This window comes from Novosphingobium sp. PhB57 (assembly GCF_004342985.1).
Classification (GTDB): domain Bacteria; phylum Pseudomonadota; class Alphaproteobacteria; order Sphingomonadales; family Sphingomonadaceae; genus Novosphingobium.
This window is the reverse complement of record NZ_SMBO01000016.1, coordinates 1-52353: the sequence shown is the minus strand read 5'-3', so window position 1 is coordinate 52353 and position 52353 is coordinate 1. Positions and strand designations below refer to the sequence as shown.

The 52353-nt window shown below is 59.3% G+C and carries 43 protein-coding genes; 26 read left to right on the top strand and 17 right to left on the bottom strand.

The annotated features are described in order from the left end of the window. Window positions 1-245: 245 nt before the first annotated feature. Window positions 246-620 (bottom strand): helix-turn-helix domain-containing protein, encoded by a 375-nt coding sequence (locus tag EDF58_RS26565; protein ID WP_243654480.1) that lies wholly within the window; start codon window positions 618-620, stop codon window positions 246-248. A gap of 597 nt (window positions 621-1217) precedes the next feature. Next, window positions 1218-1484, bottom strand: a complete 267-nt coding sequence (locus EDF58_RS24095) for a GlsB/YeaQ/YmgE family stress response membrane protein (RefSeq protein ID WP_132270146.1) — start codon at window positions 1482-1484, stop codon at window positions 1218-1220. A gap of 418 nt (window positions 1485-1902) precedes the next feature. Here EDF58_RS24095 and EDF58_RS24090 point away from each other — a divergent pair, with 418 nt between their 5' ends. Next, window positions 1903-2823, top strand: a complete 921-nt coding sequence (locus tag EDF58_RS24090; protein WP_132270144.1) for an NAD(P)/FAD-dependent oxidoreductase — start codon at window positions 1903-1905, stop codon at window positions 2821-2823. Between the two features lie 2012 nt (window positions 2824-4835). Here the strand turns inward: EDF58_RS24090 and EDF58_RS24085 are convergent. Continuing rightward, complete coding sequence (locus tag EDF58_RS24085; RefSeq protein ID WP_132270157.1) at window positions 4836-5408, bottom strand: opacity protein; 573 nt, start codon at window positions 5406-5408, stop codon at window positions 4836-4838. 784 nt (window positions 5409-6192) lie between these two features. On the opposite strand from EDF58_RS24085, the gene EDF58_RS24080 reads away from it, so the two are divergent. After that, on the top strand, window positions 6193-7272 hold the full coding sequence (locus EDF58_RS24080) for an IS630 family transposase (protein ID WP_132270142.1): 1080 nt from the start codon (window positions 6193-6195) through the stop codon (window positions 7270-7272). A gap of 47 nt (window positions 7273-7319) precedes the next feature. On the opposite strand, the gene EDF58_RS24075 is transcribed toward EDF58_RS24080, so the two are convergent. Then, on the bottom strand, window positions 7320-7508 hold the full coding sequence (locus tag EDF58_RS24075) for a hypothetical protein (protein WP_132270140.1): 189 nt from the start codon (window positions 7506-7508) through the stop codon (window positions 7320-7322). 433 nt (window positions 7509-7941) lie between these two features. On the opposite strand from EDF58_RS24075, the gene EDF58_RS24070 reads away from it, so the two are divergent. After that, entirely contained in the window at window positions 7942-8250 is a 309-nt protein-coding gene (locus EDF58_RS24070; protein WP_132270138.1) for a DUF1153 domain-containing protein, read from the top strand. Between the two features lie 433 nt (window positions 8251-8683). Here the strand turns inward: EDF58_RS24070 and EDF58_RS24065 are convergent, their stop codons facing one another. The 5 genes from EDF58_RS24065 to EDF58_RS24045 form a co-directional block, all read right to left on the bottom strand. Then, window positions 8684-9310 (bottom strand): UPF0149 family protein, encoded by a 627-nt coding sequence (locus EDF58_RS24065; protein WP_243654479.1) that lies wholly within the window; start codon window positions 9308-9310, stop codon window positions 8684-8686. Then, window positions 9262-10626, bottom strand: coding sequence for a transposase (locus EDF58_RS24060; RefSeq protein WP_132270136.1), 1365 nt, complete (start codon window positions 10624-10626; stop codon window positions 9262-9264). The genes EDF58_RS24065 and EDF58_RS24060 overlap by 49 nt, the downstream gene beginning before the upstream one ends. Window positions 10627-10675: 49 nt before the next feature. Continuing rightward, window positions 10676-11029, bottom strand: coding sequence for an IS66 family insertion sequence element accessory protein TnpB (gene tnpB / locus EDF58_RS24055; protein ID WP_132270134.1), 354 nt, complete (start codon window positions 11027-11029; stop codon window positions 10676-10678). Next, window positions 11026-11430 (bottom strand): transposase, encoded by a 405-nt coding sequence (locus EDF58_RS24050; protein ID WP_132270132.1) that lies wholly within the window; start codon window positions 11428-11430, stop codon window positions 11026-11028. The genes tnpB and EDF58_RS24050 overlap by 4 nt, the downstream gene beginning before the upstream one ends. A 152-nt stretch (window positions 11431-11582) precedes the next feature. Continuing rightward, window positions 11583-11891 (bottom strand): hypothetical protein, encoded by a 309-nt coding sequence (locus EDF58_RS24045; RefSeq protein ID WP_132270130.1) that lies wholly within the window; start codon window positions 11889-11891, stop codon window positions 11583-11585. A 1307-nt stretch (window positions 11892-13198) separates the two neighbouring features. On the opposite strand from EDF58_RS24045, the gene EDF58_RS24040 reads away from it, so the two are divergent. Further along, the gene (locus EDF58_RS24040; protein ID WP_132270128.1) at window positions 13199-13567 is read left to right on the top strand and encodes a hypothetical protein; all 369 of its coding nucleotides are present in this window, start codon (window positions 13199-13201) and stop codon (window positions 13565-13567) included. Between the two features lie 288 nt (window positions 13568-13855). Beyond that, window positions 13856-14029 (top strand): hypothetical protein, encoded by a 174-nt coding sequence (locus EDF58_RS26205; RefSeq protein ID WP_207913146.1) that lies wholly within the window; start codon window positions 13856-13858, stop codon window positions 14027-14029. 1235 nt (window positions 14030-15264) lie between these two features. Here EDF58_RS26205 and EDF58_RS24030 read toward each other — a convergent pair. After that, entirely contained in the window at window positions 15265-15450 is a 186-nt protein-coding gene (locus EDF58_RS24030; RefSeq protein ID WP_132270126.1) for a DUF6771 family protein, read from the bottom strand. A gap of 519 nt (window positions 15451-15969) precedes the next feature. Between EDF58_RS24030 and EDF58_RS24025 the strand changes: the two genes are divergently transcribed. After that, a complete protein-coding gene (locus EDF58_RS24025; protein WP_132270153.1) occupies window positions 15970-16548 on the top strand; it encodes a PAS domain-containing protein in 579 nt (192 codons plus the stop codon). 101 nt (window positions 16549-16649) lie between these two features. On the opposite strand, the gene ispH is transcribed toward EDF58_RS24025, so the two are convergent. Beyond that, a complete protein-coding gene (gene ispH, locus EDF58_RS26200) occupies window positions 16650-18521 on the bottom strand; it encodes a 4-hydroxy-3-methylbut-2-enyl diphosphate reductase (RefSeq protein ID WP_132270124.1) in 1872 nt (623 codons plus the stop codon). 132 nt (window positions 18522-18653) lie between these two features. On the opposite strand from ispH, the gene EDF58_RS24015 reads away from it, so the two are divergent. Further along, window positions 18654-20126, top strand: a complete 1473-nt coding sequence (locus tag EDF58_RS24015; RefSeq protein WP_132270122.1) for a phytoene desaturase — start codon at window positions 18654-18656, stop codon at window positions 20124-20126. Window positions 20127-20408: 282 nt separating this feature from the next. Next, window positions 20409-20807 carry a hydroxyisourate hydrolase gene (gene uraH / locus EDF58_RS24010; protein WP_132270120.1) on the top strand — a complete coding sequence of 133 codons (399 nt, stop codon included), beginning with the start codon at window positions 20409-20411 and terminating at the stop codon, window positions 20805-20807. A 371-nt stretch (window positions 20808-21178) separates the two neighbouring features. Here uraH (EDF58_RS24010) and EDF58_RS26015 read toward each other — a convergent pair whose 3' ends face one another. Together EDF58_RS26015 and EDF58_RS24005 are read right to left on the bottom strand one after the other, a co-directional pair. Continuing rightward, window positions 21179-21355, bottom strand: coding sequence for a hypothetical protein (locus EDF58_RS26015; RefSeq protein WP_165921562.1), 177 nt, complete (start codon window positions 21353-21355; stop codon window positions 21179-21181). 703 nt (window positions 21356-22058) lie between these two features. Then, window positions 22059-22781 carry a DUF1508 domain-containing protein gene (locus EDF58_RS24005; protein WP_132270118.1) on the bottom strand — a complete coding sequence of 241 codons (723 nt, stop codon included), beginning with the start codon at window positions 22779-22781 and terminating at the stop codon, window positions 22059-22061. 1421 nt (window positions 22782-24202) lie between these two features. Between EDF58_RS24005 and EDF58_RS24000 the strand changes: the two genes are divergently transcribed. Continuing rightward, window positions 24203-24559 carry a hypothetical protein gene (locus EDF58_RS24000; protein WP_132270117.1) on the top strand — a complete coding sequence of 119 codons (357 nt, stop codon included), beginning with the start codon at window positions 24203-24205 and terminating at the stop codon, window positions 24557-24559. An 816-nt stretch (window positions 24560-25375) separates the two neighbouring features. On the opposite strand, the gene EDF58_RS23995 is transcribed toward EDF58_RS24000, so the two are convergent. Continuing rightward, entirely contained in the window at window positions 25376-26905 is a 1530-nt protein-coding gene (locus EDF58_RS23995) for a glycosyltransferase family 39 protein (protein ID WP_165921561.1), read from the bottom strand. Window positions 26906-27377: 472 nt separating this feature from the next. Between EDF58_RS23995 and EDF58_RS23990 the strand changes: the two genes are divergently transcribed. Next, window positions 27378-29234 carry an AsmA family protein gene (locus tag EDF58_RS23990; protein ID WP_132270113.1) on the top strand — a complete coding sequence of 619 codons (1857 nt, stop codon included), beginning with the start codon at window positions 27378-27380 and terminating at the stop codon, window positions 29232-29234. 35 nt (window positions 29235-29269) lie between these two features. Here EDF58_RS23990 and EDF58_RS23985 read toward each other — a convergent pair whose 3' ends face one another. Next, window positions 29270-30487: a DUF2252 family protein gene (locus EDF58_RS23985; protein ID WP_347812911.1), complete on the bottom strand. Its 1218-nt coding sequence runs from the start codon at window positions 30485-30487 to the stop codon at window positions 29270-29272. 220 nt (window positions 30488-30707) lie between these two features. On the opposite strand from EDF58_RS23985, the gene htpG reads away from it, so the two are divergent. The 3 genes from htpG to EDF58_RS23965 all read left to right on the top strand — a co-directional run bounded on the left by htpG (window position 30708) and on the right by EDF58_RS23965 (window position 36193). Beyond that, window positions 30708-32594, top strand: a complete 1887-nt coding sequence (gene htpG / locus EDF58_RS23980) for a molecular chaperone HtpG (protein WP_132270110.1) — start codon at window positions 30708-30710, stop codon at window positions 32592-32594. Between the two features lie 635 nt (window positions 32595-33229). Further along, on the top strand, window positions 33230-34453 hold the full coding sequence (locus tag EDF58_RS23975) for a hybrid sensor histidine kinase/response regulator (RefSeq protein WP_243654478.1): 1224 nt from the start codon (window positions 33230-33232) through the stop codon (window positions 34451-34453). 423 nt (window positions 34454-34876) lie between these two features. Continuing rightward, complete coding sequence (locus EDF58_RS23965; RefSeq protein ID WP_132270106.1) at window positions 34877-36193, top strand: NAD(P)/FAD-dependent oxidoreductase; 1317 nt, start codon at window positions 34877-34879, stop codon at window positions 36191-36193. Between the two features lie 50 nt (window positions 36194-36243). On the opposite strand, the gene EDF58_RS26010 is transcribed toward EDF58_RS23965, so the two are convergent. Beyond that, a complete protein-coding gene (locus EDF58_RS26010; protein ID WP_165921560.1) occupies window positions 36244-36408 on the bottom strand; it encodes a hypothetical protein in 165 nt (54 codons plus the stop codon). Between the two features lie 708 nt (window positions 36409-37116). On the opposite strand from EDF58_RS26010, the gene EDF58_RS23960 reads away from it, so the two are divergent. The 12 genes from EDF58_RS23960 to xdhC are packed head-to-tail and all read left to right on the top strand — an operon-like array spanning window position 37117 to window position 50716. Beyond that, window positions 37117-38481, top strand: coding sequence for an AtzE family amidohydrolase (locus tag EDF58_RS23960; RefSeq protein ID WP_132270104.1), 1365 nt, complete (start codon window positions 37117-37119; stop codon window positions 38479-38481). Between the two features lie 8 nt (window positions 38482-38489). After that, complete coding sequence (locus tag EDF58_RS23955; RefSeq protein ID WP_132270102.1) at window positions 38490-40070, top strand: gamma-glutamyltransferase family protein; 1581 nt, start codon at window positions 38490-38492, stop codon at window positions 40068-40070. Next, window positions 40064-41368 carry an allantoate amidohydrolase gene (locus EDF58_RS23950; protein ID WP_132270100.1) on the top strand — a complete coding sequence of 435 codons (1305 nt, stop codon included), beginning with the start codon at window positions 40064-40066 and terminating at the stop codon, window positions 41366-41368. Before EDF58_RS23955 ends, EDF58_RS23950 begins: the two co-directional genes overlap by 7 nt. 4 nt (window positions 41369-41372) lie before the next feature. After that, window positions 41373-42596: an alanine--glyoxylate aminotransferase family protein gene (locus tag EDF58_RS23945; protein WP_132270150.1), complete on the top strand. Its 1224-nt coding sequence runs from the start codon at window positions 41373-41375 to the stop codon at window positions 42594-42596. After that, window positions 42593-43492: an allantoinase PuuE gene (gene puuE / locus EDF58_RS23940; protein ID WP_132270098.1), complete on the top strand. Its 900-nt coding sequence runs from the start codon at window positions 42593-42595 to the stop codon at window positions 43490-43492. Before EDF58_RS23945 ends, puuE begins: the two co-directional genes overlap by 4 nt. Continuing rightward, a complete protein-coding gene (locus EDF58_RS23935) occupies window positions 43489-43869 on the top strand; it encodes an AtzH-like domain-containing protein (RefSeq protein ID WP_132270096.1) in 381 nt (126 codons plus the stop codon). The genes puuE and EDF58_RS23935 overlap by 4 nt, the downstream gene beginning before the upstream one ends. Next, the gene (gene uraD / locus EDF58_RS23930) at window positions 43866-44306 is read left to right on the top strand and encodes a 2-oxo-4-hydroxy-4-carboxy-5-ureidoimidazoline decarboxylase (protein ID WP_132270094.1); all 441 of its coding nucleotides are present in this window, start codon (window positions 43866-43868) and stop codon (window positions 44304-44306) included. The genes EDF58_RS23935 and uraD overlap by 4 nt, the downstream gene beginning before the upstream one ends. Beyond that, window positions 44303-45745, top strand: a complete 1443-nt coding sequence (locus tag EDF58_RS23925) for an NAD(P)/FAD-dependent oxidoreductase (RefSeq protein ID WP_132270092.1) — start codon at window positions 44303-44305, stop codon at window positions 45743-45745. The genes uraD and EDF58_RS23925 overlap by 4 nt, the downstream gene beginning before the upstream one ends. Next, a complete protein-coding gene (gene uraH / locus EDF58_RS23920) occupies window positions 45742-46071 on the top strand; it encodes a hydroxyisourate hydrolase (RefSeq protein ID WP_132270090.1) in 330 nt (109 codons plus the stop codon). Before EDF58_RS23925 ends, uraH (EDF58_RS23920) begins: the two co-directional genes overlap by 4 nt. A 7-nt stretch (window positions 46072-46078) precedes the next feature. Next, window positions 46079-47503, top strand: coding sequence for a xanthine dehydrogenase small subunit (gene xdhA, locus EDF58_RS23915; RefSeq protein WP_132270088.1), 1425 nt, complete (start codon window positions 46079-46081; stop codon window positions 47501-47503). Then, window positions 47496-49805 carry a xanthine dehydrogenase molybdopterin binding subunit gene (gene xdhB, locus EDF58_RS23910; protein ID WP_132270087.1) on the top strand — a complete coding sequence of 770 codons (2310 nt, stop codon included), beginning with the start codon at window positions 47496-47498 and terminating at the stop codon, window positions 49803-49805. Before xdhA ends, xdhB begins: the two co-directional genes overlap by 8 nt. Then, window positions 49802-50716 carry a xanthine dehydrogenase accessory protein XdhC gene (gene xdhC / locus EDF58_RS23905; protein WP_132270085.1) on the top strand — a complete coding sequence of 305 codons (915 nt, stop codon included), beginning with the start codon at window positions 49802-49804 and terminating at the stop codon, window positions 50714-50716. The genes xdhB and xdhC overlap by 4 nt, the downstream gene beginning before the upstream one ends. Window positions 50717-51140: 424 nt before the next feature. On the opposite strand, the gene EDF58_RS23900 is transcribed toward xdhC, so the two are convergent. Then, window positions 51141-51341, bottom strand: coding sequence for a hypothetical protein (locus tag EDF58_RS23900; RefSeq protein ID WP_132270083.1), 201 nt, complete (start codon window positions 51339-51341; stop codon window positions 51141-51143). 533 nt (window positions 51342-51874) lie between these two features. Between EDF58_RS23900 and EDF58_RS23890 the strand changes: the two genes are divergently transcribed. Beyond that, on the top strand, window positions 51875-52353 hold a 479-nt coding region (locus EDF58_RS23890; RefSeq protein WP_243654477.1), incomplete at its 3' end, for a transposase.

Genomic DNA, 52353 nt, shown 5'->3' with positions numbered 1-52353 from the left:
TCCATCCTCCGGCTGCTGCGCCGATAAGATGGACCCAACGATCGGGCTTCTCACTCCCTCCCAGGTGGCCGGGAATTGCTCGGAATGGTGGCCGGGATGACCCCGGAATCCGCAAGCATCTTTTCGAATCCAGCCACGCATAGCACGCGGGCAGAGTAACATCGCGGCTTTGGGCAGGGAATAAAAGCGGTGGCTTTAGTCGGTCCGGCTCTGACGTCGCTGAACGGTGGCTACTCGATGAGCCGCTACCGGCTCATGAGAAGATAGCTGTCGTCGAAATTCGCGTAAGACGCCATTACATTCCAGTCCCTGACCATGACACGCCCCTTTTCGATGGAAAGGCCGCAGGCTGCTCGAAGCACTGCCATCGTCCGATTGACATGCACAGTGGTCAAACCGACGGCATCGGCGATCTGCGCCTGGGTGAATGCGAGGGGGAAATCGTCTTTGGCGGCCATCCCTTGAAAAGCCATGCGAACGCCCAGTTCGCAAAAAAGGTGCGCTATGCGCGTCGTCGCATCAGCTCGTCCAATGTAAGCTGTCCACTTCGCGAGTATGGAGGCGTCGACCACGGTGTCGCGCCAGAAGGCGATGGCAACGTCCGGATGTGAGTCAAGCACGCGGCGCAATCGCTCGTGAGGAATCTGGAGAGTTGTAGACGGTACAAGTGATTGGATACCCCATGACGGGGTTGGTATGGGCAGCGAATGAAGATCAGCCATGTCGCCGGGAATGTGAAGGGCGGTTATCTGACGTTTGCCGTCCAGCATCTGATCGAAGCGACCCAGAACGCCGCGAACTACTAGAGTTGAATATGAGACTGGGTGCCCGGGTAGAATTAGGTCCTCGCCTCGCTGGACAGGCACCAAGCGGCCGTCGAGGTCCAGAAGAGCGGAGATGGAGGGCCTCTCCAATTTCGACCGTGAGGTAAGGCGCCGAACGAACAATTCAACGGCTGAAAGGTATTCCATTGTAATGCCTTAACCGGAATGGCTTAGGTAAATATAAGTCGGCCTCGGATATCTCACTAATTGCAAGGCTAGGAGTATTTTCTGCCTAACCTGGTTGTGTTTATGTTTGCGGTCACAAGCAACGAGCGCTGTTCGGGGCGCCCATATTGCGTAGCACATTGCCAGCCAGATTGCGAATGCGTTACTGACGGCGGCCGGAGCACTTCGGCGAGGATACCCTGCCGAAGTGCGCTCACTGGCTGCTGGTTAACGCAGGCGACTACGCTGAAAGAAATTGACGATCGCCAGCAGTACGACAGCACCGACAAAAGCAATGATCAGGCCAGTGACGGAAAATTCCTGAACGCTGCCACGGATACCAAATAAGGGTCCGGAAAGGGCATTGCCGATAACGGAACCGATGCAGCCGACTACGATGTTGAGGAAAATGCCCATAGATGCATCTCGGTTCATCACCAAACTGGCCAACCAGCCAGCGATGCCGCCGACGATAAGCGCGACGATCCAACCCATATTCTGTCTCCGTGTAATTTAAGGGGGCGTGTTCACGCGTTACAATTCATCAATCGGTCAAAAGATCCTCTTGTTGAAATTGACGGGCCAGCGATGAAGAACGGTGGCAGGATACCCCTGAGATGGCTACCAGATCGTGTGCTTGAGCAAAGGCTTTATATAGTGCCAAAAGCGCGAAGGTCCGGGCGCATGACCAGGACTGGTTGTGAGACCAGACCGGCCGACGGGGGCATATGTCTCCCGATCTGATCTCATAACCCCTTTCACGATATCAGGGTTATGACGCAAAGGCTCTTTGGGGCATTGCGGATACGTTCGAGATAATCAACTCGGGAAAGACGGACATGTTAGCGTCCACTCGAGACCTTCTCTCCGTCGCAAATTGGAACCGGATGGTACCGATCGTCTTGTGCTTAACATGACAGCACCTCTTGATTGCCTCGTGATTGGAGCGGGCCCTGCGGGACTTACCGCGGCTATCTATCTTGCCCGGTTTCACCTCACGGTTGAAGTTGTCCACGGCAATGACAGCCGTGCTGCACTGATCCCGCGCACACGAAATCATGCAGGCTTTCCTGGTGGGATCGCCGGCTCAGATTTGCTTGAACGAATGCAGGCGCAGGCGAGTGAATTCGGGACTCACTTCGTCAAAGGCATTGTCGAGGATTTGCGCCGAGAGAAGGATCTCTTTGTCGCACGGAGCAGCGATAACCGTTGGAGCGCACGATCTGTTCTCTTGGCAACAGGCGTGGTAAATAACTGCCCCAATATGCCCAAGAAGCTTCACGACGAGGCTCTGGCTCTAGGACTGCTTCGTTATTGTCCCATATGCGATGGTTATGAAGTTACAGACCGGAGAATAGCCGTGATCGGTACGGGGGAACGCGGCGTGAAGGAAGCAGTTTTCCTCCGGATGTACTCTAGCGATGTCAGCCTGATCTCCTTAGAGGGCGCGCATGATCTGACCGCAGAGCAGCGTAAAACGCTGGAGAATGCCAATATCGCTCTTCATGAAGGGCCGTGCTTGGCATTCGGCATAAGAAATCAGCAGCTTGCCGTTTCTATACCCGAAGGTCATTTCGCTTTTGATGCTGTCTACCCGGCGCTTGGCTCCGTCATCAGATCCGAGCTCGCTGTTCTTCTGGGCGCGAAAACGAGTCCGGAAGGTTGCATCATCGTGGATCCTCATCAGCGAACGACTATACCTGGTCTTTATGCTGCTGGAGATGTTGCAAAGGGGCTGGATCAAATCAGTCATGCGATGGGGGAGGCCGGCGTCGCGGCGACGGCCATGCGCAACGATCTGGCATGCACCCGCCCTTTGCTTCGGCCTTCATAGCCATTGCGACCTAAGCGCCCCAGCAAGCCACTCATCCACAAGCCGGTAAATGGTATCATCTGATACATGACCCTGAGAGAGACACAGCATCCCAGCACCTGGTAATCCTTCTTTCTCAAGTCACCTTGCATTTCCGAGCCGCGGTGCATTCACCGCGCCAAATCGAACGCCTTGACGCGCATAGGGTAAAATGATGGCAAGCGAGAGTGCTTATCATAAAAGACTGTCTTTTCGGAGGCAAACGCGTCGATCGCGGACGGGTGGTAAGCGCGAACTTTAACATCGCCCAGTGGCCAGAACCTTCGACTGAAGGGCTGGACCGGTCCAAATCCCTGCCTTCGGCTTTTTCTGCGAAACTTGCGACCCCGTCATGCGTATTCCCACGGTCTGCGGCAGTTTCCGCGGGACCTCATCCTCATGCCATATGGACACCAAGCACCGATGAAAGCACCGATATTCGATCTATCCTGGGGCCTGGCGCAAATTCAAATGGTAATGCCGCATAGGGAACCTGCATTCACCTACCGCGTTATAGACGGGCCTGGGGCCGGAACAAATCTCGAAGCGCTTCCTGGTCTGCCGGTTTCCATGACCATGGAGCAGGTCCGGCCATGTGATGGATCGGTGGTAACCTGACCCCGTTTAACCGGGTCGAGAACTTACACCCGTGGGGCCCGCGTGAGATCGCATTGCGAGACAAAGCCCGAGAGGGAGTTACAGATCCGGGCGTCTCGCTTCGGACAATGATCTGTGGGGTGCGCCGCTTGTTACCCGGATTTGTCAGTTCCCTTACGGCAGACAAATGTGGCGGATCAGGCCTATCGCTTTGCTTCCGCTGGTCTATGGCCGATCATTAGCAATCGCGGCGATAGGAACTTGGCAGGCCAGACCGCCGTTCTATAACATAAGTTATTGCTGGGCCCGGGTATTCTTGCAGTTTCTGCGTAATGGACCCAGCAACGTCTCAGCCGCTTGTCACCCTGCTTATAAGCGGCTTTTTGCTGGTCATCGCCAGCATATTATCGGACGGTTTTTTCTATAGATGGATCCGAATTATCGGCGGACTTGTGGGTTTCGCGATTATCGGAGCGGGCCTCCTTTTCTTTTAGAGCACGCGCTGTCGCTTGATCCATGCCGCTGACTGCCATTATGCCGCGGGATCCGGGAACTCAGGTGATCCTGCTTACCTGCGGATGCCGTGTAGTGATCGGAAGCTGCCCCCGCGACCCTCCAGGAGAGTGGACACAATCGAGCCCTTGTGAATGCGAGATGGGTCGCCTCATGTCGAAAATCGACTATGTACGTCGGGACCGCGCTTGCAATCGGCTGTTCTGTCCCCAGCCTCTAAAAAAATGAACGGGCTCCAATTGTAGAGCCTGAGACCTGGCAAGCTGACGGGGGAGTACCGGGCGGTGTCTTACATCTATAACTGAACTATAGAGTTAGGGGCATGTGCGACTATTGCACCATGGCGCCGTTCTCTCAGGTATCAGCTAACCAAAAAACAGAGGAGCAGGCATCCTATCGAAGGGGTCACCTTGTATCTGAGGCCAGGGGAGATCCAACTGACGAAAACGATAATCAGGATCATGATCCCGAGCGGGCAGGGGTAGACGAACGTTCCCGTTGCGGAGCAGGGTCTCCACTGCGGTGCGGCACAAGTCCAAGATACGAAGGAGGCAAACCTACCCCAAAGATCGCCGGATTTTCGCGGATGCCGTGGAGATAACTGCGCGAGCTGTCTTTCAGGGCCGGACGCTACTATTTGCGATGAGGGCGCATGCATTAATCTTTGCTGCGGAAGCAGCGAAGCCGATGGTGGACTGGAAGAATAAAGGAGCCGCTGACCGCGATAGGGCATTTCAGTCCACACCACATTGTGCGTGGACAGCGATGCTGCGGCCGCAGGTTTAAAATGCCAAGCCCTGCTCCACGCTGAGAAGAGACCTTCTTCGCGGAAACAGGGCGGCATTTCGAAAGACCGAGAAACCCGATCAAACGTTCAATTCAATTTAGAAATGCATGATCACGCCGGCCATAGGGCGAATGCTGTCGAAGTCGTAGGTGTCTACCTCAAGGCGAAGGCGCACACCGCTGTTTCCAGTGACGCCGCCCAAGCCGATGTCCTTGGGGCCAACTTCCACACCTACGCCGTAAATCCAGTCGCTGTGATCTGCATAGGCCCTGCGGCCATTGACCCATTCGTATCCGGCCGACGCGTAGACCATGCCGCTGTCGCCCGCACGGGCGCCGAGGCGGCCCTTCACGCCGTACTCCCAGTCAATGTCGTTGAAGCCCTTCGCAACGTTACCTTCAGCGCCCACGAAGACGGGACCCAAGGGCACGTTGATACCTGCAACACCCTGAACCAGTCCGCCGTTCATTTTGCCCCCACGCGGGGAGCCGAATTCGCTTCGGCGATCGTAGCTATCGTAACCGCCCATCACACCGATATACGGTTCAATACCGAAAGCCGGAGTTCCATCTGGGGCAGTCGCGGTTTCAGACGACGTAGTGGTGTCCTGAGCGTGTGCAATCGCCGGCATGCCTGCAACAAGCGCTACAGCAAATATGGCTTTATTAATCATTTGGTTTTGTCCTGTAAAAGAAATGTCTACAAAAAATAATACTACAATGGTATAATCTTCAGCGCCGATATCGCCCGTTTCATCAAGATTTATTTACATATCGAATTTGGGCGCTTGTCTGAAGCTCTGTCCATTTCGCGTTCAAAAGTGATTTGCTGGCCGGAGAGTTCCAGCGTCAAAGCGATCATAAAATCTATGTGGCATTCATGTGACACTTGGGTTCGGGGGGCGAGCGAAATCAAAAGCATCCGTTTGACGCGTTGGGGCAGGATGAATGATGGGCGATTGGGCATCGCGTATTGCGAAATCAGCTTGAGCTTTTGCCGCTACGGCCATCCAAACCATGAACCGCGGGAAGATTGTGTGCAGATGCGTGCAGGGTGCTGTGATTTGCGCGGCAGGTCTTCGCTTTACCAAAAGGATGCCACCGCTTGCTTTGCTGGGGGTGATGCCTTCAGGGTCCTGCGAGAGAATTTGGCAAACTCTGGCGAAGGGCGATATGCGAAAAAGGCAAGATGCCGCCGCCTTAGATCTAGCACACGATTAAGACGTAACGGCTGAGGGAAGTTCATCGTACAAGGAGGATGAACCAAACATCGGCGCGTGTTTTGCGGGCTTGTTCGATGGCAGTCACCACTGCGTATCGTTCAAGGAATTACGCTCGGCCAACGGAGCCGGGCGGCGCGGGTATCGAGAGACAATCCGCCTCCTAGTGGTTGCCGCCTGACACTTGAGTCCGATTAGGGATTCCCATTAGGCTTCGGCCGTGCGAGTCAGGGGGATGCGCAGCGGTATAGTCATCGACCTGGGTTCCGCGGACCGAGAGCGTCTCGAACGGATCTGGAAGGATCGCAACACCCCTCAGAAGCACGCCTGGCGCGCCGAGATCGTGCTTCTGAGCGCCAACGGGCTCGGCACCAGCGAGATTATGCGCCGGACAGGCACGTCGAAGACATGCGTGTGGCGCTGGCAAGAGCGGTTCATGCAGGAAGGGGTGGAAGGCCTGCTGCGCGACAAGACCCGCCCGTCGCGCATCCCTGCTCTGACCCCAGAGGTTGTCGCATGGGTAGTCACCCGCACGCATGAGGAGCCGCCCGGTGAAACGACCCACTGGACGGCCTCACTGATGGCCCGCGAAGCGGGCATCAGCGCCAGTTCGGTTCACCGGATCTGGCGCGGCCATGGCCTCCAACCCCACCGCGTTCGGCAGTTCAAGCTTTCCAATGATCCTGAGTTCATCGACAAGCTCCGCGACGTCGTCGGCCTTTATGTAGCGCCGCCCGCCCACGCGATCGTCTTGTCGTTCGATGAGAAGAGCCAGATCCAGGCCCTCGACAGATCTCAGCCCGGCCTGCCGCTCAAGAAGGGACGAGCCGGCACCATGACCCATGATTACAAACGCAATGGCACCACCACGCTCTTTGCGGCGCTCAATGTGCTCGACGGGACCGTGATCGGTCGCAACATGCAGCGGCATCGCCACCAGGAATTCATCCGCTTTCTCAATCTGATCGAAGCGCGCGTCCCCGCCGGCAAGGCGATCCATGTAATCCTCGACAACTACGCTGCCCATAAGCATCCCAAGGTCCGCGAGTGGCTCGAGCGGCACCCGCGCTTCACCTTTCACTTTACGCCAACGTCGTGCTCCTGGCTCAACGCCGTCGAGGGCTTCTTCGCCAAGCTTACTAATCGCCGGCTCAAACGCTGCGTCTTCCATTCGCTCGTCGACCTTCAGGCCGCCATCAACCGCTTCCTGGCCGAGCACAATGAAAGCCCAAAACCCTTCGTCTGGACCGCCGATCCTGACAAAATCATCGCCGCCGTCAGGCGCGGGCACCAAGCGTTAGATTCCAATCACTAGCCTAGCCTTGGCCTGATAAGGTGACGAAGAGGGTAACTTCAGACGGGTCAGTCTCCAATCAGGCCTTTGCGCTGTTGAGCGCCAGTCTTTTCCTTGTTCATCTCGTCGACATGGGAAATGTTGTACCCCACGAATATAGCCACAATCATCGTTACGACTGCGGCCACCATGACCAATCCGGCTTTGCTCTTCCGCTTGGTGCTTGGCTCATCCGGTCCTGTTTGGCTTTGCGGCATCGTCCTATTCCTTTCCTCTGCCACGGCGCACGAACTGCAGCGTGCTGCGTCTTGTTCAATCGTGAAGGCTGTGATCGGCTGATTGTTCCCTGCGACGAGCGTGCCGCCCTGCGATCCTCAAGCATGGAGGAATGCGAACGGGAGAAGTGGCGGCAGCCGAGCCGCCGTGTGCGTTCGGTCAAAGCGAAACTTGATTGTTTGGCGGCAAGAGATCGCTAGCCCATGCTCATGCGCGCAATCGAATGCATAGCCTGCCGTGCGGATGGTACATCTCGACATGCCCGGCTCTTGAAAACCGTTAGGCGCAGGAGGGAGTGAACAACTGGGAAGTGCGGCAATATGGCCAAGACCATCAAATTCATACAATATCTTAACAATGATCAGCTATTGAGCTCGAAAGCGTTTTGACGACCCCGCCTGCTTAGAGATTGAGATGATAATCACCGAATTGAAAAATGGTCGCCCGGAAAGTGTTATCGGACCGTTAGGTGAACCTCTGACCCTTAATACGCTTCCTCCCAAGAATGCCCGCTGGGTTGTCCGCCGGAAAGCGGAAGTCGTAGCTGCAGTCGACGGAGGATTGCTAACTATGCCCGAGGCATGCGAGCGGTACAGTCTTACGATCGAAGAATTCGTGACGTGGCAGCGCAGCGTTGAGCGATCCGGTCTCAGGGGCTTGCTCGTATCTAGGATACAATTCTACCGAGATAAGTACGGCCAATCTCAGCGGCGCCATGGTTAATGGGTGCGTCGCCTAGCAGTGGCGGTTCAAACCGAGCAGCCTCCGATCGAGAGCTCGGCGCCATTGTCTCAAGCGACATCGGAAAGAGCCCCCTTTGCGCCAACGGAAACTGCCCCAATCGCTCCTAAGTATTTTCCTGTTCCAACGGGGCAGCGGACTTTTACAAAAGTCCGCCGTGCCGTTTCTCGCGTAGTCTGTAGAGCGCAGCCGGCCGTGGGTAGCGCGTTCGCAGCTGCCGGAAGACGCTCGCAAGACTTCGAATTGGTTGCCCGTTTGTGATCCGAGGATGACCCCATACTTGGATTTGTGGTACGGATCCGAATGCTTGGCGTTGCTAGGCCCAAACGTTTGTGGAATTGCCCGGACCAAGAGCAATTCAGCGGAATGTAACCGCTGATCCGACCCCACGCATTTATGGGATCGGTAGGTGTTTTCAGGCCGCTGAGGTCATGCGCGCGAAGGCGCACTGGTCATGGATCAGGGAGATGATTTGCGGGACCATGCGCCAGGTATCGGCAAGTGCCAGATTGGCAAGCGGATCGCCAAGTTGCTCGATCCATGACGGGCCGCCGGTTACGGTGCTGTGTGCCAGCAATGCAGTGAGTGGGTAGCCGAACTCCGGTTCGGCGATGAAGGGCTTCCATGCCTCCATGTCCAGGTGCATGGCCGTGAAGAACCCGTTGGCGAAGTCCTCGAGCAGCACCTCGCCTTCCTCGGTGCGCATGTAGATCGGCGCGTAGGCCTCGGGCTTCTCGGCAAGCTCGATGCAGATGCGGTTGTAACGCTTGAGGATCGTCCGCCGCGCAGGCGCCGAACGCGCGCTTTGAGTGTGCTCGCGCAGGATGCTCTTGATCCAGAGGTCGGGGTCAATGGCGCTGGGGCCTGCGGCGACTGCGGCCAGGAAGCCGTCGATCGATGAGACGCCAGCTACGGGGGGATCAAGCTCGTCGAGCCATATCTCGAGCTGTTCGAGCGAGAGGGTCCGGCCCTGCGATGAGCGACTTTTGAAGTTCATGCCGCCAGAGCCTTTACCGGTTCTGCGGCCGGCCGCCAGTTCCACGGTAGCAAGATGTCCAATTCGTTGATCTTCACAGCGCCCGTGACGATGCGCTCCAGCACGTCATTCAGCCAGGTGTAGGGATCCAGGCCGCCCAGGCGAGCCGTCTGCAGAAGGGATGCCATGACAGCCCATGTCTGGGCTCCTTCCTCGCTACCAGCGAAGAGACTGGACCGGCGGCCTTGGGCCACATTTCTCATTCCGCGCTCGACGGTGTTGGTATCGACCTCGATCCGGCCGTCTTCCAGGAACAGCGTCAGCCCCTTCCAGTGGTTGAGCGTGTAGCGCATGGCCTTGGCCAGATCGGACTTCGGCGACAGGCCTGGAAGCATGGTGTCGATCTGCGTCTTGATCTTCGCCATGACGTCGGCGGTTTCGGTCATGCGAGCCTGGAGGCGCTCTCCGGCGCTGCCTTTGCGCACACGCGCCTCGACCGCGTAGACCTCACCGATCAGGGCGATGATCGCCGCTGCCATCGGCGATGGCGATTTGCGGTACGCATCGACGAACTTGCGCCGGGCATGGGCAAGACAGAAGGCAAGTGTGATCTTGCCCCGGCCCGGACCACTGCGCACGAGGACCGGCATGCGAGTTTCATCGCAGAATATCCGGGATTGGCTGTGGATGTAGGCAAGCAGGCGATCGTAGAGCGCCTTCACCCACCATGCGATCTTTCGCATCCAGCGGCTCGGTAGCGCCCGGTCGAGGATGACGCCCTGACCTGCGAGCATCTGCAGCTGCCGATTGAGCGGGATTGACCAAGCGAAGCGCGCCGTCGCCATCCAGGCTAGCGTCGAGGTAGTGACCATCGAGCCCGGGATCGCCCGGCGTGGTGCTGGCGCCTGAACGACGCCCTCCCGGCATTCCCGGCAGGCATAGCGAGGACGCACCGTACGGATGACGCGGACAATGGCCGGCACCCAGTCGAGTGCTTCGCTGGCATCTTCACCGATCCTGTGGAGCTTGCCGGCGCAGCAGGGGCAATCCAGCGTGTCGGGATCGATCACGCGCTCCACCCGCTCAATATGGGCCGGCAGTGCCATCAGGCCTCGCTTGCGGCGGCGGCGACTGATTGCAGGCTTTTCTTCGGCGTTGCCATCGTCGTTGGCTGCGGCGGCCGGCGTGGCGACCAAGTCGCCGAGATCAAGGATTCCCTGGTCGCCCAGGACGGCGCTGGCGCGTTCTGAACGGCTGCCGAAGGCCTGATGGGTCATGCCTTTGAGCAGCGAGCGCAGCTGGGAGTTTTCTGCCTGGAGTTCACGTACCAGAGCCGCCATTTGCTTCATATCTTCAGGGAGATTGTTGGCTTGGGCGGGCATGGCTGACTATACCACACCGGCTCCTCGCCGCCACAGAAAACCGCAGATATCAGCCAAAAATCAGCGGCCTGCGCGTCTCGGGCGAGGGCAGCTTCTTCCAGTCCAGGCCCGACAGCAATGCTATGCATTGCGGTCCGCTCAGGACCATCGTGCCGCCTTGCACGGCCGGCCAGTAAAACCTTCCTCGGTCGAGCCATTTCGTCGCCAGGACCGCGCCTGACCCGTCATGACGGAGCAACTTCACCTTATCCGCGCCCTTGTTGCGGAACACGAACACATCGCCCGCACAAGCATCATGCCCCAGCACGTGCGTCACCAGTCCCATCAATCGGTTAATCCCGGCTCTGAAGTCGACCGGCTGTGTCGCCACGAAGATCCGTACGCTTCCGTCGATCGGGATCATTCCCGGATCGCCGCCAGTACCGCGCGCAGGTGGTCCATCTCAACCGCCCCCCGGATCCGAACCGTCACATCGCGGACGATCAGTTCCAGCCCGGCGCCTTCGCATCGCTCCTCCTGGGCGACCGTTACCGGCACAAACCGCATTTCCTCAACCGCGCCCGCCGCGCGTGCATGTCGCCGCCAGTAGTGCAGTAGGCCCAGGCCGACGCCGTTCGCGCGCGCAACCTGCGACACCGTCACGTCAGGAGCAAAACTCTCCGCGACAATGCGGTCACGTTCTTCATCAGGCCATCGTTCATAGCGGCGGCGCGCCGGCCTCAAACTCTCGATCAAACGCGACGCCGCACTGTGCGACGCACAAGTCAAACCGCCGTTTGACCCTGCATCAATTTCTACCGACATTGCCCGATCTCCTCATCGTCTCGGGCGAGCCTAATCATCAGCAAGCTTTCCGAATACGTGGGGCGGGTGCAGCGGTTACAGCGGAATCGGGAACGGCCCACGCGTACGACCAATCGGCGGAGGAGGCCGCTGGCAGGCCGAACCACACCGGATCAATCTCGCACTTGAACCGGTTGACTTTCTGAAAGGCATCCACCGGCGAAAAATCGAACAAGCCAAGCAAAGCGAGGCGCATTTCCGCAAACAAGCGGCACGCGTTCAATCTCGAGAGGCGTAGGCGCTGGCGGCGCAATCTGCTTTTTTCGGATCAGTAGTTTGGTTCTTGTCGAGACCATTGTTTTGTCTTGGGTGAAAAACTGCCGCGTTTGAGAAGCGGCTTTTTGCGATTTTGCTGATCTCCAGTGATGCGGCGTGGAGGCGCTTATCAGTGAAATATGACCTATGGCGAACTTATCGAACATGCGCGCTGCTGCACCGGCTGGCAATTTTCCGTGGCGGCACTCCCGCAGACCATGTGCTCGTCCGCGACCCAGTGCCTCAGTTGATCGAGGCTGTGCGCCATCTTTCGGAAGAGGGCACCTGAGATGAAAAGCGAAAAACCGCGCGGTAACCGGCGACACAAAAGCGCCGGGATTCACTGAGAACCGGTGGGTACGAAAGACCGGCGGCAGCAGGCAAGAGCCGAACTGCCGCCGGCCAGCGGAACATCTTTTGCATGCTCAGCTCCACCCCCGTGAAGCCGGCAGTTTATCGAAAATGAAGTGTCGTCACAATAAATAACAATAGGTAGTCCTGTGATCGAGACAACTTCCCAAATAGCTTGGCACGATCCCAAGGTCATCGTTGCTCATCATACAGCCAAACGAACACGAAGTAGGCACTGTCCGGCCAGTCGTCCTCAAGCGGTCATTCACTCGTGGGATTACTCCCGGCTGCGCGGCAGGCCCCCAATTTTGATTCTCGCGTTGTTTTGTTTGCCTTGTACGACCTGCCCAGCCTGGCAAGGCAGGGACAAGCCAGCGTAAAGGCAGGCAATAAACGGCAGAGAGCGCGGGGCGGCGGGCAAAAGGACCGCGTCTTTTCAGCGAATCCTTGTCTTCTGGGTACGTCGCGCCGATGGCTCAATCTTCCATGGGTTTCGTTTTCCAACCATTTTACTTTCAAACCGGTGGTATGATTGATAGGGGGTCTTTGAGTGCGGCGTATCTTTCAACGCTTTTGCGACCGTTTTTTGGAATCGCCGTACTCACTTTTCCGAAACCCACAAAGATAGAGTGCTTGCTTCCGGCAAGGCCAAGGCCTGTGCTTTTAAGCGCTGAGGCGCGGGGTTCTTGTTCCATCCGCTCATTGAGCTCTTCGTGACCGAGCCCTCGTCATTACCTACCGGCTTTAGCTCACGCGAACCGACCCACCTGGTTGGCCGCCATGGCACTGCCATGCTCCATCTTCTGGCTCACCATGTCGTCCTGGAAACGGCGAAGTAGCCTGCCGTTCCAATAGCTCCGCAATCTCGGTAGAACTTGCGGAGATAAGCCGGCCAGACTCGAAGTTGCCAAAAGATTTGCCCGCGCAGCGTGTGGTTGTTCGACGGAAATTTCGGCGAGCCTGGCAGTGGCAGCTGGAAATCTGCGCGATAAGAAATGTATGAAAGTGAGAGGGGACGCCAGGGGGCGGCAAGTGCTCACGTGCCTGATTCCATAAATTACGCCTCAGAGCCTTATTTCGTTCTGTCCAAGGAACGGGCGAGGCCATGAGATGTTCATCATTCATGAAAACGATGTACCTTACGACCGTCCTCGTGGTGGCGCTGGCCTGCGCTGCATGCGATGGTCCGCAAAAAAAGGCCGGGGCTACAAAAGATGAGCAGGCTGCCAAAGCTGCTGGGCAAGTGTACGAGGGGGATGGCCCGGCTGAGCGCGCCGGAGCGGCGGAAGACCGTATAAATCGCGCGGAGAGCAAGGCCAGGAAATCCCAGGCGGATGCTCTTGAAGATCAGGGCCGCGCTCTGCGGGCCAAGGCGGACGCGGATGCCAAAAAACTAGAGCACCAGGCGGATGAACTCCGGGCTGCCGCAAAGACGCAGGCAGATGCTCTAAAACAGCAGGCGGACAAGCTTAAGTCGGGCGCGCGTCAGTAGCTGCAGCTTTGCTTCAGTGTTACGGTCCTGCCACCTTGCTCAAAGCGACGGGCATAGAGGTCACTCAGCTTGCCCGATCAATGGAACAGTCTAGACAGCTTGTCGATCGTTTGCCGGCGATTGAGACACGAAGTCATGGGTGGTCGACGATGAAGACCTTGTGAGGGCAAGCTCGGCCAACATGTTGATCGAGCTTGGGTACCGCGTCGTGGATGCGGGATCGGGCGAAGATGCCGTGCGGATGCTGAACGAAGATCAGAGTATCGACTTGCAGGCACGGATCATCTCATGCCAAGCATTACGGGTACCGATCTTGCCGATAGAATAAGGGACGCGCTGCCCCACATCCGCATTCTCGTTATTTCCGGCTACGCCAATAGCATCGGCCTTCCGCCGGACGTTGCGCGGTTGACCAAACCTTTCAAACAAAGCGACCTGGCCTCGAGCCTCGCCCGGCTTTGAATGATCGTTCTGAAGAGCCGCAGGGCAGCGCAAGGCGACCGGCATCGGTCCATCTGTACTGGATGGATTCAAAATGATTTTCAGGCACAAGAGTGCCAAATTTGCGCAGCATCGAGTTTTCAAGCGCCAAAGTGGCGTCCGCAGGTTTCCCTAATCATTGCTTGAAGAGCCCGCGATCAGGGAACCCGGCCTTGCTACCCGGCTTTACGTTCCTGATCGCACCAGTCAGACAGGACACGATTTTGCCGCCCGCGAAGATCGAAAAGGTTCACGTTTGTCTCTGCATTGGCGGTGCGGCGTGAGCGCAAAAAGAGCCGCCGCCTCGCCGAATGCCGGCAAATACGAGGACGTGCTGGTCTCAAACGCCCGGCCAGACGAACTGAACCCTTGTCTCGCATTCTATTAGCTTGAGCGTTGCAGCGGTAATCGCGGAAAGGACGAAGCTGTGAGAATGTTGTCGTACCTTCTCTTTGCCGCCGCCACCTTCGTGGCAGGCTGCGCAGTCTTGGGTTACGGCTTTCTGACCAGTCTTGCGTGCGGCTACGCGCCGAGCGCCGATAGTTGCCATGGCTACCCCTGGCAGCTTAATAGCGACGATCAGCTATGGCTGGTAAAAATTCCGGCTATTCTTATCATTTGTCTCGTTGCCGGCGGTGTCATTGCTCGGCGCCAAGCTCGGCGCGGCGCCGACAACGACCGATAGGCGCCGGATACCGTGGCAGCCGGCCTGGCGAATTTGAAATTTACTGTTGACCTGCGGCCTGCAGGCGTCGCCGCCGATCTTTGTTAAGCGTGAGGGCATCGCGGCAGCCTCGCTTCGAGCAGGATTTCGCGTGGAGGCTATAGCCGGGCAAATGTCCACTATTGTTCTCTCGAACAAAGCATCGTCGGTTTCATTTTGTGGGTCATGATAATGTCCCAGGGACCAAGGCAATTTCAGCCAGTTTAAAACCTATTGGCTAGCTGGGAGATCGCCGCCGTGGGTTCGGCGCTTAGGTTCATAGCCGCGCTGCCGTTCTGGGCGGTAGCGGTCTTGCTGTCCATCCCGTAATGCGTGTGCATGTACACGACGGCTTTCATTCACAAGGAACAATGATCATGCCTTGGCTTTTTCGCCCAGGGCTTCCTCGGACGAAAGGCCGCCCGCGAGCCGCTTTGTAGGCCGAATTGATAGCTGGCGGTGAACAGGCATGGTAAGCGGACCCGCTGTCGCTCCAGCGAGAAAGCGTATTTGCCTACTCGGCTGCGCGGTTCGCTTCGGCATCCGAAGCACGGTCTTCCAGGGCTCTGGCGATCATCGCGGCAAGCGTTTCTTCAGCGCGAATACGAATTGCAGGGTCTTTCGCCTCGAGATCGTGACGGATCCATTGGGGTGTCCGTTCCAAAACCTGCGAAATGATCAATGTTATATCGTTGTCCATGCCGCGCCTATGGCGAAGTCAGAATCGCATGTCCAGATTTGGTGCTTTTTCGGGCGGGGCCCGGCGGCCAGCCTGGCCCAATAAATCTCGGCTTTTGTTGCCGCAGCTCCCAGCGCCAGGACCGGCAAGTGGAGACGTCTCGCATTTTTTTCAAGGCCTGCAGGGATATCCGCGAGCCAACGGGAGGGCCTCGAAGCAAGACGGTTCGCATCCATGCCCACGATCGCGTCCGCAAGAAGAGGGCCGGCGCGGCGGGCGAATTGGCAAAAGTTAACCTGGATCGAGGTCCGCCAGAAACCGGCTGGCTTGTTCGATGGTGGCGGCTTGGTCTTCAACAGTCTGGCGGTCCCATGTCGCGCAAGGCATTGCGAGGCGATGATTGTTTCGTAGCTTTTCGCGATGGCGTAGGGACAAGGATCTTCCTAGGAAATCCGAGGGAAACTGCAGGTCTTCTTCTAGGTTTCCCTGATGCCCATTGCGATATGGCCTAATGTGAAGCGAAAGATGTTGCCCGAGGCTATGGATCCGAATTTTCTTATATCGAACAGCCGGGTGGCGGCAGTGGTCAGTGATCCCCGCCTGACGGACAATCCGATCGTGGCTTGCAATGCGGCTTTCCTGGATTTGACGGGCTATGGCCGCGAGGAGGTTGTGGGCCGCAACTGCCGCTTTTTGAGGGGCGCTGGCACCGAGGCTGAACAAACCCAGCGCTTGCGTGATGCGATAGCGGCCCACCGCCCGGTAATGGTCGAGCTCACGAACTATCGGAAGGATGGGTCTGCCTTCTGCAATGCGGTCATGGTTGCGCCGCTATTCGATGCATCGGGAAATTTGCAGTACTTCCTGGGCTCTCAGATGGCCATCGACGGTACAAGTGGCAGCCGATTGGAGCGAGCGCGGGACCTGATGGAAAGCTTGTCGCCTCGCCAGCGGCAGATCTTGGAAGCTTTGGCGCGAGGCCAACTCAACAAGCAGATAGCGTTTGATCTGCAATTGACGGAGCGTACAATCAAGATGCACCGCGCCGCCATGTTGCGAGCGCTAGACGTTCGCACTGCCGCCGAAGCTATCCGCATCGCTGTGGAGGCAGGCTGCTAGAGCATCTTCCCGTCCGGTAAAATTACCTGCCGGCTCGAAAAAATTGCGATCAATCGGAACGCTTGAGCAGGGGATCCCCCGCAATCGGATAGTTAAGTGAGCTAGTGATCGCGCCGCGCGGCAAATCGGGCAATTTCAAGAAGCGGCGCTGCCGCGGGGCCAAATGGAGCCAAAGCCTCCGCGCATTGCGTTAGCAACCGTTCGGCTTCGCAGGCGGCCCCCTCCAAACCCATTACCGACATGGCATTTTGCCGTCCCCTTGCCGCATCCTTGCGCAAGGCCTTTCCGGCAACAGCAGGTTCGCCGGTCTCATCGAGAATATCGTCCTGCAACTGGAACAAAACTCCCAGGTTTTGCGCGAATGAGTCGAGGCGTCGACGCTCCTCCTCCCCGCAGCCCGCCAGAGCCGTTCCTGCCTCTACTGCAAACCGAAAGAGGGCGCCGGTCTTGCGGGACTGGCACTCGGTAAGCTGCTTCCGGCTGATCGTCCCGCCAGGATAGAGATCCATCATCTGGCCTCCGGCCAGGCCATCCTGCCCGATGGCCCGGCTGAGTGAGAGGACCAGACCGGCGCGCACGGCGCCATCTTCGTGCGTTCTTGGATCGGCCAATGTCTCGAAGGCAAGCGCAAGCAGGGCATCGCCGGCCAGAACGGCGGTAGCCTCGTCGAAGCGGCGGTGCAGGGTTGGCCGTCCTCTTCGAAAATCGTCGTCGTCCATGCAGGGAAGATCGTCGTGAACCAGTGACTGCGCATGGACGCATTCGATAGCGGCACCGGCGCGCAGTGCCTGCTCGCGCGATCCGCCTAGCATTTGCGTAACCGTCAGAATGAGCATGGCTCGAAAACGCTTGCCGCCTCCCATCGCCGCCAGCCGCATGGCCTCAGCGAGCCTGGGGCTGCGCCCGGGAGTGCGGCCTATCGCATCCTCGAGGACCGCGTCGATTTGCTTTCGCGCCGCGGCGAATGCGCCAGCGAAAGATTTGGTCACGTCCGTCTCCAGCGAAGCCAGCGAGACAGGCTTGAAGCGTATATGCTCCTCAACGCCGGGCGTTTCCACCAGCGAGAAGCCCTTTGCCTCAAGCCAGCGGCAGACCTGCGTGATGGCCTCCTCAGGCGCCGAAGCGGCCGCGCTCAGCCCCACCACAGTAGCAGCATCGATCATCTGACCGGTGAGATCGGCTGCGTCTTCGATTAGATAGGATTGTTTTGCGCCAGCCCCTCTGGCTGTCTCGGTAAGACGCCGGGCATTCGAAGAGGTCCGGTCTCCCACGATGAGCATGATATCGCAGCGCGATGCGATTTGCACGACGGCGGCTTGCCGGTTGGTCGTGGCATAGCAAATGTCGCTCGACCGCGGGCCTTGGCAGTCGGCAAAGCGCAGTTTGATGGCACCGACAATTTCCGCGGCGTCCGAGACCGAGAAGGTAGTCTGGATAGCGTAAGCGATTGCAGTATCCTTCTCCAGCAACAAGGCTTCGACTTCCTGCGGTGTCGCCACGACCGATATCGACCCTGCCGGCACTTGCCCCAAGGTTCCGGTTATTTCAGGATGTCCAAGATGGCCGACGAGAACGATATGGCGTCCCAGGCGGTGCCAGAGCGCTACTTCGGAATGGATTTTGGCGACCAGCGGACAAACAGCATCGACAACGCGCAGCCTGCGCCTTTGCGCTTCATCCTTGACGCCCTGAGCACTGCCGTGCGCGGAAAGGACAGTCACCGCACCTTCCGGGATGGCGCTGATGTCCTGCACGAAGATGGCGCCCCTTCGCTCCAGTCGCTCCACGACCTGCCGGTTGTGAACGATGGCGCGGCGAACGTAAACAGGCGGTCCGTATGTTGCGATTGCATCTTCTACAGCTGCGATCGCTCGCCTAACGCCCGCGCAGAAGCCGCGGGGATTTGCAAGCAGCACGGTACGCGGAGCGCCGGCGAGGCCTTTCGAGATCTCGTCGTGCTGGTCAGCTGGCATTTTTCGATCCTATCACAATTTATGATCCCTGCTTTTTCAAAGTGTTTCCACCCTCCCTTTTGGACAGGTTGCCGAATGCATGCGACTGCGTAGCGCTGCCTGGCAATCGAAAAGAATACGGCGGATTCATTAATGCCTGCTGCGACTTCAGCTATTGTCATAGGATCGGGTTTCGGCGGCTTGGCGCTGGCGATCCGGCTTCAGAGTGCCGGCATCGCAACCACAATCGTGGAAGCGCGGGACCGGCCAGGGGGCAGGGCTTACTGCTGGAAACAGGATGGGTACACCTTCGATGCAGGCCCCACTGTCATAACCGACCCGTCGTGCCTGGCCGAATTATGGGCGTTGTCGGGCCGCTCAATGAGCGATGACGTGGTCCTGCGGCCCGTCGACCCGTTCTACCGGTTGATCTGGAACGATGGGACCTGCTTCGACTATTCCAGCGATCAAGCTGCTCTAGATGCCGAAATAGCCAAGCTGAATCCCAATGACGTTGCAGGATACCAGCACTTTCTTGCCTATTCGCGCGCCGTTTACGACGAAGCTTACGTAAAGCTTGGAACGGTCCCGTTCCTGAGTTTCAAGAGCATGATTGAGGCAGCCCCCGCACTTGCCCGTTATCAGGCGTGGCGTTCGGTATATTCGGCAGTTTCCAGCTTCGTTCATGACGAAAAGCTGCGCCAGGCCCTTTCGTTTCATACCCTTCTCGTCGGCGGCAATCCCATGACGACAAGCAGCGTTTATGCCCTCATCCATCACCTGGAAAAGCTGGGGGGCGTCTGGTGCGCGCAGGGAGGTACCAATGCGCTTATCGACGCGCTCGCAGTGCTCTTTGAAAAGCTAGGGGGGAGGCTGGTGCTGAACGAGAAGGTGGACACCATCACGCATTCGGGCGGCCGCGTCACCGGTGTAGTTACCAAGTCCGGGCGTTGCTTCGAAGCAGACCAGATCGCCAGCAACGGCGATGTGGTGGGCACTTACGCATTGATCGCAGATTCCAGCTACGCCGCTCGCCGGGTGAAATCCCTCAAGCGCAAGCGTTTTTCGCCGAGCCTCTTTGTCGTCCACCTGGGGCTAAAAGGAACGTTTCCCCACATTGCGCACCATTCGATCCTGTTCTCGGATCGCTACGGCCCCTTGCTGAAGGACATTTACTGCCAGGGCAAAGTTCCGCAGGACCCATCGATCTATCTGCACAATCCGGGGGCCAGTGACGAAAGTCTTGCTCCTGCCGGCAAATCCGCGCTGTACGCGCTTGCGCCGGTGCCGCATCTGGGATCCGCGCCAATCGACTGGAGTCTTGAAGGAGACGAGTACCGCCGTATCATCATCGATCGCTTGCGGGCCACTCTCATTCCCGACATCGATCAGCGGATTGAGCTCTGCTTCCATTATACCCCCTGCGACTTCCGCGATGACCTGGGAGCCCATATGGGAAGTGCTTTCAGCTTGGAACCGATCCTGACCCAAAGCGCCTGGTTTCGCGGTCACAACCGGGACGATCACTTTCCCAACCTCTATCTGGTGGGAGCTGGCACCCACCCCGGTGCCGGCATTCCAGGGGTCGTGGGAAGCGCTAAGGCCACGGCCTCCTTGATGGTGTAAGTTTTTGCCACGACATATTTGACACAGGGGCTGCCCTGCAGCCGGCGAACATCGAATAGCTTGAAGCAGTCTGAGTAGCTCCATACTGCAGAAACAATGGGCGAGGATGGGCACGCAGGAAGTTTTGGGACACAGGAACAGCGGATACCGCGCCGCCGATAGGCCAGGATGGGCTTTGTCAGCGCCGCTGGAAGATGACGTGCATGATAGTGACAGCTGTCCGCGAACCGCTTTCGAGCTTGATGCGCCAGCGCCTGCTGAGAACAAAAAGGATCGCGAATAATGAAAGCCCTATTTTCAGTCCTGATCATGGGAGCAGCACTGACACCATTGCCGGGGCTCGCCGCCGAAATTTCGACGCACATTCTGGACTTGACCCGCGGGGCAGGGGGCGCGGATGTACCAGTCGTGCTCTATCGCTCCGATCGGCAGGGGACATGGGTCGAAGCTTGTAAGGCAAAAACGGACAGCGATGGCAGGGTGCGTTCCTTTGGCGACAAAGAGCAGTTCGCACCGGGCGTCTACAAGCTCCAGTTCGATATGCGGGGCTATAGGACCGCAGGCGCAGAGCCGTTCTTTCCGGAAATCGACGTCGTGTTTCGCGTCACGGATGCAGCCGCCCACTATCATGTGCCAGTGGCGGTGAGCCCTTATGGGTATTCGACCTACCGGGGGAACTAACCGTTCCTAGAAGCGGCTCTATCATTAGGGCGCTGTTCCGAGAATAAAGCGCGCCGATGCTGAGCTGCCGCCAGTGCCTACGAAACCGGGCCTGCTGGCTATAGTCAGCGGTGCACGGCGAAGAGCCCGGTTCCATTCCCAGAAACCAGGTTGGGCGAGAGTTCGAGGCCGCAGCGCCCTCTTCCGTCTGCCGCACAGGCAGTGCGTTTGAGCGGCCGCACGATTGTTTGTCGCAGAAGCGGCCTTACCAGACGCCCGTGCGGCCTGATGCCCCCCTATCTGTCGGTGCCGCTAAAAACGGAAAAGGAGCATGCCGCTTGCGGCATGATCCTTTTCTATAAAAGAAACCTCCGCCGAAGCGGAGATTGTCTTTAATTTCCAGTGCCGGGCTGCGAGCCCTTGGGAGCCTTACCGTCTTCGATGCGCCCTTCGTTGCGAAGATCGCGGCCTTCCTGCGCCTTCTTCTGGCTCTCAGGGGACTTGCCATGCTCGTTGAGCTCTTCCTTGACGTAACCGGCGGCCTCTTTTGCCTTGCCTTCGATGCTCATGATCCTCTCCTTTGCTGATTTGATGATACGGTTCTATCCTTGAATATCGCGCCAGCCTCAACAACGGTTCCCGTAAAGCTATGATCCGGGCACCGGAACCGATTTGAAATGCGCAGTTCGAGGCAAGCCTCTGCCCGGAATATTGCGTGGAAGGCCGAACGATCAAGGGGTTAAACGGAGCGCGCAAGTCAATAGACGGCGAGCGCAGGGTAGACCCTTCTGCAGTTCCCTGATGTTTCTATCGGACCCAATACTCCGGCAGATTACATGCAGGAAGTTTTCGAAGAGCCGGCAATTGCATGGCCCTGTGCCTGAACATTTGCTCTACAGCCGTGCCATTCCGCCCCGCTTCCCCGGCCCGTTCGGTTTCTCTGCCAAACAGGCGCAAAATTGCTGATGATCAGCTCATTGACTTCTTCGCCTCGCTCGAGATCGTCCTCGTTGTCTCAATGTCCCTGATCTCGAATGCCGAGAAGATCTCGCACCGCCAACGTATTTGGATCGAGAGAAGGAGGTTGCCGCGCGCGCCGGCCAAGATCGCCGCCAGGCGCTCGAAGTCACCCCTATCGAACGCGCCGGCGCCGTAGCCGGTCCGCCACCCTCAGTGGCCGGATCGAGTTAGAACAGTATGTCCGCCCAGCCAAAGCGTTCGATGAACGCGTCCAAGAGCAGATGCTGCGGACGTTAACTAATATTCGAGAAATCAGTCGATGAAGATATTTGCGCTTTGACTGTTCTCTTTTAGAAATTTCACTGCTGTTAGACACTCTGTTTCAGTCCGAAAGCCAGACCCCTGGGCTATCAATACGCCGTTACTCGCCCGGAGGTTCCATCGCCAATCACCCCCAGCGAGCCGGGTAGAAGTTAGCATGACGCGTTCAGCTCGGAAAATACTGAAACAGGCCTTTCTTGGGGGCGTCAAAGAAAGAGTGAAGGAGCCGCCCTCATTCTCCCACTGCTCCCACTGATTGCCATCCGAAGGTATTTGTAGCGCGCCGTGATTGTCCAAGCGGGCGACGTTATGTGACTTCGAAGCTGAGGCGACGTCAGGTACGTACATAGGTCGCGCCGCATGACGCTGTTCGATACTACGGAGAAAATGTTCGCAGTAGTGGCCTGTTGTTACGTGATCTTGCTCGTAAGTTCCAAGATCATGTCCATTTCCGAAGCGAGCGTTTAATCGCTCGAAGATTGCAGGGTCATCGTCAGCCAAGTCGCAGATAAGCGCTTGTAGGATTCGTTCATGAGCAAGTACGCGACGCTCCAGTGTGGTTTCTTCACTTGGCTGGGCATTAGCGCCGCAAACAGGCGATTTCACTAACTCAGCGTCCTTCTCTCGGGGAGCGCGTACGAATTGCTCAGCCTCATCGCTTGCAGAAAAAAAAGCTGAAAAGGGGCTGCTTTGGTTTCTAGATTTGCTGGTCATTGGAGTCACCGCTTGAGCGGGAGCACTCAACTCTCGGTCGCCTCTTGCTCAAAAAAGGAAATGGCGATGTTTCGGATATGGGGGTTTTGGAACGATTTTCAAGATGAGTCGTAAATACTATGTCGTTAAAAAAAGAATATAAATCATTATCGATTAATTTTATTCATGACAAAATTTCAACATTTTAACATCATACTGTTCGGTGTAAGTTCAAAACGTTGTGCTTTTTGCAAAGGCGGAGGTCTAGCATTACGGCTGCGGCGCGCCATCGCCAACCCCCTGGCTGGTGCTTAGCTTATGCGGCTGGCGACATAAGTCTCCCCAACGGGTAAAGGGTTTATGGACCGCTTTCCATTAGGTCGGATCTGCGTATTCATTTCCAGCGCGGTGCTGCCCACAGGGACATGTGCGTAACATGCTCCCTCGACGGCGGTTTCGACGGCAACGCTCGGTACCGCGACTAGAGAGACCGGGTGCTTCCCCAAACCCCCTTTCCAAGCATCTGCGCGCGAACTTCCGACCGCTCATGACGGCGAGCTTCGCCAGAAGCGCGATGGAGGCGCCGGTGCAACCCCTTTCCCCGGACGCCCGGCACGAAAGGTGCGTTTTTTTTGTTGGCAGGCCTGTGACGAGCTCTCGGCGGGAATTTGAGATTTCTGGTTGAGCTTTAAGGCTGGCGTTGCAACTGCGCCAAAGGAGCTAGTGCGGTACAAAAATACGTTGGATATTCAAAGCGCAAGAGATGCAGAGTTCTCAAATGCCGCGGTGCGCCGGCACCGGCGTTTGGGAGCTTGCGAAGAATATCGGATGCCAGCCTCGCCTCGGGAACTGGAGGTCGGCTCACCGGAGGCGAGTTTTCCACCAGCACGCCTTATTGCCAGATGCCTGAAACAATCTCGCTTTCGAGGTGTTGAAACTTAGACTGTGTGTCCCCACGGTAGCTTGGCAACCGGTGCCCTCCGGTTCTTGAGGCCGCTCCTTCTTGTGGGGGCGGCCTCTTTAGTTTGGCAAAAGCGCAAATTTTCGTTTCCAGCTGGAACTATTCACAAAGGCCTACGATTAGTTCGGCAGGTGTCGGCGCTTTGCGCACTTTCGCGAGGAGTCGATGAAAACCGGTGCCGAGCGCCGGATTCACGAAAGAGACGAGGCCCTGCAGCGATGAAGCTGCAGGGCCTCTTTGCTGGCCGTGACACCGTTCGAAGCAGAAATTATCCGGCCGCTGCGCATAACAATCGGGGGAAGGGTCGCATGACCCTGCAGGGACCTGAAACTATTGCGTCAAGCCATAACAGCCGAGGCTGGGTGAGAACCGTCGCAAGAGTTTCTCGGGAAGGACGGGTTGAATAACCGGCGGGATAAGGCTTTTCAGCTGGCGGAACTTTGGCTTGGCGGGGACCGTTTCCTTTTAAAGGAGACCGAACGTGAAGGTTCAAACACCGAGCGAAGCTTCGCAACCCAAGGCGGCGGCTAGCGAGGACCAACAGGATAAACACGCCGCGAGCGTCCCAGAAGCCCGTGGCGCGGACCAGTCGGACGATGGCGGCCGGCCCGATCGTAGCAGTGGCGAACCGTCGCAGCGCGACGCGGACGCGGATTCCAATCTCCAGGCCAAACCGTCCGTGAAACAACGCGGCAATATCGCCGTGTCATCGCAGCCTGCAGACGATCCCAATCAAAAAGATCCGAATGAGCGAAGTGACATGATCTCCGAGCGCCGAAATCCTGGCCAGCATGGCGGCGGGGGCGACCCCGGCTGGAAACCGAGCGGGCGTCCATAGTTGGCCGCGGCACGCAGGACAGGAATTTGCTAGCCCAAAGCAGGGTTCGAGTACGGAAGCAGCGCCGCCGGCCGTCGCTCCCATGATGCTCCCGAAACCGCTGCCAGCCCAGCGCGCAAGGTAACCCTGTTTTAAGAGGGCGGCGGAGAAGACAATTGGTGAGCTACCCGCCCCGCGCGCGGTAGTGCTGCGTTCGAAGAATGCATATTGTTAGCCGCACTGCCGCCGCAAGACTTTACGCCTCAGCCGCTGCGGGTAGCTGCGCGTCGGTTTTTTCACAATTCAACGCGCGTAGGCGAAAACGAAACGATTGCCGGAGAACCAAATTTGCTTGCCGCATTTTGATGGGCGAATATTGCTCTTGATCCGCTAAGCAATAGGTGCACCTCGATAGCACGGCTGACTGCAAGGCTGAATTCAAGAGTAGCTGGCGCGCTGAAGTAAGCCGGCTGCATCAAGACACCTGAAACGATGCACCTGCTTGATGCAACCTATGAGCCCTGGCGCAACCGATGTGGAAGTCATTAGCCGTTTGCATGCGGTCGATAGGGCCTTGGGTGACCTTGCCTGCGGCAAGATCGCCAAGATGCAAATTGCGGCCCCTATGAATGCCTGTGCTTCGATTTGCACGGCGGCCCACGGTGTCCGTGTCGTTTGCATTCTCGGCTCGCACCTATTCCCCTGAAGGTTCCTGTCGGCGGAGATAAAGGACATAAGGCGGCTTTATCGCGAAAACACCACATTCAGGCATGGCCGGCCCAATTCTCCATTATTCCCTCTAGCGCCGGCGTCTCGTGCTCGTCTATACGGTGATAGCTAGCTGAAGTTCCTCAGCTCCGGCCAGAGCTGTTCGAGCGGAGGCCTCACTCCCTCGCACAGTGCAATAACTTTACCGTTTTCGTAGGCCATCGCATATCGTGACCAGGTCCTGTCAAGCAGCGTTACCTTTTCGCAATACGGTTCCAGTCCCGCCAGATCGTCCTGAACGACTACCAGATGGCGAGGGCGCTGGCCGCGCATTCCCCATAAGAAATATTGATTATGACCGCTGAGAACGGGCGGCAAGTGCCTGCCGTATAGGTCGAGCGCTGCAGCTTCGCCGTAATTGTCGACTTTGATGCCCGTTTGCGCGCGCAGCGGGGCGGGAAGGTGGTGCCACGCTGTCTCGACCTGATCGGTGAAGTCGTGCCAGCCTAACTGGTCCGCGAAAACCTGCGGCAGAACGGTGCCTTTAAAGCTGCGTTCCTGCTGCTGAGGGGCGATGCCGATTCTGCCCATGTAAGCAGCGAGTGCGGCTGGCGAAAGGATTGGGAGCGCCATCGGCGCCAGAGCGGCGGAAATGATGACTGCTGTTAAGATCCCGAGGCCTGCGATGACCTTGCCCGGCCCGCCTTTTGCAAGAGGCGCCAGGCTGACTGCGCCGATAATGAAAAGCGAAGGGTAGAGGGGGGCCAGGTAGTAGTCCTTCCCGTGGCCAAGCCTGACGATGATGAACACGGTGACTGCCGCTATGGTAACGAAACGCAGGTCCCTGACCCGGCCCAGCACGAAGGGTGCGACAAGCCCGGCGGCGCATAAGGGTGCTAGCAGCAGGTTCATCACCAAAACCTGGTTTGCCAGGAACGGAAGAAGGGCCACATCTGCGTTTTTGCCTCTGGCAGCCGCGCCCAGCTCAAGGAAGGGAAAGCCGTGCGCCAGTTGCCAGACGAAGGAGGGTGCTGCGATCGCTGCTGCAAGAGCCAGGCCCTTCCATAACGCCGGGCGCAGCAAAATGCGCCGCTCTGGTGTCAGGAGCACGCCAAGGGTCAATCCTACCAACCAGAACGCCATGGCGTATTTGATCTCGAGCGCCGAACCGGCGACCAGCCCGGCAAGCAAGAGCGCCCGGTCGTCCCCGGATCGAAGCGCTTTCGTGAGCAAGTAGGCGATAGCGGTCCATCCCAAAGGATCGAAAGCCGATGTGTTGAGAGTGGCGGTAAGACCCATCAGCATAGGCGAAAGCGCACAGGCAACCGCCGCAAGCGCCATGGCGAGGGAATTTCCACCCAGGAGCCGAACAAACCGCACGGAAAGCCACACGAGCAGCCCGGCCGCGATCATGGCAGGAAGCCGCACCCCCCAGGCGCCAAGTCCCAATTTGAACAGCCCTGCGGCCATCAGGGGCACCCCCGGTGGCTGGTCGACATAACCCAGGGCTGGGTGCTGACCGCAGACGATGAAGTAAAGTTCGTCACGGAACAGATCGTATCTTGCGCCAAGAGCGGCATGTGCAATGAACACTAGCAGCGCCGGTACGCAGGCCGCCAGATCGACAGGCGCCCGATCAGGTTTAGTCGTTATTGCCATGTCCTCGGGCACTGCCTTTTCCGAAACAACCTATATCCCGGAATTGCATAGAAAAGCAGCTTATCTCAAGAGCCAGGCAAGGAGCACGGCGAACATAGCTTCGGGTAATGCATTGCATCTACGCCAGCTTCCCCTCAGGAGGCCTGCCGATGGTTCGGACGTTAACGCAATTGCGTTGTTCTGCTTGCGAATGCGTCGAAAGGGTGCGGCGGGTTTGGGTGCAACGCGCGCCGCTGCAAAATTCGGCCCGAGCTGCGAGCGTTCTTGAGTATTCATGAAGATCGTGATCGTCGCGGGGATATTATGCCCGGACTGGTCCCCGCTGCCGAGACACTCAATTCAATCCCTGGCCGTGCGCCAGCGGCAAGCGGGGATCATCCGTCATGTTCGCTCAGGCTCTCGGTAGCTGTGCTGTCTTAAGGTCGGTGTGCACCGCGCGGGAACATTTCGCGCTACCACTCGTCCACAGACGATGACTCGCGGCTCTGTAAAACGCATCGCTTTCAAGATCTCCCTCGCAGCATTGGCCGCGTTGATCGCACTGCTTGTGTTGGTTGCATCATTTCCGGTCTCGTGGCTCAAGAACCCGGTCGAGCACTTGCTCAGCGACAAGATAGGGAGGCCGGTCACAATCGCGTCGATGGACCGAGAAAACTATTTCTCCCTGAACCCGGTAATGCGAATGGCAGACATTCGCGTGCCGCAGGCCCAATGGGCAGGTTCTGGAGATATGGCGACGATCGGCCTCCTGCGGCTTAGGCTGCATGCCCTGTCACTGCTGACCGGGAAGATCGACGCTGACATTCTCTCGGCGCGAGGCGTCAGGATGAACCTGGTGCGCCGCGAGGATGGGCGAAAGAATTGGGAGCAGCCGGGGTCGGGCGCTAAGGCGGGAAATAGCACGGGAATGACCGTATCGAACGTCGAGGATGGGCTAATTACCTACCGCGATGGTCTTCAAAAGCGCAGCTTTTCCATTTCGGTTCAAGTCACACCCGAGAAGGGGCTCGCGGCAAAAGGCACCGGGCAAGTGGACGGCGCGCCGGTGCGGGTGGCGATCCAGGGCGGGGTAATGGATACCGCGCAGCCATGGCCCTTCGATGCGAGGATCGAGGGCACGGCGCTGGCTATCCATGCTTCAGGCAAGATGGCCGGGCCGCTTCGCTTCGATGACATGGATTTTCGAATGACGGCGCGGGCGGACGATCTGAAGCGGATCGACCGGATCATTGAGGCGGGTCTGTTCGGTACTCAAGCGGTCGATCTCGCCGCGGACGTTACTCATAGAAACAAGACCTGGTCTGTCCGTTCCCTGCGGGGAACTATCGGAACGAGCACGCTCACCGGATCTGTGACCGCGCTCAAGCAAGACGAGCGAACCAAGCTCGATGGTCGCTTGCGCTTCGCCCGCCTCGACTTTGACGATCTGGCAAGCAATGAAGGTCATGCCAGGGCCCTGAAACTTGAACAGGCGCAGGGTTTGCGGCTGGTTCCGAACACGCGGGTCAATATCCGGAAAATTGACAAAACCGATGGCCGTATCGCGGTCAACATCGATCGTGTGGTCGGCGGACGACGCCCATCCTCAATCACCGATCTCTCGGCCGTCCTGACCTTGGACAACCGGTTGTTGACAGTCGAGCCGCTACGTATCGGCATGAAAACCGGGGAGATCACCGGCAAGGCGATCGTCGATCAGAGAGACGGCAGGCCAGTCCCGCGCGTGACGCTCTCCCTCGACTTGAAGCACAGCGACATTTCCGCGCTCGCAGGCGGGGGAAGTGCGGAGGTGACCGGACGAATAGACGGGCGGGTTCGGTTGGAGGGAAGTGGCAGCACGATCCGGGAAGTGGTGGGAAATGCCGATGGCTCGATCGGGTTGGCGGCAAAATCGGGATCGCTTCCCTCCAAGATCGCCGCTTTGATCGGCTTCGATATCGGCAAAGGAATACTGGGCGGCGATGCCGGCCGTTCGTCCTTGCGCTGCAGCATTCTCAAGCTGGATATGCGCGGCGGGCGAGGAACTGCCAATCCCTTGCTGATCGATACCAGCGTAAGCCAATCGCGTGGAACCGGCACGGTTACGTTCCCCGACGAGCGCCTTGCCCTCACCTTGGAGGGCACACCCAAGACCGATGCCGGGCTGCGTTTTCCAGGCCCGATCAATGTGAGCGGAACGATCCGTGATCCTGAGATCATCGTGCCCAAGCAGTCCAAATCGGTGGGGGCAATCGTCAAGATGATCGGGCGCGCGATCAGCGGAAAATCCGGGCCTATAGCGCCCGATGCCGATTGTAGCAGCCTGATCCGCGCGGCACTGGCAAAGTAGACGGCCAACTGTATCGGGGACCTGGGAGTGGCCCTTCAGTTGGCCAAAGCGTAGGCCCGGCAATGCTCAAGGTAACCTGCCTCATGGCGGGCGGCGAGTTCGACAACGGAACGCCAGAGCCAAGACGGCGCATCAAGGCCCGAAAAACGACCTTTTCTCAAAACGTGCAGCCAATCGCTGCGCACCCCATCGTCCATCTGGCGCGCATGGGCCTTGCCCACGACATGCGCGAGATAGCGTGCCGCCTTCTGCGCCTCGGTCCGCGAGAACTGCTCGACCTCGATCTTGAGGTCTTGCGGCATCAACTCCCTGACGAACATCGAATGACCAAGCAGCCGCGCCGTGGCCATACGCTGACCGAGATGGGGTGAAAGCGCAAGAGCAGCCGCAAGCACGCGCTGGGCCGGTTCGCTTGGCATCGTTGCACCGGGCGCCGCGGGAGCGATAGGATCGACCGCTTCCTTGAGATCGATCAGTGAATAATCGATAGTATCGCGCCCCTTGAGCCCGACAATTGCGGCGAACCGAAGCAGCCCGAGCGAACTACATCCTTTCATCCAGTAAGCCGCATCCGCCATGAACGGCTTACGGTCCTCTCCCTTGCGGTCGAGCGAGAGTATCATGCGGCTGACTGGCGGGTGGATCACGATCTCGCGCAAAGCGTCCCGCTCATTGTCGTCTAGCGGCCAGAAACGCTTGCCGATCGGAATGGCCGGCTCGACATCCTCCAGGCGCTCCTTCGCGAGATGCCGCCACTTGCGACTGATGGCACGGCGGCGGACCGTGCGGACGACTTCCGGCTCCTCCTCGCACGCCATTCCTTCATCGTCAGGGGATACAAAGGCGCGTTCATAGCCTTCGATCATCTCTTCCATCATTCGCGCCGTGATCACGCCTGGGAGGTCCGAACCGCGCGCAGCGGTTGCCAGCGAAAGACCCAGACGGATCAGATCGTGGGCGGGATTGCCGATCACCGCTTGATCGAGGTCGCGGATCTGGATGGCGACCTTGCCTTTGCCGTCAGCGATCGGGCCCAGATTGCCGAGGTGGCAGTCGCCGCAGATCCACACCGGTGGCCCTTCGGGAATGACCCGTGCAGACGCTGTGTCCGCCAGCCATTCATAGAACCGCAGCGTGTTTCCTCGAACGTATGCATGTGCAGAGCGGGCCATCTTCAGATCCCTGCGGGCGTGCAGGATGGAAAGGCGTTGTGCTGGGTCAAAATTCTTCATCGCGCAATGAACGAGCAACAAAACCGCTAGTTCCGCTCGCCTCAGAGCCAGCTGGAGAACCTGGGATATTTAGCTCATCCCCGGCTGGCTCAAGGCGGCAGTCCGAACGCACGCCGCCGATCGCAGGTAATCACGGAGACCTCGGCCCTTGGCAACAGCATAACCGAGCGGCCCCTTGAACGAGAGCAGCGTTCGATCCATCTGGCGCGGGCAAGTCTTAAACATGCGAGCTAAGGATACGATGACCACAGATTCCGCTATCGCCCCTGAAACCCGCGCCTTTGAGGCGGACGTTTCCAAGCTCCTGCACATGATGGTTCATTCGGTTTACTCGGACCGGGACGTTTTCCTGCGCGAGCTGATCTCGAACGCTGCCGATGCGTGCGAGAAGCTGCGCTACGAAGCGATCGCGGAGCCATTGCTTCTTGGAGAAGATCCGCAGCCGCGGATCACCGTGACGCTCGACAAGGAAGCAGGCACGCTGACGATTGCGGACAACGGCATCGGCATGACCGCCGCCGACATGGGCGAGACGCTCGGCACCATCGCGCGCTCCGGTACCAAGGCTTTCATGGACCGACTTTCTGCAGAAAAGGGCACTGAAGGGCAGCAACTCATCGGCCAGTTCGGTGTCGGTTTCTACTCTGCCTTCATGGTGGCAGACAAGGTCGAGGTGGTATCACGCCGAGCGGGTGAAACCCAAGCGGCCACTTGGTCTTCCGATGGCCTTGGCACTTACACTATCGCACCGGCAGATCCTGCACAGGCTCCGACGCGAGGGACGCGGGTGACGCTGCATCTTCTCGAGGACGCAGCGACCTATGCAGAGCGTTACAACATCGAGCGGATCGTCAAGGCCCAGTCCGGCCACGTTCCGGTTCCCATCTTCATCGAAGAAGCCGGGAGCGAGGAGGAAGCAGCCCAGGTCGCGGATGGTGCAGCGCTATGGACGAAGTCCAGGTCGGAGATCAGCGAGGAAGACTACATCGATTTCTACCGCAGCGCGGCGGGTCAGTTCGACAAGCCGGCTTTGACACTTCACTACCGTGCCGAAGGCCGGCACGAATATTCAGTGTTGACCTTCATTCCGGAGAGCAAGCCGTTCGATCTGTTCGACGCCGATCGAGGCGGACGCATCAAACTTTACGTGCGCCGGGTGTTCATTACGGACGAGGCGGAGATCCTGCCCCGCTATCTTCGCTTCGTGCGAGGACTTGTTGATTCCGCCGATCTTCCCCTCAATATGTCGCGCGAGATGATTCAGGACAGTCCTGTCCTGGCTGCAATCCAGAAGGGGGTAAGCAATCGAGTCCTGTCCGAACTCGAAAAGCTCGCCGCTGCCGAGCCCGAGCGCTACCAGGCAATCTGGGACAATTTCGGATCCGTGCTGAAGGAAGGGCTGTACGAGGATTTCGCGCGGCGCGAGACGCTGCTTGGTCTCGCCCGTTTCAAGACTACCGCCTCGGAGGGCCAATGGCGTTCGCTGGAGGACTACGTCGGTTCGCTGAAGGAAAACCAGACGGCGATTTTCTACGCGGTGGGCAATGATATTGAGCGGATCGCGAATTCCCCGCAGCTCGAAGGCTTCAAGGCGCGCGGCATCGAAGTCCTGCTTTTGCCCGACCAGGTCGACAGCTTCTGGACAACGATGGGCGCGGACTACAAGGGCAAGCCGTTCAAGTCAGTTACCCAGGGCGCGGCCGATCTTAGCCTCATTCCCTTGGCGCAGGGCAGCAGCGAGCCTGAGGATATTGGCGAAGACCTTGCAGGTTTCATTGCCTTTGCGAAGGAAGCTTTGGGAGACCAGGTGTCCGATGTGCGCGTTTCGGACCGCCTCACCACCAGTGCCGTCTGCATAGTTGCACCTGACAACGCGATGGATCTCCAGCTTGAGAAGATGTTGGCCTCGGCAGGCCGGGCACCCGAGAGGGCGAAGCCCGTGCTCGAGGTCAACGCAGGTCATGCCTTGATCGCGAAACTCGCGCGGACGGACGCTGGCGCCGATGAACGGCGTGACCTTGCGTTTCTCCTGCTGGACGAAGCACGGATCGCGGAAGGCGAGGCGCCGGCCGATCCGCGAGCGTTCGCGCAGCGACTCGAGCGCCTGATGACCAGAACCCTGGGCTAACGAGGGAGGGGAGCCGTCTGGCTCCCCTCGTTTGTCCGCCTGGCGTTCGGCGCACGTAAAATGGCAGCCGGCAACGCGAGAAGACGCAAAGCGGATCCTGGCCATGGCCGGATGTAACGCTCGGGCGCCCGGCGCCCGGGCGAAGTGAATATGGTGCTGCAGGAAATTGCCTCACATCCGGCCTCGCTCGGATGCACACCCCCGGAAAGAAACTTGCCTCGATACGTTTTGAGCGCTGCCCCTGCGCGAAATCGGGCCAGATCTCCGGCGCGTGCCCGGCGCACGGATCTAGGCCTTTCCGGCAAATGGCAGCATCTTTACGGGCGATCTGCGAGCTGAGACATAGCCTATGCGAGCGTGAAACCGCCGTGGCCTTGATCGCATGCACCGCCGGATGGATAGAGCGCCAATAGCTTCGGGGTCCCGACGACAAACACAGGCCGCGACCCTTGTGGCCGTGCAAAGATGCATCCTCCCGCACCATGAGGAGCTAGCCCGGTTCCTGCCGCTTGCTGCGACCAGCAAAAGCTCTGCATTTGCGCGAAGCCGGTCCATCCTATATCGGTGCGGGGGCCTTCGAGACACTAGCCAATCAGGCATCTCAATCTCGAGCATAAAGCGCGGAAAAATCATAAGTGCAGCAGGACGTAAAAACAGCGATAGTCGAGGGGTTTGCAAATCCGGCAAATGCATTGAAAGGGTCGATGCAAACGATTGCCTATATTCTGGCAGTCGATGATGTCCCCGCCAATCTGGTCGCCCTAGAGGCAATGCTGAAGCGAGACGATGTTGTAATCCGCAAGGCCAGTAGCGGGGAAGAAGCTTTGGAGCTGCTGCTGGAACATGAATTTGCCTTGGCACTGCTGGACGTGCAGATGCCGGGAATGAATGGCTTTGAACTGGCCGAGCTCATGCGAGGCACCGAGCGTACGCGCCAGGTGCCGATTATTTTCTTGACCGCTGGTGACGCCGACAGTCGGCGTCAGTTTCGCGGGTATGAGGCAGGCGCAGTCGACTTCATCCTCAAACCCGTTCAGCCCGATGTACTGCGGAGCAAAGTACAGGTCTTTGTCGATCTCTTCCTTCAACGCCGCAACGTTGCGGCTGAGCGCGACGGACTGGCTGATATCGCCGTGGCTTTGGCCGAGGCCGACGACGCCAAGGATCAGTTCCTCGCTATTCTCGCGCATGAACTGCGCAATCCGGTAGCCGCTTTAATGAGCGGCCTCGATCTGCTCGACCGGCCGCGCACCGAGGAAGGCTCGCGCGAGATCCGTTCGCAGATGCGGCGCATGGTCTCTCACCTTGGACGTCTGGTCGAGGACCTGCTCGATGTCTCTCGGATCAAGGAGGGTAAGTTTGCCCTGCGATTGGCTCCGCTAGATCTGCGAGATGTCGCCGCACTCGCGCTCGAGGGCAGCGGGCATGCCGTGAGGGCTGGAGGCCACCGCCTGATGCTCGATATTCCGGATCGGCCGCTGGAGATGACAGGGGACTTTTCAAGACTGGCCCAGGTGCTGGCAAACCTCCTCGTCAACGCAGCCAAGTACACGCCGATCGGCGGCAACCTTTCGCTGAGTATCCAGGATGCCGGCGAAGCTTACAGCATCTCGGTAAGTGACGACGGTGTGGGCATTCCTCCAGCCATGCAGTCGCGCATCTTTGAAAAATTCGCGCAAATCGAACGCGCTGGCTCTAGCTTGCAGGGAGGCTTGGGCCTCGGATTGGCGCTGGTGAGGCACTTGGTGGATCAGCATGGCGGAACGATTTCGGTTATAAGCGAGGGGGAGGGCAAGGGTGCCAACTTCATTCTGACCTTGCCCAAGCATCCCTTGATTGCGGTCGATCCTGCGGCGTAAGTATTTGCCAGCTTCGGAGCCAGGCCTGGTATATCTCAGGCGGTTCCGTCAGTGGTCTGGTAGGTGCAACGGGATGAAAACCCCTGAGTTGTAGCAGGAGAGAAGCGGCGAATTTAAGTGTCGAGAAAATTGTGCGTTTGGGTTGACGTCACGCAAATCGATTTCAACGCCTTAACTTGTGCAGCGGCAGCCAGATGCTTTTTACGGATGGTGCGGGATCGCTCACGGCGCCCGATGATAAGACCAGGACGATGGCTTGCGTTATTTTCATCGCTCAGCGCTAAATTTGCACTTGTGCTGCGTTGCAGCATGACGGAACATCGAAGCGCCTTTCAGGCATCCTCTCCCAAACTTTTCAAAGCCGGCCCAAGTGGCCGGCTTTTCTTTTTGATAAAACAGCGCCTCAATTTCCCGGAGTAGATAATGAAGATCGGCAAGACGCAGATCGTGATCGTCGGAGGGGGCGCGGCGGGGCTCGAACTCGCCGCCAAGCTGGGAAGGCGCTACGGGCGTAAGCACCACGACATCATCCTGATCGATCGCAACCGCACGCATATCTGGAAACCGCTGCTCCATGAAGTTGCAACGGGGTCGCTCGATGCCAACATGGACGAGGTAGGCTATCGCAGCCACTGCCATCGCTGGGGCTATCGCTACTTCTACGGGACGCTCTCCTCAATCGATCGCGCGGCGCGCCAAGTCCATCTGGCCCCGGTCAACGACGACACCGGCAGGGAAGTGGTTGCCGCCCACACCATTCGCTACGACTATCTGGTGCTGGCCTACGGATCGGTTACTAATGATTTTGGCACTCCGGGTGTCGCAGCGAACTGCACCTTCCTGGACAGCCACAAGCAAGCAGACCGGTTCCGCGATCGGCTGCTCGACCAGTGTTTGCGCGTATCGCGCGAGATGACTGCTAATCCGGCAAGCAACGCGCGAGTTCGGATTGCGATCGTGGGCGGCGGGGCTACCGGCGTGGAACTGGCGGCCGAACTGTTCAACGCGGCAGATGCGCTGGGCTTCTATGGGCTTGAAGTGTTCGACGGCAGCCGCCTCGAAGTGACGCTTATCGAAGCCGGGCCGCGCATCCTGCCGGCCCTGCCCGAACGGCTTGCGGCCGCTGCCCATCACGAACTGGAGGCGTTGGGCGTGCGCGTGCTCACCGATACCCAAATTATTGCTTCTACAGCCGAAGGTATGGTGACGCGCGGCGGCGAGGTGATCGCTGCGGATCTCCAGGTCTGGGCGGCCGGCGTTAAGGCCGCACCCATCGCCGGTGGACTGGATGGATTAGAATTGGCTCGTTCGGGCCAGGTCGTGGTACGTCCCAGCTTGCAATCAACTAAAGATGAACGTGTCTTCGCTATCGGTGACTGTGCATTCTGCGTGTTGGCGGGCCAGGAACGTCCTGTGCCTCCGCGCGCGCAGGCCGCGCACCAGATGGCCGACGTAGTGTTCCGCAATCTGGGCCGCCTTATGACCGGCAACGCGACGGTTCCGTTCGTTTATAAGGATCACGGATCCTTGGTGTCACTCAGCCGCTTCTCGACGGTGGGATCGCTGATGGGCAATCTGGTCGGCGGAAAGTTGGCCGTCGAAGGCCGGCTGGCCAGGTTCCTCTACATGTCGCTGTATCGCATGCACCTGATTGCAATTCACGGCTGGATTAAGGGCGCGGCACTGATCGTCGTAGGTCATGTCAACCGCATCGTCCGGCCGCGCCTGAAACTGCATTGACGCGACCGCCGCTGCTTGTCCACTGCTGTCTGAAATGCGCATGACTTCTTCTAACGGCCTTGGAAACAGGACGGCTGCTGGTCGCATACGCCGATGCGGCCGAACAGCGCCCGTTTCTCTGTTTCGTGAATGACAATCGAGCCGGGTAGCAAGGCAGGGAAGGGCAGGGGGCCGAACAAAATCAGGCATAATGCCTCCTGCTCGGCTTCGCGCATCGGCGGAGCTATAACTCCTGCGGGAAGACGGCTGCTAAGGTTCACACCGTGACGTGAACCAGCCGAGTTCCTTTGCAGCGTGCAGCAGAAGCTCCTGCCTTAGCATCGGTTTTGTTTGGCTGCGACTGCGGGTGATTTGCTTGGAGTCGGGGTATTTAATTTTCACCTTAACGGTGTGACTAAAAATCTGCCGAGGCTCGCGCCAGCGCTAATGATGTTCGGCATCCTGACAACGCCAGCCTTGATCTCTTCAGGAGCTGTGAGGCTGCGGTCAGACATTGTCTCGGATTCAGAAGAGTTACGACCCCGGTTGGGATTGACCGGTCTGTGATCTTCGCAAAATGAACCCCGAATGGTGCAGCTCGATGCCGCCAAGAGGCTTCGAGAGACAGCCGCCCGCATTTCTCGAACGGGGCGTGTGCCAATATGATATAGACCCGGTCGGGAGTGCGCCTAAGGTCGTGGAGCGATCCAAGGTCGCCAATTCGCCGCCTTGATTGCCGGCCAGGCAGGGGTAAGCACGATACCTGACTACAAGAACCAAACAGATTTAGCCCAGCTTCCTCTGACAGATGAGCAGATTGCAGAAGCGGCGAGCGCACAGGGCCTTACAGTTCCGGAAAGGTGCCATGCCGGATTGAAGGATAATCTTGAAATTATCTCCAGGCACGTTTCGACGATGCGGGGGATTTCCGGAAAGAACCGGCATTGAGCCCGGTCCGCGACATCGCTTCTGCCGTTCTTTCCAGGCGTATTTCCGCTATCGACCTGTTGGAGAAATGCCTTGCCGCGTTGCCGGATCCATCACGTGATTCTCTCCATGCAATAACTCGCCTTTTGCCCGAACGCGCCCGAGCCGAAGCGCGGGCTGTGGACGCATTAGTGGCAGCTGGCGCGGATCCGGGGCCTCTGGCGGGTGTGCCATATGGCGTCAAGGATCTGTTTGACATTGCAGGTTTGCCGACCACCGCAGGTTCTACAATCTATGCGGAAGCGCCGCCGGCCAAAGCCGATGCCGAGGCCATCGCCCGGCTGCGCAACGCCGGTGCGATCCTGGTTGCGACGCTCAACATGGACGAGTTTGCCTACGGCTTCGCGACGATCAATGCGCGCCACGGCACCACTCGCAACCCACACGATCAGAGCCGGTTGGCAGGTGGTTCGTCAGGCGGGTCTGCGGCAGCGGTTGCCGGTGGCATGCTGCCATTTTCGCTCGGGTCGGACACAAATGGCTCGGTGCGCGTTCCCGCCAGCCTCACGGGTATTTACGGTCTGAAGCCCTCCCATGAAGGTTTGCCGCTGACAGGCGTCTTTCCATTTGCAAAGAGTTTCGATGATGTCGGGCCCTTCACCGTCAGCGCGGGCGATATGGCGCTGGTATGGGAAGTTCTTTCGAGCAGAGACGCCGCGCCCTGCGGCCGCCCGCTAAGAGTAGCGCGCCTTGGAGGACGGTTTCGCGAGAACGCCGATCCCGAGCAGCTTGCGGCGATTGACGTCATCGCAGGCGGCACGCCGTTGGTCGAGTTCCCGGATGTCGGCCGTGCGCGTTCTGCTGCGTTTCTCATGACGGCCTTCGAGGGGGGGAGCCAACATCGCGATGCTCTGTCGGAACAGGCCATGGCGTTTGATCCGGCGACGCGGGATCGTCTTCTCGCCGGAGTATTGTTGCCTCGTGGTATCTACGAAGAGGCGTCCAGGTTCAGGCGGTCGTTCCTGCGCGAACTCCAAAAGGTAATGGCCGATTTCGACGTACTGCTCGCGCCGACCACGCCTTGCACGGCGCCTTTGATCGAAGACCCGCGGATTCTGATCGACGGCGCACTTTCACCCGCCCGCGCTGACCTCGGGATCCATACTCAGCCGATCACCTTTGCTGGGTTACCTTCGCTGTCGGTTCCGCTGCGCCGAGAAGGAAGGTTACCGATCGGATTGCAATTGATCGGCAAGCCCGGCGGCGAGCCCGACTTAATGCATTTTGCGGCGAAGCTTGAGGACGACGGCATTACCGGCTTCGTGGTGCCATCCGCCGCGGCTATGCCAGCGTGGTTCGATATGCAATGGACGGCGGCGTGAACCGTTGCATGACCGCGGCCACAAAGGCCTCTCACGGTATAGTGACGGCGCCGCATCACCTGGCGGCCGAGGCTGGGGTTTCAGTCCTGCGCGACGGGGGCAACGCGGTGGAAGCCAGCGTTGCTACCGCCGCAGTCCTTTCCGTGGTCTATCCGCACATGACAGCGATCGGGGGAGACGGTTTCTGGCTGATACGTGAGCCCGATGGTCATGTTCACGCTGTTCATGGCTGCGGAGGCGCTGCCGCACGTGCCGACCTGGCGCTCTACGATGGGCTCGAAGCAGTGCCTGCGCGCGGGCCTCTGGCGGCGAACACAGTGCCAGGGACGATCTCGGCCTGGGCCGCAGCCCTCGGCACAGGAGGCGGAAAACTCTCGCTTGAACGGCTGCTGCTTAGTGCGATCCACTATGCCGAAAAAGGAGTGCCCGTCACCGCAGGGGGCGCAGCCATCGCCGCTGGCAAGGGCTATGAGCTACGCCTTCAGCCGGGGGCCTACAGGTCCGTTTTCGAGCCCAGCGGCCGTCCATTGGCCAAAGGAGACATTCTGTGCAATCTGGCGCTTGCCCAGACATTCAGAACGCTTGCAGCGGACGGGCTCGACAGCTTTTACCGGGGCGGCCTTGCTGCACGCATAGCTGAGGACCTTGCCGCGCTTGGCAGTCCGATTTCAGCTTCGGACCTCGCCGCTCACGAGGCGACCCGTCCCCAACCGCTTACAGCCAGGATAAAGGGCGCACGCCTCTTCAACACCGCGCCACCAACACAGGGTTTCGCCTCTCTCCTAATCTTGGCATTGTTTGACCGCCTCGGCGTCGATGCGCCGGATGGTTTCGCGCACGTCCACGGTCTCGTCGAGGCGACAAAGCAGGCATTCCTGCTGCGAGACCTGCATGTGGGTGATCCGGGCCACACGCGGTTCGACTTCCAGGGCTTGCTGAGAGATCCGGACGCTGTCGATGCGCTTGCGGCGCGAATCGAGCCTGACAAGGCGTTGCCTTGGCCCCAACCGCCGCAATGGGGCGATACGTGCTGGTTCGGAGCGGCTGACAGTGAAGGCCGGGTGGTCTCTGCCATACAGTCGACTTATTTCGAATTCGGCTCCGGGCTCGTCCTTCCGCAGACCGGGATAATCATACAGAATCGGGGAAGTTCGTTCCGGCTTGCCAGAAGTGGCTGGAATGCATTGAAACCTGGCCGCAAACCTTTCCACACGCTCAATCCGGCGCTGGCCGCCTTCGACGACGGGCGAGTAATGGCCTATGGCACCATGGGCGGCGAGGGCCAGCCGCAGACGCAGGCCGCGCTGTTCAGCCGCTATGCCCGCTTTGACGTCGATCTTCAGCAGGCAATCAGCGCCCCGCGCTGGTTGCTCGGTCGCACATGGGGTGAAGTCACGACTTCCCTCAAGCTGGAGGAAGGCTTTAGCGAGGCGCTTTATGCTGAACTTGCCGAGGCCGGGCACGATCTTCAGCGCGTCGGCCCGCTTACTCAGATGATGGGCCATGCCGGCGCCGTCGTGCGCCTGACGGACGGTACTTTCGAAGGCGCCAGCGATCCGCGCAGCGATGGCGCGGTGGCGGCATGGTAGGCGGAGCCCGCGCGGCGGCCCGCTGCGACGTCCTTGGACGCGCGCCCTATAGCGAGTTTGAGCATGGCCTGTACCGGGGCTATCTGACGCCTGCCCATCATACCACTTTGGACCTCGTCGGTGCCTGGATGGTGGAGGCGGGAATGCATGTGGACCTCGATCCTGCGGCGAACCTCCTGGGCCGCTATGAAGGCCAGAACCCTGGAGCGCCGGCGCTGGTGATCGGCAGCCATCTCGATTCTGTCCGCGACGGCGGACGCTATGATGGGCCGTTGGGGGTGCTGTTGGGTATCGAATGCGTGGCCGCGCTGAACGATCAGCAGCGCCGCTTGCCTTTTGCCATAGAAGTCTATGGTTTCGGGGACGAGGAAGGCTCGCGTTTTCCCGCCGCCATGTTGACGAGCAGGGCAGTGGCAGGGACGCTGGACGGCGACCTTGCCCGGATAGCCGATGCCGATGGCGTTTCGCTGGCCGCCGCGCTTGCCTCGTTCAAAACCGATTACGACGTGGTTACCGCCAGCACGCCTACTCGCAGGCTTGATCTGAAAACCTTCGAGGCCGCGCGACGCTCGCCCGGTGACATCGTCGGCTATCTTGAGGCCCATATCGAACAGGGCCCTGTCCTCGAAGCCGAAGGCCTGGCGCTGGGTATCGTCACCGGCATCGCCGCGCAGCTGCGCTATGCGGTTACGCTGCGAGGCGCGGCAGGCCACGCCGGCACCTCCTCCATGCCGCTACGCCGGGACGCGTTGGCAGGTGCCGCCGAGATGGTGCTAGCCGTCGAGCAAGTAGCGAGGAGAGACGCGTCGGATCTCGTGGCCACTGTTGGCAAGTTTGAAGCGGCTCCCGGAGCTGCCAACGTGATAGCAGGCGAAGTGCGCTTTTCGATCGATATACGTGCCGGCGAGGCGGCACGGCGTGACCGCGCTGCCAAGGCAATTGAGGAAAAACTGGAGCTACTTGCCTCGCAGCGAGGCCTGGTTCTCGATCTTGCGCTTGTTCACGATCTGCCTGCCAGCCCCTGCGATGCCGCCCTCATGCAATTGCTGGAGAGCGCCATGGCCGAGGCTGGGCAGCCGCTCCGGCGCCTTGTTTCAGGAGCGGGGCATGATGCAATGGTCATGTCCGCACTGTGCCCTGCTGCCATGCTGTTCATTCGCTGCAAGGATGGCGTCAGTCACAATCCGGCCGAGCATGTCGAGCCTGGTGATGCCGACGTTGCGCTTGAGGTCATGCTTGGCTTCATTGAGCGACTGAACCGGAAAGTTTTGGGAGAATCGCTTGCCGATCGAACTTGATCCGATGCTGTTGCTGGGAGAGATCGATCCGCCCCAGCGCCTGCTTATGGGGCCGGGCCCGATCAACGCTCATCCACGCGTCCTGCGAGCAATGAGCGCCGACCTTCTCGGACAGTTCGATCCGGAGATGACTGGTTACATGAATCAGGTCATGGCGCTGTACCGGCCGATATTCGGCACCGCGAACCGCTGGACCATGCTTGTCGACGGCACTGCCCGGGCGGGAATAGAGGCGGCATTGGTCAGCCTCGTAGCACCGGGAGACGTGGTTCTGGTGGTCAATTTTGGTCGCTTCGGCCTGCTGCTTGGCGAGATCCTCGCTCGTATCGGCGCGGTCGTCGAGACCGTCGAGGCTCCCTGGGGCGAGATCGTATCTCTCGATGCCATTGCGGCGGGCATTGCACGCTGCCAGCCGAAAGTGGTCGCGACGATCCACGGCGATACCTCGACCACCATGGTCCAGCCGTTGGATGGGTTTGGCGCGTTATGCCGCGCAGCGGGCGCGCTCAGCTACGTCGATGCTACCGCCACCATCGGCGGGATGGAACTGGCAGCCGATCGCTGGGAAGTGGACGTGGTGAGCGGCGGTCTGCAGAAATGCCTGGGAGGTCCCTCGGGCTCAGCACCGATCACCATTTCCGACACGGCCGCCGAACACATAACCCGGCGCCGTCATCTCGAGCAGGGCATTCGCCGCCCCGACATTGCAGACGGGCAAGGACCGCGCATCGTGTCCAATTACTTCGATCTCGCCATGGTCATGGACTACTGGTCGGACAAGCGCCTTAACCATCACACCGAGGCGACCTCGATGCTCTATGCGGCGCGGGAGTGTGCGCGCATCGTGCTGGAGGAGGGGCTGGCCGCGCGTTATGCCCGCCATGAAGCCGCGGGGAGGGCGATGACGGCAGGCCTTCGCGCGATGGGACTCGAGATCTTCGGGGAGGATGCTCATCGCATGATCAACGTTACCGGCGTGTTCGTCCCGAAAGATGTCGACGGCGAGACAGTACGCCTGGCCATGCGGGAGCAGTTCGAGATCGAAATCGGCACTGCCTTTGGCCCGCTTGAGGGCAGGATCTGGCGAATCGGAGCGATGGGATACAATGCGATGAAGCACAAGGTGCTACTTACGCTGGCGGCGCTCGAGGCTTGCCTTGGCATGCAAGGCTACTCCCTGCCGCCGGGCATAGCAGTCCCCGCCGCCATGCGGGCTTGGGACGCATGAAGCCTCGCGACCTCGTTGGCTATGGCCGTACTCCGCCGGATCCGCGTTGGCCCGGCCGCGCGCGTGTAGCCGTGCAATTTGTCATCAACTACGAAGAGGGCGCCGAGAACTGCGTCCTCAACGGTGATGCACGGTCGGAAGCTTTCCTTAGCGAGATGGTTGGCGCGGCGAGCTACCCGGACCGGGCGATGGCAATGGAGAGTCTGTATGAATATGGTAGCCGCACCGGGTTTTGGCGGTTGTACCGGCTTTTCCTCGAGCGCGAGCTTCCCGTTACCGTGTTCGGGGTTGCCAAGGCTATGGAGATGAATCCCCAGGCCGTGGCCGCCATGCTTGATGCAGATTGGGAGATCGCCAGCCACGGGCTGCGCTGGATCGACTACCAGTCCGTACCGGAAGCCACCGAGCGGGCGCACATCGCGGAGGCCATCTGCCTTCACGAAAAGCTGACGGGCAGTCGTCCCCTGGGTTGGTATCAGGGCCGCACCTCGCCGCGCACCGCGCAGATCGTGGCGCAGGAGGCCGGCTTTCTCTATGACGCTGATTCCTACGCCGACGACTTGCCCTATTGGGACAACCGTTATGGTAGGCCGCAGCTCATCGTTCCCTACACGCTCGACGTTAACGACATGAAGATCGTTGCGCTTAACGGCTTTACCGAAGGCGAGCAGTTCTTCCGCCACATGCGCGACACGTTCGACCAATTGCGCGAGGAGGGCGGCCGAATGATGTCGGTAGGGTTGCACGGCCGCATAGCCGGAAAGCCCGGCCGCGCCCGCTGGTTGGCGCGTTTCCTCGACCATGTCACGTCCAGCGGAGAAGCTTGGGTGGCGCGTCGTATCGACATAGCCCGGCACTGGATCAGGCACCATCCTTATCAGGGAGCAGGGGCTTGACGATCGAGGCCCCCCGGTTCCACGCCGAAACAAGCGCTGCATTTCATCCATATGAAAGTGCTTTGATGGCGGACGACATTCCGGCGAAGGGCGCGCTGGTCCATGAGGTCGTTACCAAGAACCGTTGCAGCGTTGGCGAGGTGATTTATGAGCTCGAGGAAACTCCTGCGTTCCGCGAGGTTCCAAGGGATTCTCCGCGGCAACTGCTGGGCCGGGCCGTGATCACCGTTGATGGGGATGGGTTCGTTACCGTCGAAACCGAGCTCTTGCGCGACGGCTCCGAGCACGGGGATCTTCAGACACTTACCTGGGTTCGCTTCGGCGATGGCTGGAAGGTTGTTTCCGGGAATGTCAGCCCTGAAGATGGCATTTCGTGACCTCGCTGTTCGAACACAGTCCATGGCTCGAGGCGCGCGCAGATACCAGGCCGTCGTCGGGCGATCGTCATGCAGATCTGCTCGCGGTGATGTACGAGGCCGATATCGAGGAACAACTTGGGCTGATCCGCGCGCACCCGGAATTAGGCGGCAAGGCAGCGATCGACGGGACTCTCACCAAGGCTTCCGCCATCGAGCAGGCGAGCGCCGGGCTCGACAGGCTTAGCCCGGAGGAGTTCGCACGCTTCCACGCCATGAACGCGGCCTATCGCGCGCGCTTCCACTTTCCCTTCATCATCTGTGTGCGTCTGAACGACAAGAACAGCATTCTGGCGGCTATGGAACGTCGCCTCGAGAACGGTAGGCAGGAGGAAATCGGCGCTGCGCTCGAACAGATCGGTGAAATCGTGCGCCTGAGGCTGGAGGATCCGACATGAGCGCGATAGGCCTGACAGCACTCGAAGCGCAGCTTGCGCGCGAACTCGAACTGATCGGCCACAACCGTCCCGAATGGGTGCGCCCTCGTGACTTCGAAGGGGCACGGGTTCTTGATGTGGCCGTAATTGGCGGCGGCCAGTGCGGCTTGTCAGTCGCTTTTGGTCTGCGTTCGCAGGGCGTTCCGCATGCGATGGTTTTCGATGAGAACCCGGCCGGTTTCGAAGGGCCATGGGAGAACTATGCGCGCATGGTGACACTGCGGACGCCCAAGCATCTCAATCCCATCGACTTCGGCATTCCCTCGCTGACTTTTCGTGCCTGGTGGGAAGCGCAGCATGGGGCGCAGGGCTGGGCCGGCGTCGACAAGATTGCCCGCCGAGACTGGATGGAATATTTACGGTGGTATCGCCGCGTGCTCGCGCTACCCGTGAAAAATGACGCGAAACTGGTGCGGATCGAGCCTCTGCAGGCGGAAGGGCTGCACCGCCTGCACTTCACCGAAGGCGCGCCGGTTCATGCTCGCAAGGTCGTTCTTGCAACGGGTATTCAAGGCGGAGGCGAGTGGTATACACCGCCGGTGGTTCGGGAAAATCTGCCGCGGCGGCTCTGGGCCCACACCAGCGAACCGATCGACTTCGCTGCTCTTCATGGCAAGCGCATAGGCATTCTAGGCGGCGGTGCTTCGGCCTTCGACAATGCTGGCTTTGCGCTTTCTCAGGGTGTAGCAGCTGCGGAAGTCTTTATCCGCCGCAAGGACTTGCCCCGCGTCAACCCGATCCGTTTCATGGAGCGCGTAGGGTTTACCGCCCGCTACCCGGCGCTCGACGATGAGACCAAGTATGCAGCGATGCGCTGCTTCCTCGGGCACAACCAGCCTCCCACGAACGATTCCTTTGAGAACGCCTCTGCCAAGCCCGGCTTCGCGCTTCATCTTGGCGCGCCTTGGCTCGATGTGGCCGCGCGCGATGGGCTCATTCAGGTGACTACGCCGCAGGCACGCCACGAATTCGATTTTGTGGTGGTTTCGACAGGGTTTATAAGCGATCCGGGACTACGCCCTGAGTTGGCCGACGTGGCCGATCTTATCTTGCGTTGGGGTGAGCGTGTGACGCCGTCTGGCCCGCGTCATGCCTTGATCGATGCGCATCCCTACCTTGGACCAGCCTTTGAATTTGTTGCGCGACAGGGCGCGGATCCTGCGCGGATCCACGGCCTGTTTGCGTTCAATTACTCCGCGCTGGTCAGCCTTGGACTATCGGCCTCGGCGCTTTCGGGGCTGCAAAATGCCTTGCCGCGCCTGTTGAAGGGCTTGGCCAATCAATTGTTCCTCGATGATCGCGATGCCTTGATGGCCGAATTCCTGACGTACGATGAGCAAGAGTTTCTGGGCAGCTGGCCGGCGCCAGACCAGTTGCCGGGCCAGGGGGAAGCTGCATGACGGGTTTGTCGACCCATGTCCTCGATACGACTTTCGGTTGTCCGGCCGAGGGAATAGCGCTGGAGCTTGCCGCGGCCGATGGCGGTGTGCTTTTCACCGGTGTAACCGATGCGGATGGACGGTGCCCTGGCATACCGAGGCTCGGGCCCGGCTCCTATCTACTGACCTTTTCGGTCGCGGACTATTTCCGGGCAAAGGGCATCGTTCTGTCGCAGCCGCCGTTCCTCGACCGTGTGCCCATAGCTTTCGGTGTGGCGGGAGCGGGGCATTATCATGTACCTTTGCTAATCTCGCCCCACGGCTATTCGACGTATCGGGGGAGCTAGGTCCGCCATGACAGTCCGGTTTTTACTTAACGAGCACGCCTGCGAATTGACCGAGTTTGATCCCGGCACGACGCTCCTCGATTACCTGCGCTATTCCTGCAGACGGACGGGAACGAAGGAGGGATGTGCCGAGGGGGATTGCGGGGCGTGCACGGTGCTGGTCGGCGCACCTTCCAACGGCCAGATTCAATGGCGCGCTGTCAATTCCTGCATCCAGTTTCTACCCATGCTTCATGGTAAAGCAGTGCGGACGGTCGAGAGTCTATCAGCCGATGGCCGGCTCAATCGCGTACAGGCCTGCATGGCGGCCAATGGTGCATCGCAATGCGGCTTTTGCACCCCGGGAATCGTCATGTCGCTGCAGGGAAAGGCCATCGGCGCGCTTGGATGCGACCTGCCGGTAGCCGATATGCTTTCTGGCAACCTGTGCCGTTGTACCGGTTATGGGCCCATCATCGAAGCTGGCGAACAAGTCCAAACGCGTGTTCTGGATGAGGCCCCCTTGGCGGCGCGGCTCAGTACCATCGGTGAAGGCGGAACCAAGGGCGAATGGCGCGGCCAAGCGTGGTTTGCCCCGCGCACATCGCATGAACTGGCGATACTTCTTGCGGACCATCCCCAGGCAGTAATGGTGGCAGGCGCAACCGATGTGGGCGTGTGGGTAACGAAGGGGCTGAGGGATCTCGGTGAGGTGATCTTCCTCGGCGATGTGGCCGACCTGAGCGAGATAGACGAAGGCCCATCGAACCTGAGGCTGGGTGGCGCGGTCCGTTATGCCGAGGCGCACGGGCCGATGGCGCGACTTCATCCGGACCTTGGAGAACTGGTGCGGCGTATCGGCGGATTGCAAGTGAGGAGCGCTGCAACCGTGGGCGGCAACATTGCCAATGGCTCGCCGATTGGCGATGGGCCGCCGGGGCTCATCGCCCTGGGAGCGCAGCTGACACTGCGCTCGCTTTCCGGACGCCGGACAATACCGCTGGATTCCTTCTTCCTAGATTACGGCAAGCAGGACCGCCGGGCCGGTGAGTTCGTAGAAAGCATCAGCATCCCGCGTCCCCAGCCGGAGGACGTCATACACATCGCCAAGCTTTCGCGCCGTTTCGACAGCGATATCTCGGCAGTTTGCGGCGCGATCAAGCTAACCCTCGACCAAGGATTGATCGTCGATGCGCGAGTCGCTTTTGGCGGTATGGCAGCGACGCCCCGCCGTGCTCGAGGCTGCGAGGCTGCTTTGATCGGCGCGCCATTCAGCGAGGCAACGCTCGCATTTGCTGCCGAGGCGTTGCGCGCCGACTTCGCACCGCTCAGCGATGTACGTGGTTCGGCGCGCTACCGTCTCGATGCCGCGGCTATGCTGCTGCGCCGCCTCTGGCTTCGGGAACAGGGCGCCGGCATTTCCGTGCTGCAGGTGGAAGCCGTAGATGGCTGAACGTGATCACACCTGGAGCGCCGGCTTGAAGCCAGACAATCCGCATGATTCTGCTCATCTGCACGTCACCGGTCTTGCTCGATATGCTGACGATGCGCCTGAGCCATCAGACATGCTTCACCTCGCTTTCGGGCAGGCGAGCGAGACTAGCGCGCGGATCGTATCTATGGACCTATCGGCAGTGCGCGCGGCGGAAGGCGTGGTGGCGGTCTTTACTGCCGCTGACATCCCGGGAGAAAACAACACTGGGCCGGTTCGCCATGATGAAACCATGTTGGCAGATGGAGAAGTGGTGTTTCCTGGCCAGCCCTTGTTCCTTGTTGCTGCAACCAGCCAGCGCAGCGCGCGAAAGGCTGCGCGGCTTGGCAAGGTGGTCTACGAGAAACGGCCCGCTGCCGTTTCCATTGCTGAAGCGCGTAAGGCAGGCAGCCGTATCGAGGAAACTCAGCGCATGGCACGCGGCGACTGCGCCGCGGCTCTGGCGGCGGCTCCACAGCGCATCTCGGGCGAATTTGCGATGGGAGGGCAAGATCACTTTTACCTGGAAGGCCATATCTGCGTGGCAACCCCGGGGGAAGATGGACAGCTGCACCTGCTGTGCTCCACGCAGCATCCCAGCGAGGTGCAACATCTGGTTGCCAACTTGCTGAACCTTTCTTCTGCCGATGTCACGGTGGAAGTGCGGCGGTTGGGTGGCGGCTTTGGAGGCAAGGAAACGCAGGCGACCGGCTTTGCAGCTGCCGCGGCCTTGGTTGCTGCCAAGACCGGGCGACCTGCGAAGTTCCGAGTCGACCGTGACGACGACATGATCCTTACCGGCAAGCGCCATGAATTCGAGGTAGCTTATCAGGTCGGGTTCGACGCGGCGGGACAGATCCTGGCACTTTCGCTGCATCTCGCATCGCGGTGCGGCGCGAGCCAGGATCTTTCTCCTGCGATCAACGACCGAGCGATGTTCCACGTCGACAATTGCTATTTCCTGCCAGACGTCGAGATCGTTTCTGAAAGGCTGAAGACCAACACCGTGTCAGCCACGGCGTTTCGCGGTTTCGGGGGCCCGCAGGGTATGCTCGCAATCGAGCGGATCATCGATCACGTCGCTATTGCGCTGGGAAAAGAACCATTAGAAGTTCGCGTTGCGAACCTCTACGGCCCGGGCCGGGACGTTACGCCCTACGGGATGATGGTAAGCGATAACATCGCCCCCGCGTTGATCGCCCGGCTGCGCAGCGACACAAACTACGATGCGAGAGTGAGGGCGATCGAAGTATCCAATGCTGCCAGCCCGGTGATCAAGAGAGGCATTGCGCTGACGCCGGTGAAGTTCGGGATCAGCTTCACCACGACGCATCTCAATCAGGCGGGAGCTCTGGTCCACCTTTATGCGGATGGTTCGATCCAGCTGAACCACGGCGGCACCGAAATGGGGCAGGGCCTCTATGTGAAAGTGGCGCAGATCGTTGCCGACGTCTTTGCGGTGCCACTCACACAGGTGCGCGTCACGGCAACCCGAACCGACAAGGTTCCCAATACCTCGGCCACCGCGGCCAGCTCGGGGGCGGACCTCAACGGCATGGCCGCGCATAATGCGGCAATGACCATCCGCGAGCGGCTCGCTGCTTTCCTTGCCCGCCTGTATGGATGCAGGCAAGGGGACGTTGCGTTCTCTCTCGAGGGTGTAACGGCTGGCGAGGAAAGAATGACTTTTGCGGAAGCTGCTCGCAAGGCGCACATAGGGCGTATCTCTCTTTCGGCCACTGGTTTTTACGCAACACCGGGCATCCAATATGACCGTGCAGCCCATCGAGGCAGACCGTTTTATTACTTCGCTTACGGCGCTGCGGTTTCAGAAGTGGCGATTGACACGCTCACCGGCGAACACCGAGTGCTGGCAGTCGATATCCTCCACGACGTTGGCCGCTCGCTTAATCCTCTGATAGACAAGGGGCAGATCGAAGGCGGCTTTTTGCAAGGGCAAGGCTGGCTGACGACTGAGGACCTCGTGTTCGACCACGAAGGTCGGCTCCTTACCCATAGTCCGGCAACCTACAAGATCCCTACGGCGTCCGATCGGGCCAAGCATTTCGTTGTGAACCTGTGGGACGGAGAAAACATCGAACCCACCATTAATCGATCGAAGGCGGTCGGCGAACCGCCTTTCATGCTGGCCATTTCGGTGTTTTCAGCCCTTAACCGTGCCATTGCAGCAGCTGCACCCGATGGCCGGGAAATGGCGCAGCTTGATGCACCGGCTACGCCCGAGCGGGTTATGGCAGCCATAGCCCAATTTGCCTCACCGTGACGCAATGGATTGACTGGCTTGGCCGCCTGCCAGATGAACCTTGCGCACTCGTCACTATTTTAGCCACCGAAGGCTCCGCGCCGCGCGCGGCCGGCACGCGCATGGTAGCGACGGCAGGCGGCCAGTTTGGCACGATCGGCGGCGGCCAATTGGAATACCGGGCACTCGAACAGGCCCGGGCCGTACTGTCCTTGCCAGTTGGAACCTGGCGGGTGCAAGACTATCCGCTTGGTCCGCTGCTCGCCCAGTGTTGCGGTGGGCGGGTGCGACTGCTGATCGAGCACCTGGACCCCGGCGGGCTTGACTGGCTGCAGGATGCAGAACCAGGCCACATGCTGGTGACGACACTAGGACAAAGTCGTATCGAACGCGCCGTCTTCCGGCAGGAGACGGCAACGCATCAGTCTGCGCGGGGCGAAAGGCCCGACATCGGCGCCCGCATCGTTGAGCCGGTAGGCCAGCGACTCCGCCCGTTCTATCTTTTCGGGGCAGGACACGTCGGTCAGGCAATCGTGCGGCACATGATTGGCCTCCCCCTACAACTTGCATGGTTTGATACGAGGCCCGAAATGGCGGCCATCGACGGGGTCACGGTGATGCAGGAGACGGAGATATTGCATTGTGTGGCAGAAGCACCGGCCGATGCTGCCCTCGCTATCCTCACACACGATCATCCATTGGACTACAGTCTGACGCTTGCGGCTATGAGGCGCTCGCCTTTGTCTTTCGTGGGCCTGATCGGGTCGTCGACCAAAATCGCCCGATTCCGGTCAAAGCTTCTGGCTGACGGGGTGCGTGAGGATGCCCTCGCCCGGCTCACGGCGCCTATCGGTATTCCCGGTGTGACAGGCAAAGAGCCGGATGTGATTGCCATCTCCGTGGTTGCGCAGCTGCTTCAGATCGAAGGCTAGACTTTTTTGAAAGCGAGCAGGCAGAAACACAGTCTCAAATACGGGTTTGGGAAATTGATTTAGGCCGCGTTTGGACAGTAATCACCGCCGGGGGTTGGCAGGGTTTGGATGGAATTGCCTTTCAATAAGAATGTCCTAGCCAGCAGCTCTTGCTTGCGGAGGAGGGAAATTAAAGATGGAAGGGGACAGATGTGACGGATAATCAATGCAGAAGCGTGATCGTGGCTTACTCTGCGCTGCGGTGAAACTAGTTCCTACGGGATGCGATTGGCACGTGAGAAGCGACGGTTCATGCCGAGCAGGCTGGGCTGCGACAGACCGGCCAAACGTCGTCCGCGCTCCGCGCCTGTGCCCGCGTCCCAGGTTATGCAGAGATGCGTCCCCGTGATGAGCCGGAGTTCAGGCCTCCGGCTCATCTCTGGAGTTATGCGGCTTGTTTCAACCGCTGTGGATCGGTGCCATAAAGGTCTCGCATCCAACTGCAGATTTGCTCATTCACTATCCTATGGAGCACTTTCATGCGCTTCACTTCGGAAGGATGTGCTTTTTCAGCTTCTGCTTTCGCTATCGCTCTTTCCAAGCGTTTGCGCTCTTGGCGCAAGAGGGTGAATAACTGCTCCGACATGGTCACGCCTCGTGAGCATCAGCGCTGCGCATAGCAGACGTTTTGTCGACAAGCCGGTTGACCTGCGATCCGCCAGGCGGACGCCTCAGATCGGGGCGGTTTTCGGCTGCGTGAGCGTCGCAAATCCAAGACGCCAGAATCGCACGCTTGACCTCCGGCTCGAGCTGGGGACGCCCCATAAACTCGAACGGATGATGAAATTTGGAGAGGGACATTGCTTTGCCTCCTTTCTTCCAACTCTCCTCGCTTTGGCGGTGATTCCGCCGTCCAATATATTTTGCATTTCCGCTCTCGAGGTCAAGGGCCTGCATGCTGTTTCGGCGATCTGACCCTTAGGCCGTTCCGGATATAAAATATGGTTATCCAGCATGAAACACCAGGTGAAGTGGCTGTTTTCCGCAGTGGTCATACTGATATCTTGCTGCTTAGAGAGGGTCGTGTCCCAGGACGTGGTGTAGCTGAAGGCTGAGGTGGTCACCGTGATTTCGGGTAGGTTTGGGTTGCGAAGCTCAAACCTGACGGAAGGAATCACGATGACCGATCCGATGATGCACTTGCGCTCTCTGGTAGAGAAGACCCCGGATGCAGATATTCTGCGCGAGATGATCTCTTTTGCCGCCGAGCGGCTGATGGAGATGGAAGTCGGCAACCTGACCGGAGCCGGCCATGGCGAGAAATCTGCGGCGAGGCTGGTCCAGCGCAACGGCTACCGCGAGCGCGACTGGCAGACGCGAGCCGGGACGGTCGAACTGCGCATCCCCAAGCTCAGGAAGGGAAGCTACTTCCCCGGCTTCCTCGAACCCCGCCGCATGGCCGAGCGGGCGCTGACCGCGGTAATCCAGGAAGCGTATATCCAGGGCATTTCCACCCGCTCGGTAGATGACCTGGTAAAGGCGCTGGGTATGGATGGGATCTCGAAGAGCCATATGTGGACGGCCTCCTCCCTGCAAGATGGGGGCAGAAGTTTGATCGGATCGCATGCGTTCATATGTCCGGCCTATTATTGCGCTCG

Coding starts and splice junctions, on each gene's coding strand:
- uraH (WP_132270120.1), top strand. CDS start 20,409: ATGAAAGCCCTATTTTCAGTCCTGATCATGGGAGCAGCACTGACACCA.
- EDF58_RS24015 (WP_132270122.1), top strand. CDS start 18,654: ATGCCTGCTGCGACTTCAGCTATTGTCATAGGATCGGGTTTCGGCGGC.
- EDF58_RS24030 (WP_132270126.1), bottom strand. CDS start 15,450: ATGGACAACGATATAACATTGATCATTTCGCAGGTTTTGGAACGGACA.
- xdhB (WP_132270087.1), top strand. CDS start 47,496: ATGGCTGAACGTGATCACACCTGGAGCGCCGGCTTGAAGCCAGACAAT.
- EDF58_RS26205 (WP_207913146.1), top strand. CDS start 13,856: ATGCCAAGCATTACGGGTACCGATCTTGCCGATAGAATAAGGGACGCG.
- EDF58_RS24040 (WP_132270128.1), top strand. CDS start 13,199: ATGAAAACGATGTACCTTACGACCGTCCTCGTGGTGGCGCTGGCCTGC.
- EDF58_RS24095 (WP_132270146.1), bottom strand. CDS start 1,484: ATGGGTTGGATCGTCGCGCTTATCGTCGGCGGCATCGCTGGCTGGTTG.
- xdhA (WP_132270088.1), top strand. CDS start 46,079: ATGACAGTCCGGTTTTTACTTAACGAGCACGCCTGCGAATTGACCGAG.
- uraH (WP_132270090.1), top strand. CDS start 45,742: ATGACGGGTTTGTCGACCCATGTCCTCGATACGACTTTCGGTTGTCCG.
- EDF58_RS23900 (WP_132270083.1), bottom strand. CDS start 51,341: ATGTCGGAGCAGTTATTCACCCTCTTGCGCCAAGAGCGCAAACGCTTG.
- EDF58_RS23945 (WP_132270150.1), top strand. CDS start 41,373: ATGCTGTTGCTGGGAGAGATCGATCCGCCCCAGCGCCTGCTTATGGGG.
- ispH (WP_132270124.1), bottom strand. CDS start 18,521: ATGCCAGCTGACCAGCACGACGAGATCTCGAAAGGCCTCGCCGGCGCT.
- EDF58_RS23925 (WP_132270092.1), top strand. CDS start 44,303: ATGAGCGCGATAGGCCTGACAGCACTCGAAGCGCAGCTTGCGCGCGAA.
- tnpB (WP_132270134.1), bottom strand. CDS start 11,029: ATGATCCCGATCGACGGAAGCGTACGGATCTTCGTGGCGACACAGCCG.
- EDF58_RS24060 (WP_132270136.1), bottom strand. CDS start 10,626: ATGCCCGCCCAAGCCAACAATCTCCCTGAAGATATGAAGCAAATGGCG.
- EDF58_RS24090 (WP_132270144.1), top strand. CDS start 1,903: ATGACAGCACCTCTTGATTGCCTCGTGATTGGAGCGGGCCCTGCGGGA.
- EDF58_RS24080 (WP_132270142.1), top strand. CDS start 6,193: ATGCGCAGCGGTATAGTCATCGACCTGGGTTCCGCGGACCGAGAGCGT.
- EDF58_RS24005 (WP_132270118.1), bottom strand. CDS start 22,781: ATGACCAGCAAATCTAGAAACCAAAGCAGCCCCTTTTCAGCTTTTTTT.
- EDF58_RS23965 (WP_132270106.1), top strand. CDS start 34,877: ATGAAGATCGGCAAGACGCAGATCGTGATCGTCGGAGGGGGCGCGGCG.
- EDF58_RS24045 (WP_132270130.1), bottom strand. CDS start 11,891: ATGTTCGATAAGTTCGCCATAGGTCATATTTCACTGATAAGCGCCTCC.
- EDF58_RS23955 (WP_132270102.1), top strand. CDS start 38,490: ATGACCGCGGCCACAAAGGCCTCTCACGGTATAGTGACGGCGCCGCAT.
- EDF58_RS24025 (WP_132270153.1), top strand. CDS start 15,970: ATGGATCCGAATTTTCTTATATCGAACAGCCGGGTGGCGGCAGTGGTC.
- EDF58_RS24050 (WP_132270132.1), bottom strand. CDS start 11,430: ATGTCGGTAGAAATTGATGCAGGGTCAAACGGCGGTTTGACTTGTGCG.
- EDF58_RS26010 (WP_165921560.1), bottom strand. CDS start 36,408: ATGCGCGAAGCCGAGCAGGAGGCATTATGCCTGATTTTGTTCGGCCCC.
- EDF58_RS23990 (WP_132270113.1), top strand. CDS start 27,378: ATGACTCGCGGCTCTGTAAAACGCATCGCTTTCAAGATCTCCCTCGCA.
- EDF58_RS24075 (WP_132270140.1), bottom strand. CDS start 7,508: ATGCCGCAAAGCCAAACAGGACCGGATGAGCCAAGCACCAAGCGGAAG.
- puuE (WP_132270098.1), top strand. CDS start 42,593: ATGAAGCCTCGCGACCTCGTTGGCTATGGCCGTACTCCGCCGGATCCG.
- EDF58_RS26015 (WP_165921562.1), bottom strand. CDS start 21,355: ATGAGCATCGAAGGCAAGGCAAAAGAGGCCGCCGGTTACGTCAAGGAA.
- EDF58_RS23995 (WP_165921561.1), bottom strand. CDS start 26,905: ATGGCAATAACGACTAAACCTGATCGGGCGCCTGTCGATCTGGCGGCC.
- EDF58_RS24070 (WP_132270138.1), top strand. CDS start 7,942: ATGATAATCACCGAATTGAAAAATGGTCGCCCGGAAAGTGTTATCGGA.
- htpG (WP_132270110.1), top strand. CDS start 30,708: ATGACCACAGATTCCGCTATCGCCCCTGAAACCCGCGCCTTTGAGGCG.
- EDF58_RS23950 (WP_132270100.1), top strand. CDS start 40,064: ATGGTAGGCGGAGCCCGCGCGGCGGCCCGCTGCGACGTCCTTGGACGC.